This is a genomic window from Kribbella sp. NPDC055071 (genome assembly GCF_053608045.1).
Map to the genome: position 1 here is coordinate 1 of NZ_JBSGUS010000017.1, position 56074 is coordinate 56074.

At 68.0% G+C, this 56074-nt stretch carries 58 protein-coding genes (1 of these 58 cut by a window edge); 33 read left to right on the forward strand and 25 right to left on the reverse strand.

From position 1 onward, the window contains the following. Nucleotides 1–507: 507 nt before the first annotated feature. Entirely contained in the window at nt 508–1137 is a 630-nt protein-coding gene (locus ACWF4Z_RS26270) for a PadR family transcriptional regulator (RefSeq protein ID WP_452245808.1), read from the reverse strand. Nucleotides 1138–1194: 57 nt separating this feature from the next. On the opposite strand from ACWF4Z_RS26270, the gene ACWF4Z_RS26275 reads away from it, so the two are divergent. Together ACWF4Z_RS26275 and ACWF4Z_RS26280 are read left to right on the forward strand one after the other, a co-directional pair. Beyond that, nucleotides 1195–2016, forward strand: coding sequence for a GNAT family N-acetyltransferase (locus ACWF4Z_RS26275; protein ID WP_452245809.1), 822 nt, complete (start codon nt 1195–1197; stop codon nt 2014–2016). Beyond that, the gene (locus ACWF4Z_RS26280) at nt 2003–2821 is read left to right on the forward strand and encodes a GNAT family N-acetyltransferase (protein ID WP_452245810.1); all 819 of its coding nucleotides are present in this window, start codon (nt 2003–2005) and stop codon (nt 2819–2821) included. Before ACWF4Z_RS26275 ends, ACWF4Z_RS26280 begins: the two co-directional genes overlap by 14 nt. Here ACWF4Z_RS26280 and ACWF4Z_RS26285 read toward each other — a convergent pair. Next, complete coding sequence (locus ACWF4Z_RS26285) at nt 2779–3396, reverse strand: MBL fold metallo-hydrolase (RefSeq protein WP_452245811.1); 618 nt, start codon at nt 3394–3396, stop codon at nt 2779–2781. The two genes, ACWF4Z_RS26280 and ACWF4Z_RS26285, sit on opposite strands and share 43 nt — an antisense overlap. After that, entirely contained in the window at nt 3396–4667 is a 1272-nt protein-coding gene (locus ACWF4Z_RS26290; protein WP_452245812.1) for an isochorismate synthase, read from the reverse strand. Before ACWF4Z_RS26290 ends, ACWF4Z_RS26285 begins: the two co-directional genes overlap by 1 nt. A 129-nt stretch (nt 4668–4796) precedes the next feature. On the opposite strand from ACWF4Z_RS26290, the gene ACWF4Z_RS26295 reads away from it, so the two are divergent. The 18 genes from ACWF4Z_RS26295 (at nt 4797) to ACWF4Z_RS26380 (ending at nt 24273) form a co-directional block, all read left to right on the forward strand. Beyond that, nucleotides 4797–5495, forward strand: coding sequence for a demethylmenaquinone methyltransferase (locus ACWF4Z_RS26295; RefSeq protein WP_452245813.1), 699 nt, complete (start codon nt 4797–4799; stop codon nt 5493–5495). 165 nt (nt 5496–5660) lie between these two features. Further along, nucleotides 5661–6974 (forward strand): geranylgeranyl reductase family protein, encoded by a 1314-nt coding sequence (locus tag ACWF4Z_RS26300; RefSeq protein ID WP_452245814.1) that lies wholly within the window; start codon nt 5661–5663, stop codon nt 6972–6974. A gap of 133 nt (nt 6975–7107) precedes the next feature. Then, nucleotides 7108–7467: an NADH-quinone oxidoreductase subunit A gene (locus ACWF4Z_RS26305; protein WP_452245815.1), complete on the forward strand. Its 360-nt coding sequence runs from the start codon at nt 7108–7110 to the stop codon at nt 7465–7467. Nucleotide 7468: 1 nt separating this feature from the next. Continuing rightward, nucleotides 7469–8023 (forward strand): NuoB/complex I 20 kDa subunit family protein, encoded by a 555-nt coding sequence (locus ACWF4Z_RS26310; RefSeq protein ID WP_452245816.1) that lies wholly within the window; start codon nt 7469–7471, stop codon nt 8021–8023. Then, nucleotides 8020–8727, forward strand: coding sequence for an NADH-quinone oxidoreductase subunit C (locus tag ACWF4Z_RS26315; RefSeq protein ID WP_452245817.1), 708 nt, complete (start codon nt 8020–8022; stop codon nt 8725–8727). The genes ACWF4Z_RS26310 and ACWF4Z_RS26315 overlap by 4 nt, the downstream gene beginning before the upstream one ends. Beyond that, on the forward strand, nt 8727–10064 hold the full coding sequence (locus ACWF4Z_RS26320) for an NADH-quinone oxidoreductase subunit D (RefSeq protein ID WP_452245818.1): 1338 nt from the start codon (nt 8727–8729) through the stop codon (nt 10062–10064). The genes ACWF4Z_RS26315 and ACWF4Z_RS26320 overlap by 1 nt, the downstream gene beginning before the upstream one ends. Then, nucleotides 10065–10883: an NADH-quinone oxidoreductase subunit NuoE gene (nuoE, locus tag ACWF4Z_RS26325; protein ID WP_452245819.1), complete on the forward strand. Its 819-nt coding sequence runs from the start codon at nt 10065–10067 to the stop codon at nt 10881–10883. Between the two features lie 2 nt (nt 10884–10885). After that, a complete protein-coding gene (gene nuoF / locus ACWF4Z_RS26330; RefSeq protein WP_452245820.1) occupies nt 10886–12196 on the forward strand; it encodes an NADH-quinone oxidoreductase subunit NuoF in 1311 nt (436 codons plus the stop codon). Next, nucleotides 12193–14622, forward strand: a complete 2430-nt coding sequence (locus ACWF4Z_RS26335; protein ID WP_452245821.1) for an NADH-quinone oxidoreductase subunit G — start codon at nt 12193–12195, stop codon at nt 14620–14622. Before nuoF ends, ACWF4Z_RS26335 begins: the two co-directional genes overlap by 4 nt. After that, a complete protein-coding gene (nuoH, locus tag ACWF4Z_RS26340; protein ID WP_452245822.1) occupies nt 14619–15950 on the forward strand; it encodes an NADH-quinone oxidoreductase subunit NuoH in 1332 nt (443 codons plus the stop codon). The genes ACWF4Z_RS26335 and nuoH overlap by 4 nt, the downstream gene beginning before the upstream one ends. 55 nt (nt 15951–16005) lie before the next feature. Then, nucleotides 16006–16539: an NADH-quinone oxidoreductase subunit NuoI gene (nuoI, locus tag ACWF4Z_RS26345; RefSeq protein WP_452246000.1), complete on the forward strand. Its 534-nt coding sequence runs from the start codon at nt 16006–16008 to the stop codon at nt 16537–16539. Next, the gene (locus tag ACWF4Z_RS26350) at nt 16536–17366 is read left to right on the forward strand and encodes an NADH-quinone oxidoreductase subunit J (RefSeq protein WP_452245823.1); all 831 of its coding nucleotides are present in this window, start codon (nt 16536–16538) and stop codon (nt 17364–17366) included. Before nuoI ends, ACWF4Z_RS26350 begins: the two co-directional genes overlap by 4 nt. After that, complete coding sequence (nuoK, locus tag ACWF4Z_RS26355; protein WP_130384807.1) at nt 17363–17662, forward strand: NADH-quinone oxidoreductase subunit NuoK; 300 nt, start codon at nt 17363–17365, stop codon at nt 17660–17662. Before ACWF4Z_RS26350 ends, nuoK begins: the two co-directional genes overlap by 4 nt. A gap of 11 nt (nt 17663–17673) precedes the next feature. Further along, nucleotides 17674–19542 (forward strand): NADH-quinone oxidoreductase subunit L, encoded by a 1869-nt coding sequence (gene nuoL, locus ACWF4Z_RS26360; protein ID WP_452245824.1) that lies wholly within the window; start codon nt 17674–17676, stop codon nt 19540–19542. Continuing rightward, the gene (locus tag ACWF4Z_RS26365; protein ID WP_452245825.1) at nt 19539–21062 is read left to right on the forward strand and encodes an NADH-quinone oxidoreductase subunit M; all 1524 of its coding nucleotides are present in this window, start codon (nt 19539–19541) and stop codon (nt 21060–21062) included. Before nuoL ends, ACWF4Z_RS26365 begins: the two co-directional genes overlap by 4 nt. Continuing rightward, on the forward strand, nt 21059–22648 hold the full coding sequence (nuoN, locus tag ACWF4Z_RS26370) for an NADH-quinone oxidoreductase subunit NuoN (protein WP_452245826.1): 1590 nt from the start codon (nt 21059–21061) through the stop codon (nt 22646–22648). Before ACWF4Z_RS26365 ends, nuoN begins: the two co-directional genes overlap by 4 nt. Beyond that, nucleotides 22645–23667 carry a polyprenyl synthetase family protein gene (locus tag ACWF4Z_RS26375; RefSeq protein WP_452245827.1) on the forward strand — a complete coding sequence of 341 codons (1023 nt, stop codon included), beginning with the start codon at nt 22645–22647 and terminating at the stop codon, nt 23665–23667. Before nuoN ends, ACWF4Z_RS26375 begins: the two co-directional genes overlap by 4 nt. A 36-nt stretch (nt 23668–23703) precedes the next feature. After that, nucleotides 23704–24273 (forward strand): dihydrofolate reductase family protein, encoded by a 570-nt coding sequence (locus ACWF4Z_RS26380; protein WP_452245828.1) that lies wholly within the window; start codon nt 23704–23706, stop codon nt 24271–24273. Here ACWF4Z_RS26380 and ACWF4Z_RS26385 read toward each other — a convergent pair. Beyond that, entirely contained in the window at nt 24270–25157 is an 888-nt protein-coding gene (locus ACWF4Z_RS26385) for a LysR family transcriptional regulator (RefSeq protein ID WP_452246001.1), read from the reverse strand. The two genes, ACWF4Z_RS26380 and ACWF4Z_RS26385, sit on opposite strands and share 4 nt — an antisense overlap. 114 nt (nt 25158–25271) lie before the next feature. Between ACWF4Z_RS26385 and ACWF4Z_RS26390 the strand changes: the two genes are divergently transcribed. Continuing rightward, nucleotides 25272–26315, forward strand: coding sequence for an aldo/keto reductase (locus tag ACWF4Z_RS26390; protein WP_452245829.1), 1044 nt, complete (start codon nt 25272–25274; stop codon nt 26313–26315). A gap of 14 nt (nt 26316–26329) precedes the next feature. On the opposite strand, the gene ACWF4Z_RS26395 is transcribed toward ACWF4Z_RS26390, so the two are convergent. Both ACWF4Z_RS26395 and rarD read right to left on the reverse strand, forming a co-directional pair. Beyond that, the gene (locus ACWF4Z_RS26395) at nt 26330–27844 is read right to left on the reverse strand and encodes a phospholipase D-like domain-containing protein (RefSeq protein ID WP_452245830.1); all 1515 of its coding nucleotides are present in this window, start codon (nt 27842–27844) and stop codon (nt 26330–26332) included. Then, on the reverse strand, nt 27804–28754 hold the full coding sequence (rarD, locus tag ACWF4Z_RS26400; protein WP_452245831.1) for an EamA family transporter RarD: 951 nt from the start codon (nt 28752–28754) through the stop codon (nt 27804–27806). Before rarD ends, ACWF4Z_RS26395 begins: the two co-directional genes overlap by 41 nt. Nucleotides 28755–28895: 141 nt before the next feature. Here rarD and ACWF4Z_RS26405 point away from each other — a divergent pair, with 141 nt between their 5' ends. After that, on the forward strand, nt 28896–29648 hold the full coding sequence (locus ACWF4Z_RS26405; RefSeq protein WP_452245832.1) for a sugar phosphate isomerase/epimerase family protein: 753 nt from the start codon (nt 28896–28898) through the stop codon (nt 29646–29648). Here the strand turns inward: ACWF4Z_RS26405 and ACWF4Z_RS26410 are convergent. The 5 genes from ACWF4Z_RS26410 to ACWF4Z_RS26430 are packed head-to-tail and all read right to left on the reverse strand — an operon-like array spanning nt 29645 to nt 35083. Further along, nucleotides 29645–31018, reverse strand: coding sequence for a hypothetical protein (locus tag ACWF4Z_RS26410; protein WP_452245833.1), 1374 nt, complete (start codon nt 31016–31018; stop codon nt 29645–29647). The two genes, ACWF4Z_RS26405 and ACWF4Z_RS26410, sit on opposite strands and share 4 nt — an antisense overlap. Next, nucleotides 31015–31566, reverse strand: a complete 552-nt coding sequence (locus tag ACWF4Z_RS26415; protein ID WP_452245834.1) for a SigE family RNA polymerase sigma factor — start codon at nt 31564–31566, stop codon at nt 31015–31017. Before ACWF4Z_RS26415 ends, ACWF4Z_RS26410 begins: the two co-directional genes overlap by 4 nt. 43 nt (nt 31567–31609) lie before the next feature. Then, nucleotides 31610–32857 carry a DUF445 domain-containing protein gene (locus tag ACWF4Z_RS26420; RefSeq protein ID WP_452245835.1) on the reverse strand — a complete coding sequence of 416 codons (1248 nt, stop codon included), beginning with the start codon at nt 32855–32857 and terminating at the stop codon, nt 31610–31612. 35 nt (nt 32858–32892) lie between these two features. Next, a complete protein-coding gene (locus ACWF4Z_RS26425) occupies nt 32893–34098 on the reverse strand; it encodes an MFS transporter (RefSeq protein ID WP_452245836.1) in 1206 nt (401 codons plus the stop codon). After that, complete coding sequence (locus ACWF4Z_RS26430) at nt 34076–35083, reverse strand: hypothetical protein (protein WP_452245837.1); 1008 nt, start codon at nt 35081–35083, stop codon at nt 34076–34078. Before ACWF4Z_RS26430 ends, ACWF4Z_RS26425 begins: the two co-directional genes overlap by 23 nt. A gap of 162 nt (nt 35084–35245) precedes the next feature. On the opposite strand from ACWF4Z_RS26430, the gene ACWF4Z_RS26435 reads away from it, so the two are divergent. From ACWF4Z_RS26435 to ACWF4Z_RS26460, 6 genes are read left to right on the forward strand one after another with little or no spacing between them, the layout of a single operon-like run. After that, nucleotides 35246–35833, forward strand: a complete 588-nt coding sequence (locus ACWF4Z_RS26435) for a TetR/AcrR family transcriptional regulator (RefSeq protein WP_452245838.1) — start codon at nt 35246–35248, stop codon at nt 35831–35833. Further along, the gene (locus ACWF4Z_RS26440; RefSeq protein ID WP_452245839.1) at nt 35814–37424 is read left to right on the forward strand and encodes a nitrilase-related carbon-nitrogen hydrolase; all 1611 of its coding nucleotides are present in this window, start codon (nt 35814–35816) and stop codon (nt 37422–37424) included. Before ACWF4Z_RS26435 ends, ACWF4Z_RS26440 begins: the two co-directional genes overlap by 20 nt. After that, a complete protein-coding gene (locus ACWF4Z_RS26445) occupies nt 37360–38382 on the forward strand; it encodes an alpha-hydroxy-acid oxidizing protein (protein WP_452245840.1) in 1023 nt (340 codons plus the stop codon). Before ACWF4Z_RS26440 ends, ACWF4Z_RS26445 begins: the two co-directional genes overlap by 65 nt. A gap of 42 nt (nt 38383–38424) precedes the next feature. Beyond that, a complete protein-coding gene (locus ACWF4Z_RS26450) occupies nt 38425–38700 on the forward strand; it encodes a hypothetical protein (protein ID WP_452245841.1) in 276 nt (91 codons plus the stop codon). Further along, entirely contained in the window at nt 38697–39014 is a 318-nt protein-coding gene (locus ACWF4Z_RS26455; RefSeq protein WP_452245842.1) for a hypothetical protein, read from the forward strand. The genes ACWF4Z_RS26450 and ACWF4Z_RS26455 overlap by 4 nt, the downstream gene beginning before the upstream one ends. 10 nt (nt 39015–39024) lie before the next feature. Further along, a complete protein-coding gene (locus ACWF4Z_RS26460; protein WP_452245843.1) occupies nt 39025–39702 on the forward strand; it encodes an HAD family hydrolase in 678 nt (225 codons plus the stop codon). 129 nt (nt 39703–39831) lie between these two features. Here ACWF4Z_RS26460 and ACWF4Z_RS26465 read toward each other — a convergent pair whose 3' ends face one another. Beyond that, nucleotides 39832–40488, reverse strand: a complete 657-nt coding sequence (locus tag ACWF4Z_RS26465; RefSeq protein WP_452245844.1) for a response regulator — start codon at nt 40486–40488, stop codon at nt 39832–39834. Further along, nucleotides 40485–41624, reverse strand: a complete 1140-nt coding sequence (locus tag ACWF4Z_RS26470; RefSeq protein WP_452245845.1) for a sensor histidine kinase — start codon at nt 41622–41624, stop codon at nt 40485–40487. The genes ACWF4Z_RS26465 and ACWF4Z_RS26470 overlap by 4 nt, the downstream gene beginning before the upstream one ends. A 161-nt stretch (nt 41625–41785) precedes the next feature. Here ACWF4Z_RS26470 and ACWF4Z_RS26475 point away from each other — a divergent pair, with 161 nt between their 5' ends. Then, a complete protein-coding gene (locus ACWF4Z_RS26475; protein WP_452245846.1) occupies nt 41786–42274 on the forward strand; it encodes a DUF6326 family protein in 489 nt (162 codons plus the stop codon). On the opposite strand, the gene ACWF4Z_RS26480 is transcribed toward ACWF4Z_RS26475, so the two are convergent. Further along, entirely contained in the window at nt 42267–43346 is a 1080-nt protein-coding gene (locus ACWF4Z_RS26480) for a 2-oxoacid:ferredoxin oxidoreductase subunit beta (RefSeq protein ID WP_452245847.1), read from the reverse strand. The genes ACWF4Z_RS26475 and ACWF4Z_RS26480 overlap by 8 nt on opposite strands. Beyond that, nucleotides 43343–45355, reverse strand: coding sequence for a 2-oxoacid:acceptor oxidoreductase subunit alpha (locus tag ACWF4Z_RS26485; RefSeq protein ID WP_452245848.1), 2013 nt, complete (start codon nt 45353–45355; stop codon nt 43343–43345). Before ACWF4Z_RS26485 ends, ACWF4Z_RS26480 begins: the two co-directional genes overlap by 4 nt. 267 nt (nt 45356–45622) lie before the next feature. Between ACWF4Z_RS26485 and ACWF4Z_RS26490 the strand changes: the two genes are divergently transcribed. After that, a complete protein-coding gene (locus ACWF4Z_RS26490; protein ID WP_452245849.1) occupies nt 45623–46453 on the forward strand; it encodes a hypothetical protein in 831 nt (276 codons plus the stop codon). Between the two features lie 177 nt (nt 46454–46630). Then, complete coding sequence (locus ACWF4Z_RS26495; protein WP_452245850.1) at nt 46631–46987, forward strand: NADH-quinone oxidoreductase subunit A; 357 nt, start codon at nt 46631–46633, stop codon at nt 46985–46987. 2 nt (nt 46988–46989) lie between these two features. On the opposite strand, the gene ACWF4Z_RS26500 is transcribed toward ACWF4Z_RS26495, so the two are convergent. From ACWF4Z_RS26500 to ACWF4Z_RS26510, 3 genes are all read right to left on the reverse strand, one after another. Continuing rightward, nucleotides 46990–47352 carry an ArsR/SmtB family transcription factor gene (locus ACWF4Z_RS26500; RefSeq protein WP_452245851.1) on the reverse strand — a complete coding sequence of 121 codons (363 nt, stop codon included), beginning with the start codon at nt 47350–47352 and terminating at the stop codon, nt 46990–46992. Then, nucleotides 47339–47770 (reverse strand): SRPBCC domain-containing protein, encoded by a 432-nt coding sequence (locus tag ACWF4Z_RS26505; RefSeq protein ID WP_452245852.1) that lies wholly within the window; start codon nt 47768–47770, stop codon nt 47339–47341. Before ACWF4Z_RS26505 ends, ACWF4Z_RS26500 begins: the two co-directional genes overlap by 14 nt. Before the next feature lie 86 nt (nt 47771–47856). Further along, entirely contained in the window at nt 47857–48756 is a 900-nt protein-coding gene (locus tag ACWF4Z_RS26510; RefSeq protein WP_452245853.1) for an ornithine cyclodeaminase family protein, read from the reverse strand. A 50-nt stretch (nt 48757–48806) separates the two neighbouring features. Between ACWF4Z_RS26510 and ACWF4Z_RS26515 the strand changes: the two genes are divergently transcribed. After that, on the forward strand, nt 48807–50156 hold the full coding sequence (locus ACWF4Z_RS26515; protein ID WP_452245854.1) for a serine hydrolase domain-containing protein: 1350 nt from the start codon (nt 48807–48809) through the stop codon (nt 50154–50156). Between the two features lie 181 nt (nt 50157–50337). Beyond that, the gene (locus ACWF4Z_RS26520) at nt 50338–50574 is read left to right on the forward strand and encodes a hypothetical protein (RefSeq protein ID WP_452245855.1); all 237 of its coding nucleotides are present in this window, start codon (nt 50338–50340) and stop codon (nt 50572–50574) included. A gap of 104 nt (nt 50575–50678) precedes the next feature. On the opposite strand, the gene ACWF4Z_RS26525 is transcribed toward ACWF4Z_RS26520, so the two are convergent. The 7 genes from ACWF4Z_RS26525 to ACWF4Z_RS26555 form a co-directional block, all read right to left on the reverse strand. Beyond that, the gene (locus ACWF4Z_RS26525) at nt 50679–53588 is read right to left on the reverse strand and encodes a helix-turn-helix transcriptional regulator (RefSeq protein WP_452245856.1); all 2910 of its coding nucleotides are present in this window, start codon (nt 53586–53588) and stop codon (nt 50679–50681) included. A gap of 113 nt (nt 53589–53701) precedes the next feature. Continuing rightward, nucleotides 53702–53863 carry a hypothetical protein gene (locus ACWF4Z_RS26530; RefSeq protein WP_452245857.1) on the reverse strand — a complete coding sequence of 54 codons (162 nt, stop codon included), beginning with the start codon at nt 53861–53863 and terminating at the stop codon, nt 53702–53704. A 13-nt stretch (nt 53864–53876) separates the two neighbouring features. Beyond that, nucleotides 53877–54008 carry a hypothetical protein gene (locus ACWF4Z_RS26535; RefSeq protein WP_452245858.1) on the reverse strand — a complete coding sequence of 44 codons (132 nt, stop codon included), beginning with the start codon at nt 54006–54008 and terminating at the stop codon, nt 53877–53879. Between the two features lie 269 nt (nt 54009–54277). Further along, the gene (locus ACWF4Z_RS26540; protein ID WP_452245859.1) at nt 54278–54466 is read right to left on the reverse strand and encodes a hypothetical protein; all 189 of its coding nucleotides are present in this window, start codon (nt 54464–54466) and stop codon (nt 54278–54280) included. A 238-nt stretch (nt 54467–54704) separates the two neighbouring features. Further along, nucleotides 54705–55406 carry a GntR family transcriptional regulator gene (locus tag ACWF4Z_RS26545; protein ID WP_452245860.1) on the reverse strand — a complete coding sequence of 234 codons (702 nt, stop codon included), beginning with the start codon at nt 55404–55406 and terminating at the stop codon, nt 54705–54707. After that, entirely contained in the window at nt 55403–55921 is a 519-nt protein-coding gene (locus ACWF4Z_RS26550; RefSeq protein WP_452245861.1) for a cysteine hydrolase family protein, read from the reverse strand. Before ACWF4Z_RS26550 ends, ACWF4Z_RS26545 begins: the two co-directional genes overlap by 4 nt. Further along, a protein-coding gene (locus ACWF4Z_RS26555; RefSeq protein ID WP_452245862.1) for a purine-cytosine permease family protein crosses the window boundary here: on the reverse strand, nt 55918–56074 show its 3' end. It continues 1310 nt past the right edge of the window; 157 of the gene's 1467 nt are visible here — the last part of the coding sequence; its start codon lies off the right edge, out of view; its stop codon occupies nt 55918–55920. The genes ACWF4Z_RS26550 and ACWF4Z_RS26555 overlap by 4 nt, the downstream gene beginning before the upstream one ends.

A 56074-nucleotide genomic window follows, 5' to 3' on the forward strand; every position in this document is an offset into this window, starting at 1 on the left:
GGGCGCTGTTCGCGGTCAGCATCGTGCTCGGGGCGACGGTGGAGGCGGTGGCAGTGGTCGGGTGCATCGAGTCGTGGCGAGTGGTTCGGGCCGGGATATCGAGTCGTGGATATCGGCGAAATTCGCTGCCGATTCCTGACCCGGATCCACGACTCGATCACCTGAACCCGACTCACGCGCACGACCTGAGCGCACAACAGCCACCTGGGCGCCCGCCGGAGGCGGCAAACGGGCCAGGCGCCGCGGGGCGCTGTCCGCATCAGCCCACGCATCCGACACAAGAGCCGGTTGTCCGCTGAGGATGTCGCTGGGGTGGAGGCTGGGTGTGGGGCTGGGGTGGCGGAGGCGGAAATGCCCGGCGTCAGCTGGCTGCCTGGGCTGTGGCCGGAGTGCGTCGCGGACGGGATCCCGGCGTCAGCTGGTTACGCCCGGCGATAGTCGGAAAGCACGGCGGTAGCCGGATGGTCGCGGTGGTAGCCGCAGGTGGCGGGCGGTAGCGGGCGGGGGTTAGGGGGTGGGGGCGTCGGGGATTTCGCCCCAGTGGGTTATCAGGCCGGGTGGGGGTGTCCAGTCGGCTGGTTCGCCGGCGAAGGCGTAGGCGCCTTCGGTGATGCGTTGGTGGAAGGTTCGGGTCCAGGCTAGTTCGCCTTGGTCGCGGGCGGTGGTGATGCGGAACATCTCGACGACGTGGTTGGGGGTGCCGGGGTCCTCCAGGATTTGGCGTTCGCTGAAGGGTTCGGATTTGAGCCAGGTTTCCAGTTGGGTGGATCGGGCTTCGAGGGCGGCGAGTACCTCGTCGCGGCGCAGGGACCACAGGAAGCTGAGGGCAGCTTGCATGCGGTCGGGGTGGAAGCTGTCCACGGTCCACAGCATCTCGCGCAGCAGCGAGAAGTACTCGGTGTCGCCGTCGGCGGTCAGCTTGTACGACGTACGCCCGGGACGGTTGCCGCTCTCCTGGTCCACCTCCAGCAGGTAGCCGTGCTTGGCCAGCGTGCGGAGCCCGGTGTAGATCGAGCCCGGATTGATGTTCGCCCAGGTCTGGACGTTCCACGTGAGCAGCTCGCGGCGCAGCTGGTACCCGTAGGCCGGCTGGAAGATCCGCACGACCCCGAGCAGCAGTAACCGCGTGGTGGACATGGTCGCAGTGTAAAACCGGGCGACCAGGAACGGCGTGACGGCGTACGCTCCGTAGGCATGGATGTTCGTGTGACCAATGACCCGGCCGCGTTCGAGCAGACCGTTTTTCCCTTCCTGCAAAGGGATCCGGTCCTCAATACGATCGTCATGAGCAACGTCCACGAGCGAGCCCGCCGTACGACGGTGTCCGAGTACGAGCCGTCGTACTTCGTCTCGGTGCACGAAGACGGCGTCGTCGGGGTGGCGATGCGGACCCCGGGCCGCGGTGTCTACCTCGGCGCCCTCCGGGAGGACCTCGCCGAGCCCATCGCCGACGCGTACGCCGAAGTCCTGCCCGAGCTCCCGGGTGTCGCTGGGGACCGGCCTGCTGCGGCGGCGTTCGCGAGGCGGTGGTGTGAACGGCGAGGTGGACAGGCGACCGAGACCAAGGGCACGCGGCTGCACAAGCTCGGCGAGCTCACACTGCTCACGGCCGACGCTGGGAGCGCCCGGTTGATGCGGGCGGATGACGTCGACCTGGTGAGCGCCTGGTCGAGTGACGGGTTCGCGGAGCTCCGGCCCGGCATCCAGGCGTGGACCGAATTGCAGCTCGAGCAGCAGACGATGTGGATCTGGGAGGTTGAGGGCGAGCCGGTGAGCATGGTCGGCTTCCATCTGCCGATCTTCGGCGTGTGCCGGGTCGGGCCGGTCTACACGCCGCCGAAGCATCGCAAGCACGGGTACGCCGGGGCCCTGACCAGCCACGTCTCCGGCGCGATCCTTGCCCACGGCAACCAGGCCTGCCTGTACACCGACCTCGCCAACCCCACCTCCAACAAGATCTACCACGCAGCCGGCTACCGCCCCGTCGCCGACTTCGTCGACTATGACTTCACCTGAGCCCGAGCCCGAGCCCAAGCCCAAGCCGGAGCCGGAGCCTGGTCGTGACCTCGACCCACTCCGCCAGGTCGTCCTCTTGGAAGAACTCGACCAAGGCGGTACGCCGATCGTCGTGGCCGGCGAGGTGGTCGCGGTGTGTCGCCAACCCCGCGGAGTCAGGCTCGGCGCGGTGCGCGCAGATCAGGTCGACGAGTTGGTCGCCCAGCTGAAGGGACTCGAGTTCTCGGCGCTCGAGGGTGAGGGCGAGATCGCGGGCGTCGTCGCCGGCCGCCTGCCTCAGAGGAGAAGCGTCGAGGTCGGTGGGGTGCGGCTCTATCGCTTGGGCGAGCTCACAATGCCTGCAGAGAAAGGGATTGCGCGGTTGGCCGAGGCAACTGAGGTCGCGCTGTGCACCGACTGGCTGACAGACATGGCGCGAGAGGAAGACGACCGGCGGGACTGGTCGCCCGGTGAACGCAGCGGAGTGCGCGCTGCGGTCCGGACGATGATCGACGACGGGCGGTTGTGGGTGCTGGAGGATGGCGGACGACCCGTGACGATGGGCGGGCATCGGCCGGTCCGGCGAGGCGTCGTACGGATCGGACCTGTGTACACGCCACCAGAGTTCCGGCGGCGGGGATACGGGAGTGCGTTGACGGCGCGGTTGGCCGACGTACTGCAGAAGAAAGCCGAGGTCTGTTTGCGGACAGACCTCGGCAATCCTTACTCACACGGGGTTTATCAGGCGATCGGGTTCGAGACCGTCGCGAGCTTTCGGCGGTTTCAGTTGATCTCGACGGACTCGCCGGGGGCGACGGCCTGGTAGGGGCGTTCGTCGGAGTTGAGGAAGCGGGGCATCATGCTGAGGCCGATCTCGCTCAGGAGGCCGTCGTGGATGCCGATGAGCTGCTCGGCCTTGACGGCGCGGGCGTAGTCGACGGCCGGCGGCAGCGAGAACCACGGGCCGGAGATCGGCACCAGGTTGGTGTGAACGGCGCGGTCGGGCTGGGTGAAGGAGTCACCGGGGTGGTAGACGGCGTCGTCGATCAGGAAGCCGATGTTCTCGCAGGGAACACCCCACTCCGGCAGGATGATCGCGTGGTCCTTGCCATAGGCACTGATCGAGAATCCGGCCGCCTCGAACGACTGCCCGCCCTCGACCACGTGCACGCGGTCGCCCAGCTCGGTCAGCTGCGCCGCGACCCCGGCGTTCGTGTAGACGGGAACGTCGAGGGCCTTCACCCGCTCGATGTCCAGATGGTCCTGGTGCTCGTGCGTCACCAGTACGGCGTCGGCCGTCTCGAACGCCGCGTCCTCACTGAACGATCCAGGATCGACCAGCAGAGTCTTGCCGTCCTTCTCCAACCGAACACACGCATGCGCAAACTTCGTGAGCTTCATCAGTCTCCTAGAGCGTCTCGCATCGGCACCAACTTGGCGTTCGTTTCGGCCAGCTCGGCGACCGGATCGGAACCGGCCACGATCCCCGCCCCGGCGAACAGGCGCATCTTGCGCGGGTCGTCCGGATCGGCCTGGCCGCAGCGCAGGGCGATGCACCACTCGCCGTCGCCGGCCGCGTCCATCCACCCGACCGGACCGCTGAAGCGTCCGCGCTGCATGCCCTCGATCTCACCGATCAGGTCGCGCGCGTCGGGCGTCGGCGTACCGCAGATCGCCGCGGACGGGTGCAGTGCCGCGGCCAGTCCGAGCGCGGAGGCGCCGTTCGCGGCGACTCCGGCGACGTCGGTGGCGAGATGCATCACATTCGGCAGGTGCAGCACGAACGGCGTCTCCGGCACGTTCATCGACTGGCAGTGCGGCTTGAGCGCCTGAGCCACCGAACGTACGGCGTACTCGTGCTCTTCCAGGTCCTTCGACGACCGCGCCAGCGATGCCGCCAACGCCAGGTCGTGCGCGTCGTCGCCGGTACGGCGGATGGTCCCGGCCAGCACGCGGGAGGTGATCAGGCCCTTCTCCCGTCGGACCAGCAGCTCCGGGGTGGCACCGATCAGTCCGTCGACGGAAAACGTCCAGCAGTTCGGGTACGCCGAGGCGAGCCGTCGCAACGGCCACCGTAGGTCGATCGGCTGCGCGGCGATCGCGATCAGATCGCGGGCCAGGACGACCTTGTCCAGCTTGCCGGCGGTGATCCGTTGGACGGCGTCCGCGACGATGCTCGACCAGTCGGTCCCGGACCGGGCGCCGTCGGCGAAGGTGACGTCGTACACCGGGGAGGGCTCGTGCGTGACCAGCTCGGGCGGCGCGGCCAGCGAGCTGGCCGGCGAGATCGTGGTCACCCAGGTGGTCGGGCCGCGGCGGCCGACGATCACCTCGGGGACGACCAGCTGGCTCGGGTCCTCGTCGGTGAAGCCGAAGGATCCGAAGCAGACCAGTCCCGACCCTGGTACGCCGACCTCGTCGCGCACCACCGCCGCGGCGGTGAGCTCCCTCCACCAGGTCATCGCTTCCTGGAAGCGGTTGCCACCGGCAACGTCCAGCCGCGCGGCGACACCCCAGCCGATGTGACCGTCGCCACGCCTGACCCAGGCCAGGCCGCCTTCGGTCGGCAGATGGTCCATCAGTTGCGCGGCGGCCCCGTCGACGGGCTGGCTGCGGATCACCAGCTGAGGTGCTTGTGATTGACCGGATCGGACCGGGTCAGACAAGCTCACGCGACCACTCCTCGCTCGTGTACCGGCCCCGGGTCACGACGGCCGAACGCTTTCTGGAGATGTACTCACGAGATGCAAGCGTATGCCTCCCCATCGCTGGACCCACCAGCCCCGTGATGAACTAGACAAGTGACCAAGGCAGATCTCAGCAAGGACCCGCAGGCCGTGGCGGCCATGTTCGACAACGTGGCCGAGGGGTATGACCGGACCAACGCGGTGGCGACGATGGGTCTGGAGAAGCTGCACTGGCGGCCGGAGACCTTCAAGGAGATCGGTCCGCGGAAGGGGATGAAGATCCTCGACCTGGCCGCCGGGACCGGCGCGTCCAGCATCAAGCTGCGCGAGGCTGGTGCCGAGGTGGTGTCGTGCGACTTCTCGGTCGGCATGCTCCGGGTCGGCAAGCGCAACCACCCCGAGCTCGACCTGATCGCGGGTGACGCGCTCAAGCTGCCGTTCGCCGACGAGACGTTCGACGTGGTCACGATCTCGTGGGCCCTGCGGAACGTGAACGACGTGTCGGTGGCGCTGCACGAGATGCTCCGGGTGACCCGGCCCGGCGGGCGCCTCGTCGTACTGGAGCAGTCACATCCGACCTGGAAGCCGTTCCGGGTGGTGTACCTGGAGTACATGATGCGGGCGGTGCCGGCGGTCGCGAAGGTGGTGTCGACCAACCCCGAGGCGTACGAGTACCTGGCCGAGTCGACCCGGGCCTGGCTGCCGCAGGAACCACTGGCCCGGACCATCGAAGCGGCCGGCTGGACCCGGGTCCAGTGGCGCAACCTGACAGGCGGTCTGGTGGCCATTCACCGAGCTCTGAAGCCCAGTTAATTACGCAACGGAAATTAAGCGTAAATTGCTTGCTGGCAAGGGGGTTGGGGTCAGTTTCGTGTCCACGTCAGGCAGTCCTAGACTGTCGGGTGACGAGGCTTAGTGAATGCCTTCACTAGCGCAGCGCCCAGTTTTTGAGCCCCCAACTTCCAGGCCGGGAATGAGATGAGCCAGAGCGTGCCGAGCGGCCAGCAGGCGGAGACCGCTGACGTGATCGTCGTCGGCGCCGGACCCGCAGGCTCGGCGGCCGCGTACCACCTGGCCAACGCCGGCCTCGACGTCCTGTTGCTGGAGAAGACGGCGTTCCCGCGCGAGAAGGTCTGTGGTGACGGCCTGACGCCGCGCGGTACCAAGCAGATCATCAACATGGGTCTCGACATCTCCGAAGAGGCCGGCTGGATCCGCAACTACGGCCTGCGCATCCGCGGCGCCGGGCACGAACTGCAGCTCGACTGGCCGGACCTGTCCAGCCACCCGAACTACGGCCTGACCCGGAACCGGATGGACTTCGACGACATGCTCGCCCGGCAGGCCGTCAAGGCCGGCGCGCGGCTGCGGGAGCGGACGAACGTCTCCGGCCCGATCCTCGACGACAAGGGCTTCATCGTCGGCGTCACGGCGAAACCGGTCGACGACAACGGCCGCCGTGACGGCGACGACCTCGAGTTCCGCGCGCCGCTGGTGATGGCCGCCGACGGCAACTCGTCCCGCCTGAGCATCGCGATGGGTCTGCACAAGCGCGACGACCGGCCGATGGGCGTCGCCGTACGCACGTACTTCACCAGCCCGCGGACCAACGACGACTACCTCGAGTCCTGGCTGGAGCTGTGGGCCGACGACCCGAAGCAGCCCGGCGGGAAGGTGTTGCTGCCGGGCTACGGCTGGATCTTCGGGATGGGCGACGGGACCGTGAACGTCGGCCTCGGCATCCTCAACACCTCCGACGCGTTCGGCAAGGTCGACTACTCCGACCTGCTCAAGCAGTGGCTGAAGAACACGCCGGAGGAGTGGCAGTTCCGCGACGAGTTCCAGACCATCCCGATCCGTGGCGCGGCATTGCCGATGGGGTTCAACCGGCAGCCGCACTACACCCGCGGCCTGATGCTGCTCGGCGACGCCGGCGGCATGGTCAACCCGTTCAACGGCGAGGGCATCCCGTACGCGATGGAGTCCGGGGCGTTCGCCGCCGAGGTCGCCGCGCAGGCTTTGCACCGGCAGCCGAACCAGCGCGAGCGCGCGTTGTCGGCGTACCCGAAGGCGCTGAAGCAGGAGTACGGCGGCTATTACACACTCGGCCGGATCTTCGTGAAGCTGATCGGAAATCCGGAGGTGATGCGGCTGTGCACCAAGTACGGTCTGCCGCGCACCACGCTGATGAAGTTCACCTTGAAGTTGCTGGCCAACCTCACCGACCCGCGCGACGGCGACGTGATGGACAAGATCATCAACGGGCTCACGAAACTGGCACCGGCGGCCTGAACCGGCGGGGCGAGTGAGCTGAGCCACAGCGGTACCGATAAAACAGTGCTGGCAACAGTCCTGGCTTACCGGCTGAACTGAATGAAGCAGACACAACAGACCGAACACCGGCTGAAGGAGGGAGCACAGAGCGATGCACCCCTACGTACCGATCCTCGCTCTTGGTGTGCTCGCGGCGCTCTTCGTGGCGGGCAGCATCACAGTGAGTTCGCTGGTCGGCCCGAAGCGCTACAACCGGGCCAAGCTCGACTCGTACGAGTGCGGGATCGAGCCGACCCCGCAGCCGGTCGGCGGTGGCCGCTTCCCGGTGAAGTACTACATCACCGCGATGCTGTTCATCGTGTTCGACATCGAGATCGTCTTCCTCTACCCGTGGGCGGTGGCCTTCGACCAGATGGCGCTGTTCGGGCTGGTCGAGATGGTCATTTTCATCGTCACCGTCTTCATCGCGTACTCCTATGTGTGGCGTCGCGGCGGACTGGAGTGGGACTGACATGGGTCTTGAGGAACAGCTTCCGGCCGGGGTGCTGCTGAGCACCGTCGAAGGCCTGCTGGGATATATGCGCAAGGCATCGTTGTGGCCGGCAACCTTCGGGCTGGCGTGCTGCGCGATCGAGATGATGACCACGGGCGCGCCGCGGTACGACGCCGCCCGCTTCGGTATGGAGGTCTTCCGGGCCTCGCCGCGGCAGGCCGACCTGATGATCGTGGCCGGCCGGGTGAGCCAGAAGATGGCCCCGGTACTGCGCCAGATCTACGACCAGATGCCGAACCCGAAGTGGGTGCTGGCGATGGGTGTCTGCGCGTCGTCGGGCGGCATGTTCAACAACTACGCGATCGTGCAGGGCGTGGACCACGTCGTACCGGTCGACATGTACCTGCCCGGCTGCCCGCCGCGGCCGGAGATGCTGCTGGACGCGTTCCTCAAGATCCACGACCAGATCCAGCACAGCAAGCTCGGTGCGCACAAGAAGGCGCTGCAGACCGAGCAGGAGACGGCGGCGCTGACCGCGGCTCCCACGATCGAGATGAAGGGCCTGTTGCGGTGAGTGATACCCAACCGGAGAACCTTCCGGCGACGTCCGCGGCCGGGGACGCTCAGACCCCGGGCGCCGAGGTGGTGGACCAGCGCGAGGGCATGTTCGGTGTCCGCGGGACCGGTGACACCTCCGGCTTCGGTGGCCTGCGCCGCCAGGTCGCACTCCCCGGCGGTACGCCGAAGCCCTACGGCTCCTGGTACGACGGCGCCACCGACCGGCTCGCGGGCCTGGTCGGCGAAGGCGCGATCGAGAAGGTCGTGGTCGACCGCAACGAACTCACGTTGCACATCGCCCGCGAGCACCTGCTCGAGGTGGCCCAGCACCTGCGCGACGACGAGGCGCTGCGGTTCGAGTTCTGCTCCGGTGTCAGCGGCGTGCACTACCCGCACGAGACCGGCCGCGAGCTGCACGCCGTCTACCACCTGCTCTCGATCACCCACAACCGGCGGATCCGGCTGGAGGTTTCGGCCCCCGACGGCGACCCGCACATCCCGTCGATCGTCTCGGTCTACCCGGCCAACGACTGGCACGAGCGGGAGACCTGGGACTTCTTCGGCATCATCTTCGACGGACACCCGGCGCTGACCCGGATCCAGATGCCGGACGACTGGCCGGGTCACCCGCAGCGCAAGGACTACCCGCTCGGCGGGATCGACGTCGAGTACAAGGGCGCCGTCATCCCACCGCCCGACACGCGGAGGTCGTACAACTAATGACCGCAACTGATCCGTACGCGACCACCCGGGACACGACCGAGGGCAAGGTCTTCACGGTCACCGGCCAGGACTGGGACTCGGTCGTCTCGGGCCTCGGTGACGAGCCGGAAGAGCGCGTCGTCGTCAACATGGGCCCGCAGCACCCGTCCACCCACGGAGTGCTCCGGCTGATCCTCGAGCTCGAGGGTGAAACGGTGACCGAGGCCCGTTGTGGCATCGGGTACCTGCACACGGGCATCGAGAAGAACATGGAGTTCCGCTCCTGGGTGCAGGGCGTCACGTTCTGCACCCGGATGGACTACCTGTCGCCGTTCTACAACGAGGCCGCCTACTGCCTCGCGGTCGAGCGGCTGCTCGGGATCGAGGACCAGATCCCGGAGAAGGCCAACGTGATGCGGGTGCTCCTGATGGAGCTCAACCGCATCTCCAGCCACCTGGTTGCGATCGCGACCGGCGGGATGGAGATCGGCGCGCTGACCGTGATGACGATCGGCTTCCGCGAGCGCGAGATGACGCTCGACCTGTTCGAGCTGATCACCGGCCTGCGGATGAACCACGCGTTCATCCGGCCGGGCGGTGTGGCCCAGGACCTGCCACCGGGTGCGCTGGACAAGATCCGCGAGTACATCACCTGGATGAACAAGCACCTGCCCGAGTACGCCGAGCTCTGCAACGCGAACCCGATCTTCAAGGCCCGCCTGCAGGACGTCGGTTACCTCGACCTGGCCGGGTGCATGGCGCTGGGCATCAGCGGACCGCCGCTGCGCGCGACCGGGTACGGGCTGGACCTGCGCAAGACCCAGCCGTACTGCGGGTACGAGACCTACGACTTCGACGTACCGACCTGGGACTCCTCGGACTCCTACGGGCGGTTCCGGGTCCGGCTCCAGGAGATGTGGGAGTCGCTGAAGATCGTCGAGCAGTGCACCGACCGGCTGGCCGCGATGGACGGCGAACCGGTGATGGTGGCCGACAAGAAGATCGGCTGGCCGAGCCAGCTGGCCGTCGGCTCCGACGGGATGGGCAACTCGCTCGACCACATCAAGCACATCATGGGCGAGTCGATGGAAGCTCTGATCCATCACTTCAAGCTGGTCACCGAGGGCTTCCGGGTGCCGGCCGGCCAGGCCTACGTGGCGATCGAGTCGCCGCGCGGCGAGCTCGGCTGCCACCTGGTCTCCGACGGCGGCACCAAGCCGTACCGGGCGCACTTCCGTGACCCGTCCTTCGCAAACCTGCAGGCGATGCCGATTCTGTGCGAGGGCTCACAGGTCGCCGACGTGATCGTCGCCGTCGCCAGCCTTGACCCGGTGATGGGTGGAGTGGACCGATAGATGGCTGAGAATCACGCGACAGCGACCGACAAGCCGGTGCCGTACAGCACCGGTGAGTCGCACCTCACCGACACGACGATCGCCGAGATGCGCGAGCTGATGGCGCGCTACCCGGATCCGCGGTCGGCGCTGCTGCCGATGCTGCACCTGGTCCAGTCGGTCGAGGGCCGGGTCACCCCGGAGGGCATGGAGATCTGTGCCGATCTGCTCGGGCTGACCGGTGCCGAGGTCTCGGCGGTGGCGACCTTCTACACGATGTACAAGCGCCGCCCGGTCGGCGACTACCACGTCGGGGTCTGCACCAACACGCTCTGCGCGATCATGGGCGGCGACCTGATCTTCGAGCGGCTCAAGCAGCACCTCGACGTCGGGAACGACGAGACCACCGAGGACGGCAAGATCACCCTCGAGCACCTCGAGTGCAACGCCGCGTGCGACTACGCGCCGGTGATGATGGTGAACTGGGAGTTCTTCGACGACATGACGCCGCAGTCGGCGACGCAGCTGGTCGACGACCTGCGCGAGGGCACCGAGGTCAAGTCCCCGCGCGGCGCCACGATCTGCACCTGGAAGGAAGCCGAGCGCGTGCTGGCCGGCTTCCCCGACGGTCGTGCCGACGAGGGCCCGAGCGGTGGCAAGGCGACGCTGGCCGGTCTGCGGCTCGCGCGCGAACGCAACTGGACCGCCCCGGCCGGCCGCACCAACAGCGGTTCGCCGGCGCCCCTGGACGCAGCTCCCGGCCCGCGGCCGGAAGACCAGCCAGGTAAGGAATCCGGTACGGGTTCCCCGGCGACTCCCGACTCCCGGAAGGAGGACTGACCATGGCTGACCTGCTGACCCCGGTGCTGTCCGACAACTGGGACCAGATCAAGGCTTGGCAGCTCTCGTCGTACCAGCGCTCCGGTGGGTACGACGCGCTCCGGACGGCACTGCAGATGCAGCCGGCCGACGTGGTCACCGCCGTCAAGGACTCCGGTCTGCGCGGTCGTGGTGGCGCGGGCTTCCCGACCGGGATGAAGTGGTCGTTCATCCCGCAGGACAACCCGAAGCCGAAGTACCTGGTCGTGAACGCCGACGAGTCCGAGCCGGGCACGTGCAAGGACATTCCGCTGATGCTCGCCTCGCCGCACACGCTGGTCGAGGGCGTCATCATCGCGTCCTACGCGATCCGTGCCTCGACCGCGTTCATCTACGTCCGCGGTGAGGTGCTGCACGTGGTCCGCCGCCTGCAGCAGGCGGTGGCCGAGGCGCGCGAGGCCGGCTTCATCGGCACCGACATCCTCGGCAGCGGCTACGACCTGAACGTGATCGTGCACGCCGGTGCCGGCGCCTACATCTGTGGCGAGGAGACGGCGCTGCTGGACTCGCTGGAGGGTCGGCGTGGTCAACCTCGGCTGCGTCCTCCGTTCCCGGCCGTGGCCGGTCTGTACGGATCTCCCACTGTCATCAACAACGTCGAGTCGATCGCGTCGGTTCCCGTCATCCTGCGCAACGGCCCGGACTGGTTCTCCTCGATGGGGACCGAGAAGTCCAAGGGCATGACGCTGTACTCGCTGTCCGGGCACGTCACGCGGCCGGGGCAGTACGAGGCGCCGATGGGGATCACGCTGCGGCAGCTGCTCGACCTCGCCGGTGGTGTCCGCGCGGGACACACGCTGAAGTTCTGGACGCCGGGTGGCTCCTCGACGCCGCTGCTGACCGCCGAGCACCTCGACGTCCCGCTGGACTACGAGGGTGTCGGTGCGGCCGGCTCGCTGCTGGGCACCAAGGCGCTGCAGATCTTCGACGAGACCACCTGTCCGGTCCGCGCGGCCCTGCGCTGGACCGAGTTCTACAAGCACGAGTCCTGTGGCAAGTGCACGCCGTGCCGTGAAGGCACGTGGTGGCTGGTGCAGATCCTCGAGCGGCTGGAGCACGGCGAGGGCACCGAAGAAGACCTGGTCACGCTGCTGGACCTGTGCGAGAACATCACCGGCCGTGCGTTCTGCGCACTGGCCGACGGTGCGACCGCGCCGATCACCAGCTCGATCCAGCACTTCAAGGACGACTACCTCGCGCACTTCGAGAACGGCGCCTGCCCGTTCGACCCGATGGCAAGCACTGTCTTCGCTACCGCTGGAGCAAGCGCATGACGATCCAAGCCAACCCGCCTTCGGCGGCCGAGGTCGAGAAGGTGGACCTCGTCACCCTGACCATCGACGACATCGAGGTCAAGGTTCCGAAGAACACCCTGCTGATCCGGGCCGCGGAGACGATCGGGATCCAGATCCCGCGCTTCTGCGACCACCCGCTGCTCGACCCGGTCGGTGCCTGCCGGCAGTGCCTGGTCGAGATCACCGACGCCGGCAACGGCCGCGGGATGCCGAAGCCGCAGGCCTCCTGCACGATCACCGTCGCCGACGGCATGGTGGTCCGGACCCAGGTGACCTCGCCGGTCGCGGACAAGGCCCAGCACGGGAACATGGAGTTCCTGCTGATCAACCACCCGCTCGACTGCCCGGTCTGCGACAAGGGCGGCGAGTGCCCGCTGCAGAACCAGGCGATGAGCAACGGGTACGGCGAGACCCGGTTCCACGAAATCAAGCGGACCTATCCCAAGCCGATCAACATCTCGGCCGAGGTGCTGCTGGACCGTGAGCGCTGCGTGCTCTGCGCGCGCTGCACCCGGTTCTCCGAGCAGATCGCCGGTGACCCGTTCATCGCGCTGATCGAGCGCGGCGCGCTGCAGCAGGTCGGCATCTACGAGAAGGAGCCCCTCGAGAGCTACTTCTCCGGCAACACCATCCAGATCTGCCCGGTGGGCGCGCTCACCAGCGCGGCGTACCGGTTCCGGTCCCGGCCGTTCGACCTGGTCTCGGTGCCGTCGGTGGCCGAGCACGACTCGTCCGGTGCGGCGATCCGGGTCGACTACCGGCGCGGCAAGGTGATGCGCCGGCTGGCCGGCGACGACCCGCAGGTCAACGAGGAGTGGATCTCGGACAAGGACCGGTTCGCGTTCAACTACGCGACCACCGGCGACCGGCTGACCCACCCGATGATCCGCGAGAACGGCGAGCTGCGGCCGGCCTCCTGGCCGGAGGCGCTGACCTTCGCGGCCGAGGGCCTGAGCGCGGCCCGCGGTAACGCGGCCGTGCTGACCGGTGGCCGCCTGACCCTCGAGGACGCCTACGCGTACTCGAAGTTCGCGCGGGTTGCCCTCGGCACCAACGACATCGACTTCCGGGCCCGGCCGCACTCCGCCGAGGAGGCGGACTTCCTCGCCGCCGCGGTGGCGGGCACCGGCCTGGGTACGACGTTCGCCGACCTGCAGAACGCCGGATCCGTCCTCTTCGTCGGGTTCGAGCCCGAAGAGGAAGCGCCGGCGGTGTTCCTGCGGATCCGCAAGGGCGTCCGGGCACACGGCACCAAGGTCTTCACGGTCGCGACGCACGCGTCCCGCGGAGTCGAGAAGCTGGACGGCGTCGTCGTACCGGCATCGCCTGGCACGGAGGCCGCCGTACTGGCCGACCTCGGTAGTGCGGGCGAGACCGGGGCTGCCGCGCGGGCCGCGCTCGGTGCGGACTCGATCATCATCGTGGGCGAGCGGCTGGCGAGTGTGCCGGGTGCTTACTCGTCGGCGCTGCGGTTGGCGCTCGACACGGGTGCGCAGCTGGCCTGGATTCCGCGGCGCGCTGGTGACCGCGGTGCACTCGAGGCCGGATGTCTGCCGGGTCTGCTGCCCGGTGGCCGGTTGGTCTCCGACCCGCAGGCGCGGGTCGACCTGCAGGCCGCCTGGGGTGTCGACAACCTGCCGGTGACCGCCGGCAAGGACCTGACGGAGATCATCGCCGCCGCGGGATCCTTGCAGGCGCTGGTGGTTGCCGGTGTCGAGATCGACGACCTGCCGGATCCGGCGGCTGCGCTGGCGGCGCTCGAGGACGCGCCGTTCGTGGTGAGCTTCGAGGTTCGCAGTTCGCAGGTGACCGAGCACGCGGATGTCGTCTTCCCGGTGGTTCCGCCGGTCGAGAAGGACGGCACCTTCGTGAACTGGGAGGGTCGCGAGCGGCCGTTCCCCGTCGTACTGAAGGTCACGGCCGCGATGCCCGACGTCCGGGCGCTGGCCGCGCTGGCCCAGGAGATGGATCGCCCGCTCGGGTTCAGCACGCCGGCTGGTGCGAAGAAGGAGTTCGACGAGCTCGGGCGCTGGGACGGCGATCGCGCGCAGGAGCCGACGTACCAGGCCGGTCCGGCCCTCGGCGCGTTCGACTCCACGCGGCTGTCGACCTGGCGGATGCTGATCGACGAGAGCCGCGCGAACGACGGTGAGCCGCACCTGACCGCAACCGCGCGGACGCCGGTCGCCCGGGTCTCGCTGACCACGGCACACCGGGTCGGTGTCGCCGACGGGGACGAGCTGGTGGTGAGTACCGACGCCGGATCGATCCGGCTGCCGGTGGTGATCACCCCGATGACCGACAACGTGGTCTGGCTGCCGACCAACTCGGCCGATTCCCACGTCCGCCGGTCGTTGCACGCAGACCATGGCTCGATCGTGACGATCGCCGGAGGGAACGCATGAATCTCCCACTTGCCGTGCCGGATGCGGGGGTCGGGCACGACCCTTGGTGGGTCATCCTCATCAAGGTCCTCTTCATCTTCGTCTTCCTGGTAGTGCTGACGCTGTTCAACATCTGGTGGGAGCGCCGGGTCGTGGCCCGGATGCAGCAGCGCATCGGCCCGAACGTGCACGGACCGCAGGGTCTGCTGCAGTCGCTGGCCGACGGCGTCAAGCTGATGCTCAAGGAAGACCTGATGCCGAAGGGCGTGGACAAGCTCGTCTACGTCCTGGCGCCGGCGATCGTCGCGGTTCCGGCGTTCCTGACGTTCGCGGTGGTCCCGTTCGGGCCGACGGTGAAGATCCCGTGGACCGACACCTACACCCGCCTGCAGTTGACGGACCTGCCGGTCTCGGTGCTGTACGTGATGGCGATCGCCTCGATCGGCATCTACGGCATCGTGCTCGGTGGCTGGTCGTCCAACTCGACGTACTCGCTCCTCGGTGGGCTGCGCTCGAGCGCGCAGATGATCTCGTATGAGGTCGGCATGGGGCTGGCCCTGGTGACCGTCTTCCTGTTCGCCGGCTCGATGTCCACCTCGGACATCGTGGCGGCGCAGGGGCACCAGACCGTGCACTGGTTCGGCGCGAACATCTCGCTGCCGGGGTGGTACGCGTTCCTGCTGTTCCCGTCGTTCGTGATCTACGTGATCTCGATGGTCGGCGAGACGAACCGGGCGCCGTTCGACCTGCCGGAGGCCGAGGGTGAGCTGGTCGCGGGCTTCCTGACCGAGTACTCCTCGATCAAGTACGCGATGTTCTTCCTGGCCGAGTACATCAACATGGCGACCGTGTCGGCGCTGGCGACCACGCTGTTCCTGGGTGGCTGGCGGGCACCGTGGCCGATCTCGATCTGGGATGGCGCGAACTCCGGCTACTGGCCGGTGCTGTGGTTCATGGGCAAGCTGATGTGCTTCATCTTCTTCTACATCTGGTTGCGCGGAACGCTGCCGCGGCTGCGCTACGACCAGTTCATGAAGCTCGGCTGGAAGGTCCTGATCCCGATCTCGCTGGCCTGGATCCTGCTGGTCGCGACCGTCCGGGCCGTCGGCCGCGAGACCAACAACGACCTGCGGAACAAGCTCCTGATCGTGGCGATCGCGGTGATCCTCGTGCTGCTCGTCATCACCTGGATCACGGGGGAGCGGGCCGAGCGGGCCGAGAAGGCCAAGAAGCAAGCTGAGGAGGCGGCGCCGGTGCGCGAGTTCGACGCCTTCGCGGGCGGATTCCCGGTGCCGCCGCCGGCCGCCGTCAAGACTCCGAGCCGAAGCGAGGAACCTTCCCGTGGCTAGTGTCAAAGAGTCGATCTGGGATCCGGTCGCCGGATTCGGGGTCACCTTCCGGACGATGTTCCGCAAGGTCTTCACCGAGGAATACCCGTTCAAGAAGAAGCCGACAGCGCCGCGCTTCCACGGCCGGCACCAGCTGAACCGCTGGCCGGACGGCCTGGAGAAGTGCATCGGCTGCGAGCTGTGTGCGTGGGCCTGCCCGGCGGACGCGATCTACGTCGAAGGTGCCGACAACACCGAAGGCGGCCGGATGTCTCCCGGCGAGCGGTACGGGCGGGTGTACCAGATCAACTACCTGCGCTGCATCCTCTGCGGCCTGTGCATCGAGGCATGCCCGACCCGGGCGCTCACGATGACGAACGAGTACGAGCTGGCCGACACCTCGCGCGCGTCCCTCATCTACGAGAAGAAGGACCTGCTGGCGCCGATGCTTCCGGGCATGCAGGAGCCGCCGCACGAAATGCAGCTGGGTACGACGGACAAGGACTACTACCGCGGACTCACTGGTCCCGCAAAGGTCCAGGAAAAGAGCGGCGAGGCGGACGGGCTCACCGGTCCCGCTGTGCCGGCTGAGAGTGGTGAGGCGAAATGATGCCGCTCGTCACCGGTGGGCAGGTTGCCTTCTGGTTGCTGGCCCCGGTTATGATCCTGGCCGCGATCTGCATGGTCCTGGTCCGCAAGGCGGTGCACTCGGCGCTGCTGCTGGCGCTGGTGATGATCTGCCTGGCGGTTCAGTACGCCGCGCAGGACGCGCCGTTCCTGTTCGCCGTCCAGATCATCGTCTACACCGGCGCGATCCTGATGCTGTTCCTGTTCGTGCTGATGCTCGTCGGTGTCGACGCGTCGGACTCGCTGGTGGAGACGATCCGCGGTCAACGGCTGCTGGCCGGACTGGCGTTCCTCGGCTTCGGCATCCTGCTGGTCGCCGCGGTCGGCAACGCGATCTACGGCAACCCGGTCGGGTTGGCCGACGCCCAGCCGGACGGGAACCCGAAGGGCATCGCTCAGCTGCTCTTCGGCAAGTACGTCTTCGCCTTCGAGGTCACCTCGGCGCTGCTGATCACCGCGGCACTCGGCGCGATGATGCTGGCGCACCGTGAGCGGCTGACGAAGAAGCGCACTCAGCGCGACCACGCCGAGGAGCGGATCCGCAAGTACGCCGAGCTCGGTGTGCACCCCGGTCCGCTGCCGACTCCCGGCGTACTGGCCCGGCACAACGCCGTCGACACGCCTGCGCTGCTGCCCGACGGGTCGATCGCACCGACCTCGGTTTCGCGCGTGCTGCAAGCACGTGGCACCGTGTTCCCCGAAACCGAGGAACGCGACGACGTCGAAGAGGTGCGCGAGCTCGACCTGGGCGAGGGCTACCCGGCCGAAGCGGAGAGCACCGACACGACAGGGATGGGAGAAAAGGCATGACGACCGAGCCGTACATTGTGCTCGCGGCGATCCTTTTCAGTATTGGTGCACTCGGCGTGCTGGTACGCCGTAACGCCATCGTCGTCTTCATGTGTGTCGAGTTGATGCTGAACGCAACCAACCTCGCGTTCGTCAGCTTCGCCCGCCAGCACGGCAACCTCGACGGTCAGATCGCCGCCTTCTTCGTGATGGTGGTGGCCGCGGCCGAGGTCGTGATCGGGCTGGCGATCATCATGGCCATCTTCCGCACCCGTCGTTCGGCCTCGGTCGACGACGCCAACCTGCTCAAGTACTGAGGTAGCAACCGATGAGTCATGAGCTGATCTGGCTGCTGGTCGCTGTCCCGGCCGTCTCCGCGGCGATCCTGTTGCTCGGTGGCAAGGCCACCAACGCCTGGGGTCACCTGCTGGGCACGCTGGCACCGCTGATCTCGTTCGCCTTCGGCGTCGTGCTGTTCGTCCAGATGCAGGGCCGCAGCGGCGAGGAGCGGTCCGCGACCGTCCGGCTGTTCGAGTGGTTCTCGGTCGGCAACGTGAAGGTGGACTTCAGTCTGCTGATCGACCCGCTGTCGATCCTGTTCGTGCTGCTGATCACGGGTGTGGGTTCGCTGATCCACATCTACTCGATCGGCTACATGGAGCACGACGAGCGGCGGCGCCGGTTCTTCGCCTACCTGAACCTGTTCATCGCGGCGATGCTGCTGCTGGTGCTGGCCGCCGACTACCTGCTGGTCTTCGTCGGTTGGGAGGGTGTCGGCCTGGCGTCGTACCTGCTGATCGGCTTCTGGCAGTACAAGGACTCGGCCGCAGTCGCCGCGAAGAAGGCGTTCGTGGTGAACCGGGTCGGAGACATCGGCCTCTCGCTCGCGGTCATGAGCATGTGGGCGCTGTTCGGCTCGTCGGCCTTCGCCACCGTGAACGCCGGCGCCGACAAGCTGACCAACACCTGGGCCACGCTGCTCGGGCTGATGCTGCTGCTGGCGGCCTGCGGTAAGTCCGCGCAGGTGCCGCTGCAGTCCTGGCTGCTGGACGCGATGGAAGGCCCGACCCCGGTGTCGGCGCTGATCCACGCGGCGACGATGGTCACCGCCGGCGTGTACCTGGTGGTCCGCTCGCACGCGATCTTCGAGCAGACCTCCGCAGCCTCGACCGCGGTGGTGGTCGTCGGGACGGTCACCGCGCTGGCCGGCGCGATCATCGGTTGCGCCAAGGACGACATCAAGAAGGCGCTGGCCGGTTCGACCATGAGTCAGATCGGCTACATGATGCTCGCCGCGGGCCTCGGCCCGGCCGGGTACGTGTTCGCGATCTTCCACCTGCTCACGCACGGCTTCTTCAAGGCCAACATGTTCCTCGGTGCCGGCTCGGTGATGCACGGCATGAAGGACGACGTGAACATGCGCCACTACGGTGCCCTGCGGACGCCGATGAAGATCACCTTCGTCACGTTCGGTTTCGGCTACCTGGCCATCCTCGGCATCCCGCCGTTCGCCGGCTTCTTCAGCAAGGACAAGATCATCGAGGCCGCCTTCGCGGACAACCTCATCGTCGGTCTGTGTGCCCTGCTCGGTGCCGGTATCACGGCGTTCTACATGACGCGCGTGATGATGATGACCTTCTTCGGCAAGAAGCGCTGGGAAGAGGGCGTCGAGCCGCACGAGTCGCCGAAGGTGATGACGTGGCCGCTGATCATCCTGGCGGCGCTGTCGCTGGGTGGCGGTGCGCTCTACTTCGTCGGTGACTGGATCGTGAAGTGGCTCGAGCCGATCGTCGGGCACGAGGAAGAGCATGCGCCGCTGAACACCTGGGCGATGACCGGCATCACGCTGGCCGTCGTCATCATCGGCGTCGTCATCTCGGTCCTGAAGTACCGCAGCGACATCCCGCGGGAGGCGCCGGCCGGTTCGCCGATCACCGTCTTCGCCCGCCGGGACCTGTACGGCGACGCCCTGAACGAGGCGGTCCTGATGCGCCCGGGTCAGTACCTCACCCGGACGCTGGTCTGGCTCGACAACCGTGGTGTGGACGGCCTCGTGAACGGGCTGGCCGCGCTGTTCGGTGGCCTGTCCGGCCGGCTCCGCCGGTTCCAGACCGGCTTCGTCCGTTCGTACGCACTCAGCATGGTCTTCGGCGCCGCACTCGTGGTCGTCGCCCTCCTCGCGGTGAGGTTGTCGTGAACATCGGTTGGCTGACCCTCCTCCTGCTCCTGCCGTTCGTCGGCGCCATCGTCACGATGGTGGTGCCATCGGCGAAGGCCACCCTGGCCAAGCAGGTCGCACTGGTCTTCTCCCTCGTCACCCTGGTCCTGACCGCGGTCGTTGCCATCGGCTACCACCGCAACGGTCCGGACGACTACGCCGTGGACTACACCTGGATCAAGGCCTTCGGTGCGCACTACGCGCTCGGTCTCGACGGTGTCGGCATCGTGCTGGTGGTCCTGACCGCGCTGCTGACGCCGATCGTGCTGATCGCGTCCTGGAACGACGCACAGAAGGGCCGCTGGTCGGAGAAGTCCTTCTTCGCCTGGATCCTCGGCCTGGAAGCGCTGTCGATCGGTGTCTTCGCCGCGACCGACGTGTTCCTGTTCTACGTGCTGTTCGAGGCGACGCTGATCCCGATGTACTTCCTCATCGGCGGTTTCGGTGGCGCGCAACGCTCGTACGCCGCGGTCAAGTTCCTGCTCTACTCGCTGCTCGGCGGTCTGCTGATGCTGGCGTCGGTGGTCGGCCTCTACGTGCTCTCGGCCAAGGCCGGCGACCCGTCGTACCTGCTGACCGATCTGATGAAGCTCGACATCAGCCAGAACACCGAGCGGTGGCTGTTCCTCGGCTTCTTCTTCGCCTTCGCGGTGAAGGCACCGATGGTCCCGTTCCACACCTGGCTGCCGGACGCGGCCGGCGAGGCAACCCCCGGTACGTCGGTGTTGCTGGTCGGCATCCTGGACAAGATCGGCACCTTCGGGATGATCCGGTTCTGCCTGGGCCTGTTCCCGGAGGCCTCGAAGTGGGCCACCCCGGTCGTGCTGATCCTGGCCCTGATCTCGGTCCTGTACGGCGCTCTCGTGGCGATCGGGCAGACCGACATCAAGCGCCTGATCGCGTACACCTCGATCTCGCACTTCGGGTTCATCGTGATGGGCATCTTCGCGCTGACCTCGCAGGGCCTGACCGGATCGACGCTGTACATGTTCAACCACGGTCTCTCGACGGCGGCGCTGTTCCTGGTGGCCGGATACCTGATCTCCAGACGCGGGTCCGCGCGGATCGCCGACTACGGGGGAGTGGAGAAGGTCGCGCCGGTTCTGGCCGGCACGTTCCTCTTCGCCGGCCTGTCCAGCCTCGCGCTGCCCGGCCTGTCGCCGTTCATCTCCGAGTTCATGGTGCTGGCCGGGACGTTCAGCCGGCACAAGACGATCGCGGTGATCGGTGTCGTCGGTATCGTTCTCGCCGCGCTGTACATCCTGTTGATGTACCAACGCACCATGACCGGGCCGGTCCGGGCCGGGGTGGAGAAACTGAAGGATCTGAACGTGCGTGAGGTGCTCGCGATCGCTCCGCTGATCGTGCTCATCGTCGGCCTCGGGATCTTCCCGAAGCCGATCGTCGACATCATCAAGCCCGCGGTCGAATCGACCATGCAGCGGGTGGGCGTGACCGACAAGGCTCCGGAGATCCCCGTGACGGAGGGACAGAAGTGATCGCGCACATCCTGCCGCTGGCGGACTTCGTCGCGCCCAAGATCGAGTACAACGAGCTGGCTCCGCTGCTCGTCGTCTTCGGTGCGGCGTGTGTCGGTGTCCTGGCGGAGGCCTTCCTGCCGCGCTCGCTGCGGCACCTCGTGCAGCTGGCGATCACGGTCGTGGCCCTGATCGTCTCCGGTGTCCTGGCGGGCATCCTGATGCACGACAAGAAGGAGATCATCGCGGCCCAGGGCGCGATCTCGGTCGACGGCCCGGCGCTGTTCACCTGGTTGACGCTGCTGGCGCTGACGCTGATCAGCGTGCTGCTGTTCGCCGAGCGGTCGGTCGACGGTGGCCTGTCCGCGTTCGCCGGCCAGGCGGCCGCCGTACCGGGGTCCGAGGCCGAGCGGGAAGGCACGGCGCTCCGGATCGAGCACACCGAGATCTTCCCGCTGACGCTGTTCGCGGTCGGCGGCATGATGCTGTTTGCCGCCAGCAACGACCTGCTGGTGCTGTTCGTCGCGCTCGAGGTCTTCTCGCTGCCGCTGTACCTGCTCTGCGGGCTGGCGCGCCGTCGCCGGCTGATCTCGCAGGAAGCCGCGATGAAGTACTTCCTGCTGGGCGCGTTCTCCTCGGCGTTCCTGCTGTTCGGTATCGCGCTGCTCTACGGGTACGCCGGGACCATGTCGCTGGGCGGCATCTCGGACGCTCTCGCCACCCAGACCGGTGGGGACACGATCCTGCTGGCCGGGACCGGCCTGATCGCGGTCGGCCTGCTGTTCAAGGTCGGCGCCGTACCGTTCCATTCGTGGACCCCGGACGTGTACCAGGGTGCGCCGACGCCGGTGACCGGATTCATGGCGGCGTGCACCAAGATCGCCGCGTTCATCGGGCTGATGCGGGTCTTCTACGTCGCACTCGGCGGGACGCGCTGGGACTGGGAGCCGATGATGTGGATCGTCGCGATCCTCACCATGGTGGTCGGCTCGATCGTCGCGATCACGCAGACCGACGTGAAGCGGATGCTGGCCTACTCGTCGATCGCGCACGCGGGCTTCCTGCTGACCGCGTTCGTCGGGCTCGCGCAGGCCGGGAACGGCGTACACAACGGCATCACCTCGACCCAGGCGGTGCTGTTCTACCTGGTCACCTACGGTTTCGCGACCGTCGGCGCGTTCGCCGTCATCACGCTCGTCCGCGACGCGGGCGGCGAGGCGACGCACCTGTCGCGGTGGGCCGGACTGGGCAAGAAGTCGCCGCTGCTGGCGGGCATCTTCGCCTTCTTCCTGCTGTCGTTCGCCGGGATCCCGCTGACCGCGGGCTTCACCGGGAAGTGGGCCGTGTTCAGCGCGGCCTGGGCCGGTGGCGCCTGGCCGTTGGTGGTTGTCGCCGTACTGTCCAGCGTCGTCGCCGGGTTCTTCTACGTCCGGGTGATCGTGCTGATGTTCTTCTCCGACCTGCCGGCCGACGCGCCGGACGTGGCGCTGCCCGGGTGGCAGACCACGAGCGCGGTCGCCCTCGGTCTCGCCGCCACGGTGGTCTTCGGTCTGGTTCCCGGACCGATGCTCGACCTGGCGGCCCGAGCGGGTGAGTTCATCCGGTGAGTCCGACCCAGCTGCCGGCCGAGAGCCTGGGCTTCACGTTCGCCGACGAGGCGCTCGAAGCCCGGCTTCGGGCTGGGCTGGAGACCGTCGAGCAGGCGCTGTTCGACGCCACCCAGTCCGAGGCGCCGTTCGTCACCGCGGCGGCACAGCACCTCATGGTTGCCGGCGGCAAGCGGTTCCGGCCGTTGCTGGTCTTGCTGGGCGCACAGTTCGGGCCGGAGGCTGACGCCGCGGACGTGGTGCAGGCGGCCGTCGTGGTCGAGCTGACCCACGTCGCGACGTTGCACCACGACGACGTGATGGACGAGGCCGCGCTGCGGCGAGGCTCGTCCACCGCGAACGCGCGCTGGGACAACTCGGTGGCGATCCTGTCCGGCGACTGGCTGTTCGCGCGGGCCTCCGACCTGGTCGCCGATCTCGGTCCGGAGGCGGTCCGGATCCAGGCGCGGACGTTCGGCCGGCTGGTCGAGGGCCAGATCCGCGAGACGCTCGGCGTCGGCGAGGGTCAGGATCCGCTGAAGCACTACCTGTCGGTGGTCGCCGACAAGACCGGCTCGCTGATCGCGACCTCCGCGCTCTTCGGCGCCCGGTACGCCGGTGCCTCCGAGGAGATCCAGGAGTCCCTGCGGGCCTTCGGTGAGGAGATCGGCGTCGCCTTCCAGCTCGCCGACGACATCCTCGACATCGCGTCCGAGTCCGGTCAGTCGGGCAAGACTCCGGGTACGGATCTGCGCGAGGGCGTTCCCACGTTGCCGGTGCTGATCTTCCGCGCCCAGGCCGACCCGACGGATCCAGGCGACGCTCGGCTGCTGGAGCTGCTCGACTCCGATCTGTCCGCCGACGACCTGCTGGCCGAGACGCTCGACCTGCTGCGGGCTCACCCGGCGTTCTCGCAGGCCGAGGACGACGTACGACGTCGTGCCGCCGACGCCCGTAAGCTCCTGGCCGACCTGCCCGAAGGCCCGCCGCGCGATGCCCTCGAGACGCTCTGCGATTTGGTCGTTACGCGGTCGGTTTGAGGGTTCAGTAGACCGCTGCGCTGGCAGGGTGGACGGGTGCGCAAACTCACCTACTACGTCGGCTCGTCGCTGGACGGATTCATCGCTGATCCCGATGGCGGGCTGGGGATGTTCAAGGTCGGTCCGGAGCTGATCGACTTCATCGCGACCGAGTATCCGGAGACGTTGCCCGGCGAGGCTCGCGGTCAGCTCGGGCTCGACGGGCCGGGTAAGCACTTCGACACCGTGGTGCAGGGCCGTGGCACCTACGCGCTCGCGTTCGATGCCGGTGTCACGAGCCCGTTCCCGCACCTGCGTCAGTACGTCGTCTCCTCCAGCCTGAGCGAGCCTCCGGACCCGGCGGTGACGGTCATCCCGACCGATCCGGTCGCGGCGGTGCGTGCGCTCAAGGAAGAGGAGGGCGGCGGTATCTACCTGGCCGGCGGCGGCAACCTCGCGGGTCAGCTCGCCGCCGAGATCGACGAGCTGGTGGTGAAGGTCTACCCGGTGATCGCCGGTGGCGGCATCCCCATGTTCGGCCGTGGCTTCGGCCCGTCCCACCTGGCCCTGACCAACCACCACGTCCTCGACGACGGCACCGCCATCCTGACCTACAACCCGGCCTAGTCCCGACGAGCCGCCCGCCGGGCCAGCCGGATGAAGGTGCCGGCCAGCGGCGACGGCGCCCGGTCGGCGGCCGTGACGGCGACGACCCGCCGGTACGGCGCCTGCTCGTCACGCAGCCGGAGAAAGACGACGCCGGCCGGCGCGGACCGGGTAACGAGCTCCGGGACAAGCGCGATGCCGAGACCGGCCGCGATACACGCGAACTTGCCGATCCAGTCCGCGACCACGATCCGGGACCCAGGCTCGAAGTCGGTCAGCCGATGGGCCCGCAGCAGTGCGTTCTCGTCCGCGTCGGAGCCGGTCAGGAACGTCTCGTCGCGCACGTCGCCCAGGTGGATGCTGCGCCGGCGGGCGAGTCGATGCCCACGTCCGACGGCCACGAGGATGCGCTCGTCGAGCAGGTGCGCGCTGGTGAACTCGTCCACCGGAAATGGCCGGTCCGGTCCTTCGGTGACCACAGCAACGTCCACCTCGCGGCCGTGGATCCGTTCGAGCAGCGCCGGCGTCGTTGCCTCGAACAACGACAGCGTGACGTCCGGGCTGGTCTGCCGGAACGCGATGACGGCAGCCGGTACGAGACCAGCGACAGCGGTCGGGAACGCGCCGACGACCAGGTGGCCGAGGACACCGTTGCGCAGCCCGTCGAGTTCACCGCGGAGCTGGGTGTCGTGCGTGAGGATCGCCTCCGCGTGCCGTAGCAGGCGTTCGCCGTACGGCGTGGGCTCGACCCCGGCCGGTCCGCGGGCCAGCAACGGTACGCCGTACTCCGCCTCGAGGGCGGCGATGTGCCGGGACACCGCGGACTGCGTGTAGCCGAGCGCGCGGGCGGCCTCGCCGAGCGACCCGTAGCGGACGGCTTCCTGAAACACGCGGAGCCAGAGCATACGCACGGGGCTCATGCTAGTTCGGCATGCCAGGCCTGCGAAACTCTCGTTACCCGAATGCCCTCGGATCCGCCTTCAATGGAGCTGTTCGAACCACTGAGGATGGAGACACAGATGCGATACCGGTTGTTCGGCTCCACCGGCCTGCGGGTCTCGGAGTTCGCGTTGGGCACGATGACGTTCGGCGAGCGGATGGCGTGGGGCACCGACACCCGGGTCGGTCGCCAGCTCCTCGACACCTACGCCGAAGCCGGCGGGACCTTCATCGACACCGCGAACCGTTATGCCGAAGGCGAGGCGGAGAAGATCGTCGGCGACTTCCTCCGGGCGGACCGGGACCGGTTCGTGGTCGGGACGAAGTACACACTGCAGATGCGTCCTGGCGATCTGAACTCGGCAGGGAACCATCGCAAGAACCTGATGCGGTCGGTCGAGGCGAGCCTGCGCAGCCTCGGGACCGACTACGTGGATCTGCTCTGGGTCCACCTCCGTGAGTCCTGGACGCCGGTGGCCGAGGTGATGCGCGGCCTCGACGACCTGGTCCGGTCCGGGAAGGTGCTGTACGTCGGGGTCTCGGACTGGCCGGCCTGGGAGATCGCCGAGGCCGACACCATGGCCGAACTGCGCGGGTGGACGGCGTTCGCCGGACTGCAGGCGCGCTACAACCTGCTGGAGCGGACGCCGGAGCGGGACCTCGTCCCGATGGCCGACGCCTTCGATCTGGCGGTCGTCGCCTGGGGTCCGCTCGCCGAGGGGCGGTTGACCGGCAAATACCTCGCCGGGGGTCAGGGCCGGCTGAGGACCGAGGTGGCCGAGGAGATCTTCCAGCACAGCCGCTCGGGCTCGGACGAGACCGTGCGTCTGGTCGTCGACCTCGCCGCCGAGTCCGGCTGTAGTCCAGCGCAGCTTGCCCTTGCCTGGCTGCGAACCCGTCCCGGGAACGTGATTCCACTGATCGGTGCGACCAGCGTCGCGCAACTCGAGGACAACCTGGCTGCCGGCGCGATCACCCTCGACGAGACGCAGCGCAAGGCGCTGGACGAGGCGAGCGCGCCCTCACTCGGCTTCCCGCACGACCTGCTCCGGCAGGAGCACCTCCGCGACATGGTCTTCGGGGACCAGCGTGACCTCGTCGATCACCACCGCTCACCGCGCTAAGTCGCACCTCAGGTTCAGAAGGTGTTGCTGCGGCGGGCGGCTCGGGGGCGGCCGTCGGGGTCGTAGACGTGGTTGGCCAGCCAGCCGGCCCAGCGCGACTGGAGGCCGCTGACGGGGGCGGGCCGGTGCCGGCGGATCCGGCCGGGTGGTCGGGGCCCAGGGCAACCATTGGCGTGCCATTCGTCGAGTCCGGCGGCTCGCTCCCGCCACACCTCGAAGCCCTTGACCGGGTCGAGCTCGGGGTCGTCGGTCGCGAGGTGCTCCGACCACAGTTCCTTGCGGAGCGACCGGGCCACCTCGGGGGAGTCGATCGCGCAGGTCAGTTCGCTGTCGTTGGTCCAGGACCGCCGGTTGAAGTTGTCCGAGCCGACCGTCATCCACTCGTCGTCGATGACGCACACCTTGGCGTGCACGTAGATCGGCGTACCGGCTTCGTTCTCGAGGTCGTACACCGCGACCCGGTCCGAGTCGAGCAGTCGCATCGCCTCGAGCTGGGCCAGCCGGGCCGGCGGACCGCTGAACCGCCCGTCCTGATCGGGATACCGCGGTACGACGGCGATCAGCCGCAGCTCGGGTGATCGCGCCAGCGCCTCCCGCAGACTCTGTGTCACGGTCGCCGACCACAGGTACTGGTCCTCCAGGTAGATCAACGACGTCGCCCGCCCGAACGCCTTCAGATAGCCGCGGGCGATGCTGTACTCACCCCGCGGCGCGAACGGGAACCCCGGATGCTTGTGCGCGTACGTTCGCAACACCTGCACCGTGTGCCGTCCGGTCGCCGGCGGATCCGGGAAGGCCTCCGGCAACGCCGGTGGATGGCGCGGCATTCGGGCCATCCGCTGCACCACCATCCGGTACGGCGTTCGCCGGTCCAGCGGGTGTGGATCGTCCCACCGCTCGACGAAGCACCGGAGCAGGCCGCCAACGGCCGGACCGCGGACCTCCAGCATCACGTCGTGCCAGGGCGCCCGGGATCCGTACCGCGGATCCATCGGCGCCTGCTGCGGATCACCGAGATGCTGCTCGTCGTCCCGCCGCCCGTGACATAGATCGATGCCGCCGACGAACGCGACGTCCGCGCCCGGATCGTCGCGATGCCGGATCACGAACAGCTTCTGGTGATGCGACGCCAGCCGCCGGACCCGCTGGTCCAGCAGGACCTCGCCGCCCACCTCGTTCAGTTCGGTCCCGAAGTGCTGGTTCTGCTGCGAGTTGAAGTTGAGGTGGTCGGAGTGCGACCGCCACAGCAGTCCCCGGATCTCCACCCCATGCTGGGCGAGCTCGCAGAGGACCGAACCGATGCTCGGCCCGTCCGCGATCAGCGCCTGGTCGGGGTCGCCGCGCCAGTCGGTGAAGTACACCCGGTCGCCGGGTCGCAGCACCCGGAGTTCGTCGTACAACCGCTGGAAGTACGTCGCACCGTGCACCAGCGGCCGGACCTGGTTGCCCTCGCTCCACGGCCCGTCGGCGTCGAGGTCGGTCCCGGGGTTACCCCGCTCCGCCGCGGTCGGGAACCATTCGTGTCTCATCCAGACCCTGTGCCCCGCGACGGCTCACTTCATGACTGCGGCGCCGGCGGGTCATGCCGTCATACGTGAAGATCACCAGCGCGAGCCAGACGAGGCTGAAGCCGAGCCAGCGCATGGGTGACATGGCCTCGTGGAAGATCAGCACTCCGCAGAGGAACTGCATGATCGGGGCGATGTAGTTCAGCAGGCCCAGCGTCGTCATCGAGACCCGGGTCGCGGCCGCGCCGAAGAGCAGCAGCGGTACGGCGGTGATCGGTCCGGTCAGCAGCACGAGCACGAGATATCCCGTCCCGTGGTGCGTGACGGTCGCATCACCCCGCGCGCCCAGTACGACGATCGCGGCCAAGGCCAACGGGGCCACGGTGCCGGACTCGACCGCCATGCCCTCGATCGCGCCCGCACCGGCCTGCTTCTTCGCCAGTCCGTAGAGCCCGAACGAGAACGTGAGGATGATCGCGACCCACGGCGGCCGACCGTTCTCGATCGTCAGCCCGACCACCGCGATGAACGCGACCGCGAGCGCGACCCATTGCAGCGACCGCAGCCGTTCCTTCAGGACGATGACGCCCAGCAGCACGGTGAACAACGGCGTGATGAAGTACCCGAGCGAGGTCTCGACCACCCGGCCGTTGTTCACCCCCCAGATGTAGGTGCCCCAGTTCACCGAGATCAGGAACGCCGCCGCCATCAACGGCCACCGCCGCCGCGGCTCGCGCAGCAGGGCTTTCACCTGGCCGAACTTCCGTAGCCCAGCGACCAGCAGCACGATCGTCAGCAGCGACCACAGCACCCGGTGCGCGAGGAGTTCGACCGCGCCGGAATGGTCCAGGAGCCTCCAGTACAGCGGGAAGAGCCCCCAGATGAGGTAGGCCGCGAATCCGTACGTGAACCCTCTTCGCTCTTCCGGCACGCGCTCACCTTAACCGCGGCGACAGCCGCATCCAATAGCTTTGCTCATGACGTGAGATGGCTCGACGTCCACGGGTGATCGCCGCACCCCCGGCCCTGGCGTGATGCGGTTGGATAGAGAGGTGGAGACGAGGAGGCACGCGTGGCTGTGAGGACCGGTCTGGTCTCGGTGACGTTCCGTCAGTTGCCGGCCGACCAGGTGGTGGAGGTGGCAGCGAAGTCCGGGCTCGCGGCGATCGAGTGGGGTGGTGACGTGCACGTCCCGCTCGGCAATCTGGTCGTCGCCAAGCGGGTGAAGGCGCTGTCGGAGGTGCATGGCCTCGAGATCGCGGCGTACGGCTCGTATCTCCGCGCCGGCAGCGTCGACCGCGAAGAGATGCGCTCTGCGGTCGCCACCGCGGTGGCGCTGGGCGCGCCCCGGATCCGGGTCTGGGCCGGCAACGTCGGTACGGCGCTGGCCGGTGTCGGCGACCGGATGGCGGTGACCCGCGGGCTGGCCGAGCTGTCCGATGTGGCCGCCGGCTCGGGGATCGAGATCGCGCTGGAGTTCCACCGCAACACGCTCACCGACGAGGTCGACTCGACCATCACCCTGCTGCTCGACGTCGGTGCGCCCAATCTCAAGACGTACTGGCAGCCGCCGGTCGACCTGGACGACGCCGAGTGCCTGCGGCAACTCGAGGCCCTGATGCCGTGGCTCAGCACCGTCCACGTCTTCTCCTGGTGGCCGTCCAACACCCGCCTGCCGCTCGCGGCCCGCGCGTCTCTCTGGCGGCCGGTCCTGGATCGGCTCGCCACCGAGCCCCGCGAGATCAACGCCCTGCTCGAGTTCGTCGCCGACGACTCCCCGGAGCAACTCGCCAAGGACGCGGCCGACCTCCACAGCTGGGTCTAGGGCACCGGCTCGTAGAGCGCGATGGCGAGCTTGCCACCGGTCGGTTTACCGGCGTTGACGTAGAACCGGACCGTCTTCGGTTCTGTCTGCGCGTCTTCGTTCACCCACCGGAAGCCGCCGGACATCGGTCCGTCCTGATGTGCAGTCAGGCCGTCCCACCGCGTCCACACGCCGGCTCCGATCCCGACACTTCCGTACGCCCAGATGAACGGCTTGCCGACCGGTGTGGTCAGCTCCACCTTGCCTTGGGTCGCCGGTACGACGACCGACCGGACGAACCGGTAGCGCGTGTTGCCGAGGTCCTTCACCTGGTCGAAGTCGATCCCGTTCTGGGTGATCTGGGTCCCGGGGTCGTAGATCCCGACCCCGATCCTCGACTTCGGCACCGACACCGGCCGGCCCTTGTTGTCGACCAGCCGGGCCGTCACCGTCAGCGGCTTTCCGACCGGCGCGGTCAGTTGCATCGCGTCGGCCGAGTCCGCCTGAGCCTGATCGCCGTACCCGAGATAGCCGTTCACCGCACTGCCGTCGCCGAACCGCACCTGGACCCGGTATTCGCCGTTCGGGTACTGGAGCAGGTAGTCCTCCGCCGTACCCAGCGTCTGCACGACGACCGCGTGGCTGCGTGGGACGAAGGTGGTGGAGACCTCGTTGACACCGCGATCGCCGATCACCGCGCCGAGCCTGGTTTGGTCGCCGACCACCTTGCGGAACCGCAATCCGTCGCGGACGTAGTCGCCCGCGCGGTCGGGTGCCTGGACCTGCTCCAGCCCACGGTGCTTGGCAGAGTAGATCCCGACCGCGAGCTGCTGGGCCGTGTCCTGGATCGGTTTGCCTTCGAAGGTCACCAGATCCAGCGTGACCTTGGCGGGCTTGTCGAGCGGGGCGTCCGCCCACAGCGCGGTCTCGAAGGAAACGCCGGACGGCTGGATCGGGATGTCTTTCTGGCAGGGCCTGGAGGCGACCGTGAAGCCGTTCACCCGCACCCAGATCGTCGCGTCGGTGTCCCTCGTGCAGTGGCCGTCGAACTGGATCTGCTTAGTCGTCGGCGTCCAGTCGAACTCGACATGGTTCTCGCCCGCCTGCCCTACCCAGCCCTTCAGCAGCGGGTCCCCGTTGAGCTCACCCGGCAGCGAGTAGCCGTTCTGTGTGTACGACGGGGGCTCGGCCGGAGACGAGTTGGTGAGGGTGCCCGGCAGGATGGTCGCCGCCAACGCTACGGCGACGACGGCCGTGCCTGCGGCGGCGGCGAATCGGCGCTGCCGGGTGCGGCGGACCTTGCGGCGGATGCCGGGGAGCAGGTCGGTCGGGCGGTTGTCGGTGTCAGCGGCGCGGGTGGTCAGTTCGTCGCGCAGGTTCTGGAGGTTCATCGCTGGGGCTCCTGCTCTGCGGGAAGATCCACTGTGGACAGGGCCGGGTCCAGGCGGAGTTTGGCGAGGGCCTTCGACGTCTGGCTCTTCACGGTTCCGGGGCTGGTACCCATCACGCGGGCGGTCTCCGCCTCGCTCAGGTCCTCGTAGAACCGCAGCACCACGACGACGCGCTGCCGGCGGGGGAGGCGGCCGAGGGCGTCCCAGAGGTCGAAGCCGTCCTCCCGGGGCGGCGTCGGTGATTCCGGCAGCTCCGCGGTCGGGACCTCACCGGTCCACCGGCGTCGCCACCAGGACGCGTACGTGGTGACGAGGATCCGCCGTACGTACGGCTCGGGGTCGTCGGCCTGGATGCGGGACCAGTGGAACCACGCCTTCGCGAGCGCGGTCTGCACCAGGTCCTCGGCCAGCGCGTGGTCGCGGGTCAGCAGGTACGCCGTCCGCAGGAGCGCCGTGGACCGTGCCGCGACAAACGCGTCGAAGTCCACCACGCTCCGCACCGCCGTCCCCGTGTCCCGCGCAACCGCCGCGCCATTCTCGATACTCACATCTTCCACGACCGGCTGGGCCGCTCAGATGGTTGCCCGACCTCTACAAGAGCTGGCTGACGGTGTAGATGATGAGCCCGACCAGCGCGCCGACGACGGTGCCGTTGATGCGGATGAACTGGAGGTCGCGGCCGACGTGGAGCTCGATCCGGGCCGAGGCCTCACGGCCGTCCCAGCGTTCGATCGTGTCGGAGATGACTGAGACGATCTCGTTGCCGTAGGTGCGAACGACGTACCCGACCGCCTCCGCGGCGCGGTCGTCGACCTTCGAGCGCAGTGAGTCGTCGGTCTGCAGCCGTTTGCCCAGGTCCTGGACGGCCGCGACAGCGCGCACCTGCAGCGTGCTGGCCGGATCCGAGATCGCGTCGATGAGCGCCGTACGGATCGCGTCCCAGACCGCGGTCAGGCTCGAGCCCATGTCGGGATGGGTCAGCATCCTGGTCTTGAACGCCTCGAACCGGTCCATCATCTCGGGATCGTGTTGCAGGTCGTCCGCGAGTTGGCCGAGCAGCCGGTCGACGGCCTTGCGGGCGGGATGTGACTGGTTCTCGCGTACGTCGTTCAGCCAGGCCAGCGCCTCCCGGTGGATCCGGTCGACCACCAACCGGTCCACCCATTGCGGCGACCAGCGTGGTGCCCGCGGGCCGACCACATCGGCGAGCAGGTCCTTGTTGTCGCGCAACCAGTCGTGCGCCTCGACCAGGACCAGGTCGAGCAGAGCGTGATGGGCTCCGTCCTCGACCACCGACTGCAGGAAGTGTCCGGCGATCGGGCTCAGCGGCTCCTGGACGAACCGCGGCAGCAACGAGCCGCGGACGAACGACGTCACGTCGTCGTCGCCGACCTTGGGCAGCGCCGCACCGATCGTCCGGGCGCCCTCCGCGACGATCCGCTCGGCGTGGGTGCCGGCGGCCAGCCACTCACCGACCCGGCGACTCACCTCCGCCGTACGCATCTTCTCCGCCACCACCTCCTCGGAGAGGAAGTTCTCGGTGACGAACTGCTCCAGGCTCTCGGCCAGGCTGTCCTTGCGGGTCGGCACGATCGCGGTGTGCGGGATCGGCAGTCCGAGCGGGTGCCGGAACAGTGCGGTGACCGCGAACCAGTCCGCGAGTGCACCGACCATCGCCGCCTCGGCCGCCGCGTTCACGTATCCCCAACCGCCGGTGAGGTGCAGGGTGGCCACGTAGATCACTGCGGCGAGCACCAGCAACGACAGCGCCACCATTCGCATCTGTCGTAACCCGCGCCGCCGTACCTGATCAGCGGCGCTCAACGTCATTGTCGCCATACCTCTATCCAACCAAGTAAGTGGTGATCAGGAGGTCAGGCAGGCACCTGATTGGTCCCTCGACGGTCCATGAGGCCGGAAATGAGGGCAAGAATCAGCCCGCCGACGGCCAGCGCCGCGCCGACCCGGCTCGGCCACTCGTAGCCGTAGCCGGCGGCCAGTACGGCGCCACCGAGCCAAGCGCCGAGCGCGTTGGCGATGTTCAGCGTCGAGTGGTTCAGCGAGGCGGCCAGCGACTGGCCTTCGTGCGCGACGTCCATCAATCGGGTCTGCAAGGCCGGGACCAGGATGCTGGCCGAGAAGCCCATCGCGAAAACTGCGATCAACGCACCCGGCTTCGTCTGCGCAAGCCACCCGAACGTGCCCAGTACGACGGCGACCGCGACGAGACCGCCGTACACACTGCCCATCAGCGCGCGGTCCGCGAGCCGGCCGCCGACCACGGTCCCGCAGGTCATGCCCACGCCGTACACGGCCAGGACGATCGTGACCGCGGCCTCGGAGAAACCGGCCAGGTCCGTCATCGTCGGGGTGATGTAGGAGTACGTCGCGAACATGCCGCCGAAGCCGACCATCCCGACCAGCAGAGCCATCCAGACCTGCGGCCGGGACAAGGCGCTCAGTTCGCTGCGGACGTTCACCTCGCTGCCGACCGGCTGCGGCGCCACCCAGAACCAGACGGCCACCAGCGTGAGCAGGCCCAGGCCGCCGACGGCGAGGAACGGCGCCTGCCAGCCGAGCCGCTGTCCCATCAGCGTCGTCAGCGGTACGCCGATGATGTTGGCGACCGGGAGTCCGACCATCGTCATCGACACCGCCCAGGCCCGCCGCCCGACCGGCACCATCGAGGCCCCGACGACCGCGCCGATCCCGAAGAACGCACCGTGCGGCAGGCCACTGAGGAACCGGGCGGCCAACAGGAACTGGTAGCTGGAGGCAACGGCCGACAGGACGTTGCCGACCACGAACACCGCCATCAGCCCCAGCAGCAGGCGTTTGCGTCCCACCCGCGCACCCAGCGCCGCGATGATCGGCGCGCCGACCACGACGCCGACGGCGTACGCCGAGACGACGTGACCGGCCGTGGGGATCGAGATCCCCACGCCGGTCGCGATCTGCGGCAGCAGCCCCATTGTGACGAACTCGGTGGTCCCGATCGCGAAACCACCGGTCGCCAACGCGAGCAGGGCCAACCCGACGTGCCTCGACGTACGAACGTCAGGAGTAACTGGACTTGTCACACCTGATTGTCGCAGAGACGAGCACGGCGACCGCGATCAGGGCGAACACGGTGTTCCCGATCAGGTCCACTGTGTGCGTGGCCGGGAAGATCGGTTCCTCCGGGAACGCGTGCCACGCGTATGTGAGCATGGTTCCACCGGCAACCGCCAGCGAGTGCCGCTGGGTCCAGCCCGTACGCCGGGAGCAGTACCCGAGGACCAGCGCCGCGAGCAGGTCGAGGACCAGCATCGAGCCCGCGCACAGCCAGGCGTTCTTGATGACGTCACTGCTCAGCATCCACGCCGAGCTCACCACGAGCCCGCCGATCGCGAAGGTCCAGGCCGGCGGCACCGCCCCCGTCGTTCGGCGAGGCGTACGGCGACCGACCACGGCCGCGAGCGCGATCAGTACGACGATGGCGACGGCGACCCCGGCGAACTGCCCGGCGGAGGCGACGAACGAGTCGTTGGCCAACTGGATCACGGTCGTGGCGACGACGCCGACCACGAACAGGACGCTGTACACACTCAGGCCGACCTTGCCCAGCCAGGGCTCGCGCGGCCGCCGCGACATGGACTCGATCACCACGATCGGCACGGTGATACTCCAGATCGTGTGCAGGCCGAGGACGAACACCGTCCACGGTCCGCCCATCCCGAGCGCCGCGATGTGGCCTTGGTCGAGGAGCCGCTGGCCGGCGTAGTTCGGGTTGAACAGCGATTGGGTGGTGATGCCCTCCTCGAGGATGCCGTAGGCGAGCGCGAGCAGCACCACACTCGGATAGCCCCAGCCGCGCCGGCGGACGAGCTCGCGGATCAGCACGGCGCCACCGCCGTACAGGGGAGCCAGGCCGAACAAGGCGAAGAGCCCGTTGATCGGGATGTTGCCCAACAGGAACTCCGCGACCATCGGCGACAGGAAGAACAGGCCCAGAGCGGGCAGTGCGCGCTTGAATCCGCCCGCCGACTTGTGGTCCGGGCGGGGTACGGCGGTTGTGTTCGTCATGGTCATCACTGTTCCGGCCGGGCGGACCCGGTGCGGATGCGATCCGTCCCGATCTCGCGCTGACGGACGTCCGCCCCTGAGCCTGACGGATGTCATGGGTCAGGGGAGGGTCAGGGTAATTCCGCCTATACGGCGTATAGGGAATGCATATTTAATCGTGGTGTGACCGAGGTGACGACGAAGGACAGGATCACGGCGGCGGCGACGTACCTGCTGACCGAGCACGGCGCGGCCGGGGTGTCGATGCGGAAGGTCGGGGCCGCGGTCGGGATCACGCCGATGGCGATCTACCAGTACTTCCCGGATCGGGACGCCCTGCTGAACGCGGTCGCGGACGCGGCCTTCGCCGAGCTCGTACGGCGCTGGGAGTCCAGCCCGCGCAGTACGGCGGCGGACGAGCGGATGCGGGAGATGCTGGCCGATCACGTCGACTTCGCACTCGGTCAGCCGCGGCTCTACGAGTACATGTTCACCGAGCGGCGGGATCAGGCGCGGAGGTTCCCCGCGGACTTCCGGGCGCGCCGGTCCCCGACGTTCACTCTGGTCGCCGACGCGATCTCGGCCGGTGTCGACCAGCACATCTTCCGCGGCGACGAGGACATCTGGGAGACCAGCCTGATCTTCGCCGCTTTCCTGCACGGACTGATCCAGCTCTACCACGGCGATCGCATCGGGATGCCCGACGCGGACTTTCGCGCGCTGTGCCTCAAGCTGGGCGAAAGGATGATCGATGGCCTACTCCGCACCTGAACCCCGCTGGGGCTTACCCGCCGCCGGCTGTGCTGCCCTGGCAACCGGAGCTTTGCTGTACTTCGGCTCTGGCTTGTCCACGATCGCTGCGCTGATCTGGTTCGCACCGCTGCCGGTGTTCTTCGTCGCGCCTCGCCTCAGACCGAGGCTTGCTGCTCTGGCCGCCTTTGTTGGTTGGCTTCTCGGCCTCAGCAACCTGGTCCGGTACCTGCTCAGCGACATTGGGGTGCCTGTCGTGGTGGCGGTGTTGTTCCTGGTTCTGCTGGCCGGACTCTTCACGCTGACCGTGGTGTTCTTCCGAGCGCTGGTCGTCCGCGGGCATCCGATCCTGGCCGCCTTCGCCGCGCCGGCGTTGTGGGCGGCGCTGGACTATGCGGTCACGACTGTCTCACCGCACGGCGCGTTCACCAGCCTCGCCTATACACAGGCCGGTGTTGCCCCGGTCAGCCAAATCGTCTCGTTGACCGGACCGTGGGGACTCAGCTTCCTGCTGTTCTTCCCGGCCGCGGTGATCGCCAGTCGACGCGTTCTGTCATTCGTGGCGCTGGCGATCGTTGCTGGAGGCACCTGCCTGTACGGCGGGCTTCGGCTCGACCATCCCACTCCTGATCAGTCGCTCGAGATCGCCGTACTCTCGGCCGAGGGTGCGGACGATGCACGCTGGCCGAACGCCGGTGGTCCCGCGATCCTCGAACGCTACCGACCTCTGATCACCGAAGCGGCCCACTCCGGGGCGAAGGTCGTGCTGCTCCCGGAGAAGGTGGTCGACGTCGATGCTGGTGACCTACCTGCGCTGTCTCAGATCTTCCAGGCACTTGCCACGAGCAACAAGATTGAACTCGTTGCCGGATTCACCGTTCTCAATGCTGGTGGTAACGATTACAACCGGGCGCTGATCTTCCACCCGGGTGGTGGTGTGCCCACGTCGTACGACAAACATCACCTGATCCCGGGGGTCGAGCCGTATGCGTCCGGTGATCAGTTGGCGATCTATCGGACCTGGGGTGTGGAGATCTGCAAGGATCTGGACTTCCCGGCGCTGGCCCGGCAGTACGGGCAGGAGCGAGTGAGCCTGTTGCTGGTGCCGGCACTGGACTTCTCCGACGACGGCTGGCTGCACAGCCGGATGGCGCTTCTCCGCGGCATCGAGAACGGCATCCCGATGGCTCGGGACGGCAGTAAAGGCCAACTGACCCTGACCGACGCGCACGGACGCGTCATCGGCGAGACCACCGCTCCTGCCGACGCCCCGGCTGTCCTGATCGGTGAGCTGCACCCGGGGATCGATCGGACTCTTTACACCGCGTGGGGCGACTGGTTCGCGTGGCTGTGCTGCGTCGTCGTACTCATCGGGGCGGTGTGGTTGAGGCGGCGCGGTAAGCGTGGGAGCATCCGGCATGGCCAACTTTGGGGACCATCAGCTGCTGATCTACGCGCAGGGAATGCTGCAGGGGATCCGGCCCGAGATCACGACGGACCTGGCCCGGTTGGAGTCGCAGGCGGCCGGGAAGCTGACGGCGGAGGCGATGGGGTACATCGTGCCGAGCGCGGGGAGCGGCGCGACGGCGCGAGCCAACCTGGCGGCGTTTGATCGCTGGCGGTTGCTGCCCCGGATGCTCCGGGGCAGCACCGAGCGCGATCTGTCCGGCACGATCCTCGGTACGGCGATGCCCGCGCCGGTCCTGGTCGCACCGATCGGTGTGCAGACGCTCGCTCATCCGGACGGTGAGCTGGCGACGTCGCGGGCCGCTGATGCGCTGGGGTTGACCTACACGCACTCGACCCAGGCGAGTCACGCGATCGAGGAGATCGATGCCAAGAGCAAGTGGTTCCAGCTCTACTACCCGACCGATCGCGATATCTGCCTGAGTCTGCTGAACCGGGCACAGGCCGCGGGGTACGGCGTACTGGTCGTCACGCTCGACACCGGCACGATCGGGTGGCGGCCGGCCGATCTGGATCGTGGGTTCCTGCCCTTCTTGAAGGGCGAGGGGCTGGCCAACTACTTCAGCGATCCGGTCTTCCGCTCGAAGCTGGCCAAGCCGATCGAGGAGGACCCGGGCGCCGCGGTGATGCACTGGGCGCAGACGTTCCCGAACGTCGGCCTCTCCTGGGACGACCTGTCGTTCCTCCGCGACAACTGGACCGGCCCGATCGTGCTCAAGGGAATCCTCGCCGTCGAAGACGCCAAGCTAGCCGCCGAGCACGGCGTGGACGGCATCGTCGTCTCCAACCACGGCGGCCGGCAGGTAGACGGCGCGATCGCGTCCCTGGACGCCCTACCCGCCATCGCCGATGCCGTGGGCGAGCAACTGACAGTCCTCTTCGACTCCGGCATCCGCACCGGCTCCGACGCCGCCAAGGCCCTGGCCCTAGGCGCCAAAGCAGTCCTGCTAGGCCGCCCCCTGCTCTACGGCCTGGCCCTAGCCGGCCAAGCAGGCGTAGAACACGTCCTCCGCTGCTTCCTGGCAGACCTAGACCTAACCCTCGCCCTCTCCGGCCACGCCAACCACAGAGAACTAACCCGAGACGCCGTGGTCCGCGCGTGAGTTCTGTCGTACAGAACCTGGCTTATGTAGTACATTAGATAAGTGGCGATCACGTGGGCACCCAGCGCGGACAAGCACGGCGTCGATCGTGAGGACACGCTGCACGCGATCATGAATGCGTACTACGTCGAGCGAGAATTCGACCAGCCCCGGCCGCCGGCGACGGTTCGGCCGACGTTGTTCATCGGACCACCTCGGCGGCTGGGCGATCCGTTGCTCGAGGTAATGGTCGAGGTGACGCCGCCTCGGGATCTGCACATCTTTCATGTGATGGTTGCCCGGAAGAAGCACCTCGAGCGGATGGAGGAGGACAGATGACTGAGAAGGATTACGACGCAGCAGCCGAATGGGCCGAGCATGACATGTCTCTGCCTGAGAAGTCTCGCAGTGCATTGCGCGGAGAGGCCGCCGCCGACTTCGGTCGCGAGCTGATCGAGCGATCGCGCGGCGGTCGGCCGTCGATCGATCCCGACGCGGGTCCGGGCGAGAGCTCTCCGGTCCGCCAGGTGCGCCTGCCTCGGACGCTGGACAACGACCTGGTCGCCTTCGCCGAGCAGCACCATCGCAACCTCAGCGAGGTCATGCGCGAGGCGATCACCGAGTACCTGACCACGCACAAGGCTGCGAGTTGATGCTCACCCAATGCCGCGACCATTCGGCGGTCTGCGGATGAAGGCGGTCATCTTTGATCTGGATGACACGTTGTTTGATCACACGCTTTGTGCGACTCGGGGGATCGAGAGTTGGGTGCGGGAGTTGGGTGGTACGCCGACGCCTGAGTTGATCGCGGAATGGTTCGTGATCGAGGCGCGCAACTTCGATGCGTGGCTGGCGGGCGCGCTCACGCACCAAGGTCAGCGTCGCGGGCGGTTGATCGACTTCCTGCCGCTGATCGGGCATCCGGTGCCCACGACCGACGACGAACTGGACGCGATCTTCGCCCAGTTCCTTCGGCACTACCAGGACAACTGGGTCGCCTTCCCGGACGCCCGCCCGGCCCTGGAAGTTGCCCGCAGCAACGGTTGGCGCATCGCCATCCTCACCAACGGAAGCACCCCCCAGCAAAACGCCAAACTCAACGCCATCGGCCTGGCCGACCTCGTCGACGTGGTCTGCTGCTCAGACTCCCTGGGCGTCAGCAAACCAAACCCCCAGGCCTACCTCCTCACCTGCCAGGCGCTAGGCGTCGACCCAGCCGACACCCTGATGATCGGCGACAACCTAGCCCTAGACGTCCTAGCCCCCCGAGCACTCGGCCTAACCGCCCACCACCTCGACCGCTCAACCCCCACAACCCTCACCCAACTACTAGAACTGTAGAACTGGTGGTGGAGTCTGGCCGACATCCACCTCCGCGCGATGACCCAGAGCCTTCTCAATCCGGGTAGTTAAGGACCGGCTGGCGGCACCGCGTGCTGCCCCACGGGCCTAGGCGGCGATCTGTATGCGCTAATCGGCTCTCGCGCGTCTGGTGTCGTATGCCCACATCGCGATCTCGACGCGGTTGCGGGCGCCGAGTTTGGTCAGCAGCGAGGCTACGTGGGTCTTGACCGTGCTCAGGCCGACGAAGAGCTCGGTGGCGATCTCGGCGTTGGTGCGGCCCCGTGCCACCAGCGCGAGCACTTCCTCCTCGCGCTCGGTGAGCGGGTCGATGGGCTGGACCGGTACCACCGGCGCCTGGTCGGCGAAGGTCGCCAGCAGTCGACGGGTGACGTTGGGGGCGATCAGCGCGTCCCCGTTGGCGGCCGCGTGGATGGCCTGCACGAGGAGCTCCGGCCCGGCGTCCTTGAGCAGGAAGCCTCGGGCGCCGGCGCGGAGGGCGCCGAGGACGTATTCGTCGAGGTCGAAGGTGGTGATCACGACGACCGCCATCGGGTCGGCAACGCCCTCCCCGGCCAGGCGCCGGGTTACCTCGATGCCGTCGAGCCCGGGCATCCGGATGTCGACGAGGAGAACGTCGGGACGCAGCCGGGTCGCCAGGTCGAGCGCGTCGAGCCCGTTCGCTGCCTCCCCCACCACCTCGAGGTCGGGTTGCGCGCCGAGGATCATGACGAGCCCGGTCCGGACCAGGTCCTGGTCGTCGGCGACGACGACACGGATGCTCATGCCTGGGCCTCCACCGGCAGCACGGCTTCTACCACCCAGCCACCCTCGGGCCGCGGCCCCGCGGAGAGCGATCCACCGAGGAGTTGGGCGCGTTCGGCCATGCCCTGCAGGCCGAACCCAGGCTCCGGGGCCGACCCAGGCTCGGTTTGTCCGTCGTCGCTGACACGCAGCCTGACGGCGTCGCCCTCCCGGCGTACGTCGATCCCGACGCGGGTCGCGTGCCGGGCGTGCCGTACGGCGTTGGTCAGCGACTCCTGCGCGAGCCGGTAGAGCGCGCCGTCCACGGGTCGTGCCAGCCGGGTCAACGAACCGTCCAGCGAGACCTCGACGGTGGGCGTTGCGTCGGCGCGTGCCAGCGCTGGCAGGTCCGCGACACCCAGCTGCGGTGCATATGGGACGGCTTCCCCCTCGCGCAGCACTCGCACCATGGATCTCATCTCCGCGAGGGTTCGGGACGCTTCAGACTCGATCGCGGCCAGGACCTCGACAGCCTTCTCAGGCTGGAGGCCGGCGACCACGCCACCGGCCTGCGCCTGTACCGCGATGGCCGAGACGTGGTGGGCCACTGTGTCGTGCAGCTCGCGAGCCAGCGCCACTCGCTCCTGATTGCGGATCTCGCGCTGTTGGCGATGCCAGAGGTCCGCGCGGTAGCGGAACACCGCCGCGAGGGCGACGCACAACAGCAAGAGGACGCTCCCGCCGAAAACGTCGGCCCAGCCCACGGAGGAGGCGTACATCCCCAGCGCGGCAACGACTGTCACGAACGCCGTCCCCAGGACCATCTCCCGTCCCGAGCCCCACCGCACCAGGGCGTAGAGCAGGATCAGGATGGCCATCATGGAGTAGAGGCCGAGGTCCCCGGTCTGCGCAGTCAGCTGCAAGACCGAGAGCAGCCCGGCGACGCCCCACCCGATCAGGACGGCGATCAGGGGGCGGCTCCGCCGCCAGAGCAGGGCAGGCAGCACCGCCAGGGCGAGCACCGTCACAAGGGGGCGCCAGGCCAAGCCCGGCCGAACGATGCCCTCGACCAGGGCCGCGGCCGCGAACACGCCCACCAGCAGCCAGTCGAAACGACCAATGGGTGGGGCGTCAGCAGGCCGCGGCTCATGCCAGATGGAGCGCCGGACAGTGTCCACGGCTCCAGCGTAGGGGGCGGCGGCTCCCGGCGTACCGACCGAAAGAACGAGAGAGAAACCATGCCATCGGCCAGTCGACCTCCGACCTCCGGGCCGAGGTGCCCGCCGCGGCGCTCAGCGATCGTGGACCTACCGATCCTCACCACACCACGGAGCCCAGGATGAGTACACGTCGAACCACCACAACACTGGACGACCAGCCGGTCCCGGTGAGAGCCAAGCTCGCCGCAGCGTGGACAAGCTTCATGTTCCTGTACGCCTACATGGACATTCTCAACTTCTTCACACCCGGCGTCATCGAAGACATCCGCGCCGGCAAGGTCTTCGAGTTCGACCTCTCCCAGACCTTTTCGACCACGGCGCTGGCCCTTGTGGCCATCCCGATCCTCATGGTTGTGCTGTCGATGACGCTGCCCGCGCGGGCGAACCGCATGGCGAACCTCATCGTGGCCTCGCTCTACGTCCCCGTGACCGTATTCAACGCGGTGGGTGAGCCCTGGCTGTACTTCTACGGCCTTGGCGTGGCACTGGAGCTGATCCTGCTCGCCCTCATCCTGCGGTACGCGTGGACCTGGCCGCGCACCGCACCGTCGGCGACCACGGCGAACAGCCCGGACCGTGAAACCGTTCGCGCCCGGCAGCTCAGTTGACCGTCCAGGTGTCGGCGCCGGTGACCAGGGCTTGGAGGTCGCCGATGCCTTGGGCTTCTTGGGAGGTGGTGATCTGCTGGCGGACAAGGTCGTCGTACGCCGGGCGCTCGACCGACCGGAACACACCGATCGGGGCCTGGTGCAAGATGCCGGCGTCGGTCAGGCGTGAGAGCGCGAACGCGTACGCCGGGTCCTCGGTGTGGGCGTCGTGGACGACCAGATCGGCCTCGCCACCGGGCAGGTCCGCGACCTCACGCACCGCCAGCGACGCGAACCCGTCGCGGACAACTCCGAGGTGCCCGTCCGTACCGAAGCGGATCGGCTCGCCGTGCACCAGCGGGATGATCGCGTCGTCCCGGGTCTCCGGGTTCTTGATCGCGTCGAACGCGTTGTCGTTGAAGATCGGGCAGTTCTGGTAGATCTCCACGAACGCCGTCCCCCGGTGCTCGGCCGCGGCCCGCAGCACCGACGTGAGGTGCTTGCGGTCGGAGTCGACCGTCCGCGCCACGAACGTCGCCTCCGCGCCGAGCGCCAGCGAGACCGGGTTGAACGGGTTGTCCACCGAGCCCATCGGCGTCGACTTGGTCACCTTGCCCGGCTCCGAGGTCGGCGAGTACTGACCCTTGGTCAGCCCGTAGATCCGGTTGTTGAACAGCAGGATCTTCAGGTTCACGTTTCGCCGGAGCGTGTGGATCAGGTGATTACCGCCGATCGACAGCGCGTCACCGTCACCGGTCACGACCCAGACGCTCAGGTCCGGCCGCGCCACCGCGAGCCCGGTCGCGATCGCCGGCGCACGCCCGTGGATCGAGTGCATGCCGTACGTCGACAAGTAGTACGGGAACCGCGACGAGCAGCCGATGCCGGAGACCATCGCGACGTTCTCACGCTTGATCCCGAGCTCGGGCAGGAAGCCCTGGAACGCCGCGAGTACGGCGTAGTCACCGCAGCCCGGGCACCAGCGAACCTCCTGGTCCGACACGTACTCCTTGCGGTTCTGCGGCTCGGTCGCGGCCGGGACGCCTTTCAGACCTCCGGGCAGACTCGGCAGACCGAGATCGACCGTGCTCATCGTGCTCCCTCCGATTCGTGCAGTTGCCCGTTCGACTGGCCGTTCGACTGGCCGTTGGACCGGCCGTTCGGTTGGTCGCGCAGCGCTTCGCCGTGGGTCAGGCCGGCCGCGGCCGAACCCAGGTGGCGGGCGTCGTCGTCGATCCCTTCGGTCTCCTCGACCAGGTTGCCGATCACCTCGGCCAGCTCCGCGGCGCCGAGCGGCATACCGCGGACCTGCGCGTAGGAGACGACATCGACCAGGAACTTCGCCCGCAGCAGCATCGCCAGCTGGCCGAGGTTCATCTCCGGAACCAGGACCTTCTCGTACGACGCCAGCACGTCCCCGAGATTCGACGGGAACGGATTGAGGTGCCGCAGATGCGCCTGCGCGATCTTCCCGCCGACCGCCCGCACCCGCCGCACAGCGGCGCCGATCGGCCCGTACGTCGATCCCCACCCGAGCACGAGCACCTTCGCCGTACCGTCCGGGTCGTCGACCTGCAGCGGCTCGATCGACCGCGCGATTCCGTCGACCTTGGCCTGCCGGGTCCGGATCATCAGGTCGTGGTTGGCCGGGTCGTAGGAGATGTTGCCGGTCTTGTCCTCCTTCTCCAGACCACCGATGCGGTGGTCCAGACCCGCCGTCCCCGGGATCGCCCAGGCACGCGCCAGGGTCTCCGGGTCGCGCAGGTAGGGGAGGTACTTGCCGTCGGGCGAGTTCGGCTCGAGCGTGAAGTTCGGCTCGATCGTCGGCAGGGTGTCGATCACCGGGATCTGCCACGGCTCGGAACCGTTCGCCAGGTAGCCGTCGGAGAGCACGATCACCGGCGTGCGGTAGGTGATCGCGATCCGCGCCGCCTCGACCGCGATCGCGAAGCAGTCCGCGGGGGACTGGGCCGCGAGCACCGGCAGCGGTGCTTCGCCGTTCCGCCCGAACATGACCTGCAGCAGGTCGGCCTGCTCGGTCTTGGTCGGCATCCCGGTCGAGGGACCGGCGCGCTGGATGTCGCAGACGACCAGCGGCAGCTCGAGCATCACGCCGAGACCGATCGTCTCGGACTTCAGGCTGATCCCCGGGCCGGACGACGTGGTCACGCCGAGCGCGCCACCGAACGACGCACCCAGGGCCGCGCCGACACCGGCGATCTCGTCCTCGGCCTGGATCGTGGTGACGTTGAACCGCTTGAGCTTCGACAGCTCGTGCAGTACGTCGGACGCCGGGGTGATCGGATACGCGCCGAGCACCAGCGGCAGGCCCGCCCGCTGGGCGCCCGCCACCAGGCCGTACGCCAGCGCGAGGTTGCCGGAGATGTTCCGGTAGGTGCCGGTCGCCATCTTGGCCGGCTTGACCTCGTACCGCACCGAGAACTCCTCGGCGGTCTCACCGAAGTTGTAGCCGGCTCGGAAGGCCGCGATGTTCGCGTCCCGGATGTCCGCCTTCGAGGCGAACTTCGTCTGCAGGAACGTGATCGTCGACTCGACCGGCCGCTGGAACAACCAGGAGACCAGACCGAGGGCGTACATGTTCTTCGCCCGGGACGCGTCCTTGCGGGACAGCCCGAACTCCTTCACCGACTCGACCGTCATGCCGGTCAGGTTCAGGGCGACGACGTGGTACGCCTCGAGCTCGCCGTTCTCCAGCGGGTTCTCGTCGTACCCGATCCGCTTCAGGTTGCGGGCGGTGAAGTCCGCGGTGTCGACGATCACGGTCGCGCCGCGCGGGACGTCCTTGAGGTTCGCCTTGAGCGCCGCCGGGTTCATCGCGATCAGCACATCGGGCGCATCACCAGGCGTCAGGATGTCGTGGTCGGCGAAGTGGAGCTGGAACGACGACACCCCCGGCAGGGTTCCGGCTGGTGCCCGGATCTCGGCGGGGAAATTGGGCAGGGTCGACAGATCGTTGCCGAACGATGCCGTTTCCGCGGTGAACCTGTCCCCCGTGAGTTGCATCCCGTCGCCGGAGTCGCCGGCGAAGCGGATCACCACGCGGTCGAGCTGCTTGACCTCGATGGTCACTGTTCTGTTCATCTCCAAGTCGAAGCTTGGGTCGTCCGGCCGCTTCGTGGGCGGCAGGCGATCCCCCCGTCAGGGCGATAACCCCAATATTAGTTCGCCCTTAGTACGGAACCATGCGGAAGCCCCGGTGGTCCACAGCCTGGGACGCGGTGCTACAAGCCGGACGTCCTGCCGTACGGCGAAACCGTCCAGTATGACTCTCCGCACCCGCTCGCTTGCGATCCGCAGTGAGAACCGGCAGGGTGTCGTCATCAAGCTGTGATCTCGAGGGAGTTTGTCATGCGCCGCGTGCGTTTGCCGGCCGGAGTGCTGGCCTTATCAGTGGTCGGCGGGCTGCTCGCGGCGTGCGCTGCGCCGATCGCTCCCGCGGACAGCGCGATGATGCTCGGCGGTACGACGCAACCCGCGGCGGCCCCAGCGTCTGTCGCCGCACCGACGCGTAGCGCGCGGATCTACAGCATCCGGACCACGGACGCGACCAAAGGCGTGATCACCGTGATCGGGAAGCTCACTCCGGCTCCAGCCACAGGCACGCGGGTCCCGTTGCACATCTGGATCCCGGCTACGAAGAAGTGGCAGGAGATCGCGCACGGGTATTCGTCCGGCGATCGGGTCACGATCACGACCGTGCAGCCGGCGTCGATCCGGACGTATCGCATCGCCGTCCGCCCGCAAGCGCCGTACCCGGTCGCTATCTCCAAGTCGATCAGCTTCAGCCACTACGTGTGGCGGGGGATCTTCAAGAAGGGGCTGCTCGCGTTCGGTGGGCAGAACCATCCGCAGTTCAACATCGTGCCGCCGAGCGAAGGACCGCGGCGGGCCGAGGCGGACCTGCTGGCGGATCAGGGCGGATTCGTGTGGGGCGACATCGACACGACCGGCTGCAGCTATGTGCGGAACTGGCTCGGCAACCTGACCGACGGTCTCGTCCGGGTGTCGCTGCACAACGGCACGACGGCGATGACCTCGGTCCGGATGAAGCAGGAGACCGAGACCTGGCTCAACTACCGCATCTCCGGCGTCACCCGACTGCGCCTACAACTCGCAGACATCCACTCCGGCTACGGCCCCTACGTCGCAGTCGACTCAACTCTCCTCTGCACCAACTAAGGGCAGGTCTGGCGACTCCGCGCCTACTGCGCGGCACTCGGCACGGCACCTCGCCGCACTGGAGCAAAGACCACGATGGAAAAGCATCGAGGCCTTCACTCCAGCACGCCGATGCACCGCACCGAGCACCTGCTCGCTACGTCGCGGAGTCGCCAGACCTGCCCTAAGCTTCTGTCCGTGTCGGAGAGCTATGGCGTTGTGCTTGCCGTGGTTGCGCTTGCGCTGGTGGGGTTGATCGGGGCGTTCTCGTTGAACAAGGCGCTCACCGTCACGTACCCGACCGAGGGCAAGCTCAAGACGTACGAGTCCGGCGTCGACCCGGTCGGCGAGGGCTGGGCGCAGGTCCACATCCGGTACTACCTGTTCGCCTACCTCTACGTGATCTTCGCGGTCGACGCCGTCTATCTGTTCCCGTGGGCGACCGTCTTCGCGGCGATGGGGTTCGCGACGCTGATCGAGATGTTCGTGTTCATCGCCTTCGTCGCGGTCGGGCTGTTGTACGCCTACCGCAAGGGTGTGCTGCGCTGGACCTGAGCTCACCCGCCGAGGTGGTCCTTCAGGTTGTCGAGCCGGCTGTCCCAGTCGCGAGCCATCGCGGCCAGGAACTGTTGCGCGACCTGCATCGGACCTGACTGCAGGTGGTACCGGATCCGTCGCCGTTCGCCCGGCTCGGCCCGCACGAGACCTGCCTCGGCGAGCAGAGCCAGGTGCTTGGCGACGGCCTGCCGGGTGATCGGGAGCCGGGTGGCGAGGTCGGTCGCCGTGGCCGGCCCGCCGGAGACGAGCTCGGCCAGGATCGCGCGCCGGCTCGGATCGGCGAGATTGGTGAAGACCAGCTCCGCGATCGCCTCCGCGTCAGGCTGCGTGGCGTCAGGCTGGGTGGCGTCAGGCTGCGTCAAGGTAGTCGGCAAGCTCGTTGAGCTCGTTGAGCCACCCGGTGGTGTTGCCGCTGAACGCTGCATCGTGCACCTCGTCGGGCAGTTGGGCGAATCCGGATTCGACGACCGTCAACCGGGTCCCGGCTCCGGCCGGCTCGAGCGTGAATTCGACGTACGTACGGCGTGGATCGTTGTCGGGCAGCCCTTGGATCCGCCAGCTGAATCCGAACACCGACGGCTCCTCGACCCGCTCGACGCGCATCTCCTGCCGATCACCGCTGTCCCATGTCATCGTCGCGGCACCACCCGGCCGCAGGTCGATCGTCGCCTGGTGACCGAACCACGTCCCGAGCCCTTCGGCCGTGGTGAGCGCACTCCACACCTTCGCCGGTGGGTGCTTCAGGTCCAGCACCCGCTCGATCCGATCGGGAAATCCCATCGCGGTCTCCTCAAGTAGCAATCATCTGGTTGCACCAAAGACGCTATCGCAACCAATCAGTTGCGTCAACCGTCAATCGTCAAGCTTCAGCCTCGGGCAAGGGCGGCGGCGATCGCCCAGTCCTGGGGGCCGACGCCGACGGACTTGAAGACGGTTCGGCCGGTGCTCTTCGGCGGGTCGTCGAGTGCCGGGCCGAGTTCGACCAGGTCGGTGCGATCGAGCGCTCCGGTGGTGACGGCGTCGATGATCTCGCCGGACTCCTCCAGTGCGGCCTCGACCTGGTCGACCAGCACGACCGATGCTGTCGCCAGGAGCTCGCGGGGGAGCTCCCGCATACTCGGCCGGAAGGCGCCGATCGCATTCACGTGCACCCGCTCGGGTAACGCATCGACGCTGAACAGCGGCGTGGTCGACGACGTCGCACAACACACGACCTCGGCGTCGGCGACCGCACTGTCGATGTCCACACCCGGCGTGAACTTCACGTCCGGGAACTCCTCGGCCAGCTGCCGGCAGAGTGCGGCCGCGCGTTCGGCCGACCGGCCCGTGACGGTGACGGCCGTGATCCGTCGTACGGCGAGAACCGCGCGGACCTGATCGGGAGCCTGCGCGCCCGTCCCGATCAGCGTGAGCCGCGACGCGTCAGCTGCCGCGAGGAGATCGGTGGCGACACCAACGACCGCTCCGGTCCGCAGGGTGGTGATCGAACTGCCGTCGGCGATGAGCTGTTCGCCGGCGCCGGTCCAGATCACCGTCGCCCGGATCGCCGGGATCTGGTCGAGTGCGATGCCGATCTTCTTCACCACCGCGGTCCCGGTCGGCGTGTGGTACGCCGACATCACCAGCACTGCGCCGTCGCCGAAGATCTGCCGCGCCGGCAACACGAAGTTCCCGGCCGCCAGCTCACGAAAAGCGTCGCGGACGGCGGCGATCGCCGTACTCATCGGGACAGTACGACGGACATCCGCACCAGACAGGACCTTCACCCGCGACAGCATAGAGTCGACCCACCGCCGTTCGACGAAGGAGTGAGGCTGTGCAGACCTGGCTCGATGAGAATCTCGAGACTCTGATCGCGAAGCACCAGGTGCCGGCGGCCTCCATCGCCGTCCTCGCCGACGGGAAGGTGAGTACCGCGGCCGCGGGAATCCTCAACCTGAACACCGGCGTCGAGGCGACCACCGACTCGCTCTTCCAGATCGGCTCGATCACCAAGCTCTGGACCACCACCCTGATCGTGAAATTGGTTGCCGAGGGCAAGATTGATCTCGATCGCCCGGTCCGCGACTACCTGCCCGAGTTCAAGCTCGCCGACGAGGCGACGGCCGCGGCCGTGACGCCCCGGCACCTGCTGACCCACACCTCCGGCTTCTCCGGGGACGCGTTCACGCCGACGTCACGCGGCGACGATGCGGTCGAGCTGTTCCTGCGTGACGTCGTACCCGGCCTCGCGCAGGAGGTCCCGCTCGGCGCGGGATTCTCCTACAACAACGCCGGCTTCACCGTGCTCGGCCGGATCGCCGAGGTGCTCCGCGACAAGCCCTATCACCAGCTCCTCCGCGAGGAGATCGCCGTACCGCTCGGGTTGGAGCATGTGGCGACGATCCCGGAGGAGGCCTTGCTGTACAGGGCCGCGTTGGGTCACATCCGGCCGACGCCGGACGCGCCGCCACAGGCGGCCCCGGTGTGGAGTCTGGTGCACTCGATGGCACCGGCCGGCTCGTTGCTGGCGATGAGCGCAAGCGATCTGCTCACCTTCGGCCGGGCGTACCTGGACGCGAGCATCGTCGATCGGCCCACGGTCGATCGTCTGTGGGAGACGCAGGTCGACGTACCTTCGACCGGCGGGGTCGAGCAGCATTGGGGGCTCGGCTGGATCATCTACGACGGCGAGGGTGGGCCGCTCTACGGTCACGACGGCGGCACGATAGGTCAGTCAGCGTTCCTGCGGCTGGCTCCGGACAAGGGTGTGGCCGTCGCGCTGCTGACAAATGGCGGCGACACCTCTGCCCTGTACGACGAACTGGTCGGCCACGTGCTCCGTGAGACCGCCGGGCGGGAGGTGACGCCGCGGCCTACGCCTCCGGTGGAGCCGGTCGAGATCTCGGCCGAGCTGGTCGTCGGCCGGTACGACGGGGTCTTGTTCCGGGCCACGGTCAGCGTCGAGGACGGCGAGTTCTGGAGACTCGATGAAGCGGTCAGCGACGAGGCGCGGATCCTGCTGCCGGAGCCGCAGCGGAGCCGGTACGTGCCACTGGACGACTCGCGCCTCATTGCCGTCGAGACCGAGGGCGGGGTGCACGAAGTTGTCGCGTTCCGTGAACCGGTCGACGGTCGCGCGACGTATCTTTTCCGTGGTGGCCGCCTCACACCGCGCGGTGACTGAGCGTAGCAGTTCGGGTCGGGCGGCACTCGTTGCCTGATCACCCTTTGTGATTGCGCTGGGCAACAAACGTCAGCTTGAAACGCCTCGGGATAACGGAATGCGTACACACGGTCGCCAAGCGGTCGGTTCGCGGTTATGGTGATTACGCGGTGATACGGAGTGATTCCGGGGTGGTGAGGCTATGTCGTGGCAACTATGGGTGCTGATCGCACTCGCAGCGACCGGGCTCGTAGTGCTGGCCGTAGCGCGGATGCGCCGCGCGCGCCGCGTCTTCGACGACATCACTCACCTCGACCGGCCGGCGCCGCACGGGCCTGCCATCTCCAGCGGCGACCTGTCCGGTGACGAGCTGGCCAAACTTCGGGCCCGGGCCCGGCACATGCGGCCCGAGCCCGATCGCCACCGCAAGCACGGCTGAAGCAGAGCAACCTCAAGGACGCCCGGTCCCCACCCGGGTTCCGCCCACATCGCTCACGTTCGGTGGCCCGCACAGCGCCGGACGTGAGCGATCTTTTGGGTTCGTCAGAGCAGGCCGTCGCGGCGGGCTACTGCGGCGGCTTCGGTGCGGGAGCGGACGCCGAGCTTGGCGAGGATGTTCGAGACGTGCACGCTGACCGTCTTCTCGCTGATGTAGAGCTCACGCGCCAGCTGCCGGTTGGTCCGGCCTTCGGCCAGCAGCGCAAGCACCTCGGTCTCCCGTGAGGTGAGGGCTCCGGCGCCAGTCGTGTCGACGCCGCCGAGCTCGTCGAGCAGCGGCTTCGCGCCCAACTCCCGCGCCACGGCAGCGGCCAGCGTGGCCTCCTCGTTCGCCTCGGCGACCCGGCCGGCTGCGCGCAACGCGGCCGACAACCGCACCCGCGACCACGCCTGCTCGTACACATACCCGTACCCGAAGGCGTCCACGGTCCGCTCCCACGCAGCGACGTGCTCCTCGGGTGTCGGTGCGTCCACCCCGGCGAGCCACCGGAGCCGATCCCACTCCGACTCCAACCGCGCCAGCCAGGCGAGGCCCTCGACACCCATCACCCGGCCGGGCGGGAGCCCCTTCTCGGCCGTGGCCTGTCCGTCGGCGAGGAACTCGGCGCCGCGCGCGATCAGCTCCTTGGCTGCCGACGGTTCGCCAACGGCCCGATGGCACAAGACCTGGATCCCAAGCGTGGCAAACCGGATCCGACCGAGGAACCATTCGGTCTGGAAGATCTCCGCACACAAGGCGGTCACGTCCGCGATCAGCTTCTCCGCCTCGGCAGGCTGGTCAAGCCGCAGGTAGGCATCGACCGCCGGCTGCAACCCGATGATCGACAGCATCACGTCGAGATCCCACCACTTGCGCAGCCGCTCGAACTCCTCCGCGACCGCGTTGTCACCCCGGCCGGCCCGTACGGCGAACTCCACTGCCTGAAGGGCGGCCGCGGATGCCGCCGGCGTCATCGAGTCTGTCCGCGCGGTCACGGTCGCTTGGTCCCACTCACCGAGCATGAACTGCGTCAGAGCGAGCATCCGTCGCGCATCGAATCCGTACACCGCCCACTGCCGCCCGAGCTCACCCGCTCGCTTCGCAGCCAACGTCAGCGCGGGCTTCGCGGTCAACAGATCGCCCTGCTCGAAGCGCGTCGATCCGATGAGGAACCGGCTGCGCACCTCGGCCGCCGCGTCGCCGTCGAGCTGCGCCCGGACCGCCGCCTCCTCGAGCTGCTTGGTGGCAGTCTCCGGATCGCCCGCCAGCCGGCGCAGCTGGGCGAGCGTGATGCCGGCGTCGCTGGCCGCCGACTCCTGACCGGCCTCGCGGGCGATCTCCAACGCCCTGTGCGCCCAGCGCTCCGCCTCCATCGGCCGGCCCAGTGCGTGGGACACTCGCGCGTAGAGCGACGCGACCCGCGCCTTGAAGACACTGGACTTCTCGTCGTGCACCAGCTTCAGCGCCTGCGAGATCGCCTCGTTCGCTTCTTGGTCCTGGTCGATGATCAGCGCGATGTCGGCCAGCGGCATCAGCAGCTTCGCCCGCTCGAGCTTCGGGGCGTCCGGTGGTAGATCGGCCAGCGCCTTCCGCAGGATCTTCAGCGCCCGCAAGTGCTGCGACGACAGCGTCGCGGCGGTCGCGGTCTGGACGATCAGCCAGTTCTTGTCGATCGTGCTCTCGGGCGAACGGTTGGGATACAGCTCGAGGGCCAGCTCGTAGTGCTTCAGCGCCTCCTGCGGCGCGGCGACCGAGATGGCCTCCTCGCCGGCCCGGACCCGCGCCTCGAAAGCCTCGGGCAGGTTGTGCGATCGGGTGGCGTGCCCGGCCAGCTCAGCCGCCGTACCCGAGACGGTCTGGTCCTTGAGCGCCTGCACGTACGCCGCGTGCTGGCGGACTCGCTCTCCGGGCAGCAGATCGTCGTACACGGCCTCGGCGAGGAGGGCGTGGCGGAAGTAGTACCGATCGCTGGTCGGTACGTCGATGATGTGCGCGTCGATCAGCTCACGCAGCGCCTCGTCGAGCTCGCGGTCCGGTAGGTCGGCCACCGCGGTGAGCAGGTCGTGCGGGACGCGCCGGCCCGCGACCGCGATCACGCGGGCGACCTGGCGCGCGTCGTCGGACAGCGGATCGAGACGGACGAGCAACAGGTCGGCGAGATCCGGCGGGACGACCTCGCCGTCACCCATCGAGGCCGCGGCGACGAGCTCTTCGGTGAAGAAGGCGTTGCCACCGGCGCGCTCGAGGATCCGCCGTACCTCGGACTCCGGGAGCGGCTCGGTGAGCAGCGAACTCAGCAGGATGCGCGACTCGTTGGCGTCGAAGGGGGCCAGGTTGACGCGGCGAACCCGCGGGTTGCGGGACCACTCGGCGATCGGGCGGCGGAGCGGGTGGCGGCGGTGCAGGTCGTCGCTGCGGTACGACACCACGAGCGTCAGGCGTTGTGAGGTCAGCCGGGTGATCAGGAAGCCGATCAGGTCTCGGGTCGAGTCGTCGGCCCAGTGGGCGTCCTCGATGATCACGAGCAGCGGCTCGCTGGTGGCGAGCGCGGTGAACGCGCCGAGCACGGCGTCGAACAACGCGGCCCGGTCCAGCTGACCGTCCTGCGGCGACGGCTGCGCGCCGAGCAGCCGGTGCGTGGGCAGCAGTCGGCCGATCGCCGGGAAGTTGGTCAGCACGCTCTCGACCAGATCGGGCCGGTCACCGGCCAGCCGGCCGAAAATCTCGGTGAACGCCAGATACGGCAGGCCGGCGTCGCCGAAGTCGGTGCAGTGCCCGACCAGGACACCGAAACCGCGCTCGTGCGCGCCGGTCGCCACCTCGTCCAGCAGACGCGTCTTGCCGACGCCGGCATCACCCGACAGCAGAACAGCGCCGGCATGACGCGTTTTGGCGTCGTCCACGGCGCTCAGCAGCGCGGCCATCTCGGATGAGCGGCCGACGAGAGGTGTCGAAGTCCAGGGCACGTCGTCCATCTTCGCCCCTGGCGCCGACACAAATCGACGGCATCCCGTCCGTTGACCGTCCGGAGATACGAAAACGCCGTCCCTGATCGCGAGTACGGGATCAGGGACGGCGGTCGCGGCGGTCATGCCACCGTGGTGGGTCGGAGGGCTCGGCGAGCGTGTCGCGGCGCCGGCCGTGCGGCCTGCTCCACGCGCTCCCGGCGAGCTGCCGTCCGGAATTCACGCTTGATGCGCTCCTGCTTGTAGGCGTTCTCCGCCTTGGCCGACTGAGCTGTGATGAACATGGTTACCCTCCCTTCAGGCTTTCTTGCCGAACAGGTGGACGAGGGTCCGACGGTTCCGGGTGGTGCTCCGGTGCTGCCGGTAGTCGCGGCTGAGACGCTGCCTGCGGTAGTCGACCTCTGCCTTGACGCTTTCGTTGGTGAACATTTCGGTTGCCTCCTGGCTCCGTGGTTCTGTCGATGTCCCTAATGTGCTCGTCTGAGGAGGGCCCGCACATCGGAGTTCCTCCCTATCCCTGGCGCCCGCTCACCCTTAGGCGACCTAGGTACGCCCCACGCCCACCTAGGGACCCCTGTTCTGGTGCGTAGGCACTCGGTCGTGGAACTCCTGGAAATGCCGCAGCGCGGCCGGCTCGTGGTGAGCTCGGCCGCGCTGGGATCGAGAACTGGATGGGGCTTTGGGGGGTGCTCGTGCCGTCACATCGCAGGACGGGTCCGGAGCTCGGGCGCGCAGACCTCAGGAGCCTGCCGCTTGGGCTTGCGCTGGAACCACGCCGGCCGCTGGTACTGACGCCGGATCCGGTCCTGCCGGTAGCGGATCTCTGCCTGGAGCGAGTCGGGTGAGTAGAAGAACATGATCTCCTCCGGAGCTGTGTCGATGCCCAAACCCTGCTCCGCTGAGGTGCTGCCCCACATCCGCACATATCCCTATGCCCGAGGCAACTAACGCCTTAGCCCCCGGCTCACGCACGTACCCGGCGTCCGGGAGGACAGGAGGTGTCGCCTGGTGGCGCCGGAATCCTGGCTGGTTCTGGCGGGAGGTGGCCCGCAGTGGACGTATACGTTCTGTCGAGCTGCACGGCCGATCACGCTAGGTGGGCGGGCGGGGGAGGACCGGACTGGACTACGTCCCGTAGGACAAGCTCAGCTCGTAGTGGTTGGGGTCGAGGAGCTCATCGGCGTGTTCGGCGAAGTGGTCGTTGGCGGTCCAGCTGGTGCGGGTGGTGTGGAGGAACCACGTGCCTTCGGGGCGGTTGAGGAGGCCGGATTCGGCGGGGGTCAGCGGTCGGCCGCGGAGGCGTTGTTCGCAGTGGTCGAGGTAGAGGCCGGCGCGGTTGAGCGTCGTACTGATGGAGCCGTTGTCGAGGCCTCGCTCCGGCAGGTCGTGGAGGGACGAGAGCGCCGGGATCCGGCTGCGTTCCAGGGAGATCGGCGTACCGTCGGTGAGCTGCCGGACGCGCTCGATCGCGATCACCTGGGGAGAGTCGAGCCCAACCCGCTCAGCCAAAGCAGCATCCGAGACAAGCGAGATCCGGATGGTCCGCATCCGTGTCTCGATGCCTTGTTCGGACAGCGCGTGCGTCCACCCGAGCCGCCCGTCCAACGGCCGCCCGTCGAACAGGACGAACGAACCCTTGCCGGTGCGAGTCGTGATCAGGTCGTCTTCGGCCAGTACGGCGAGAGCCGCGCGGACCGTGTTCCGGCTGACCGAGAACCGTCGGGCGAGCTCGACCTCCCCGGGCAGTTGCGCGCCACGCCGTACGACGCCGGACCGGATCTCGCGGGCCAGCACCGCCGCGACCCGCTCGTGTTTCAGCCGCATCATCGCAACTGGTCGAGGCTGACGATCTCCAGCATGGGTGCGTACAACCGCATGATGTCGATCGCCTTGCCGTGGTTGTCGTCGGTGGATCCGGCGCAGGCCTCCTCGACCACCTGCACGCGGACGCCGGCATCGACCGCAGCGAGTGCCGTGCTGATCACGCAGCAGTCCGTCGTCACCCCGCCGAGGACCAAACGCCCGTCACCGACAGCGCGTGCGAGGTCGGGGCCCCAAGCACCGAACGTCGTCTTGTCCAGAGTCGACGCCCCCTTGAACTCGTCGACGAGCTGATAGTCATCCGCCGAAGGCGACTGCAGAGCGAACGGAAACAGCTCGTAGTACGGCACCCACGCACCGGTGGGCACGGCCGGCGCAACGAACCGCGTGAAGATCACGTCCGGCGTGAACCGCTCGATCAACTCCTTCGCCGGCTCGATCACCCGCCCGAACCCAGGCGTCGCCCACCCCGACGACGGATCGGCGAAGATCCGCTGCAAATCAATGAGTGCAAGGGTCATACCGTCTCCTGCTGCCGTACGGCGGACGCCCCGGCGAACCGCTGAACGACGAACCCAAGCACCAACGCGACCAGCACCCCGAGGTTCGCGTACGCCCAGTCGCCCGCCTTACCGCCCAATCCGAGCGGGCCGAGCAGATACCCCTGCCAGGTC

Excerpts from the sequence above, each read along its gene's own strand:
- ACWF4Z_RS26460 (WP_452245843.1), top strand. The coding sequence starts at position 39,025 with ATGCCGCGACCATTCGGCGGTCTGCGGATGAAGGCGGTCATCTTTGAT.
- ACWF4Z_RS26550 (WP_452245861.1), bottom strand. The coding sequence starts at position 55,921 with ATGACCCTTGCACTCATTGATTTGCAGCGGATCTTCGCCGATCCGTCG.
- ACWF4Z_RS26350 (WP_452245823.1), top strand. The coding sequence starts at position 16,536 with ATGATGCCGCTCGTCACCGGTGGGCAGGTTGCCTTCTGGTTGCTGGCC.
- ACWF4Z_RS26465 (WP_452245844.1), bottom strand. The coding sequence starts at position 40,488 with ATGAGCATCCGTGTCGTCGTCGCCGACGACCAGGACCTGGTCCGGACC.
- ACWF4Z_RS26310 (WP_452245816.1), top strand. The coding sequence starts at position 7,469 with ATGGGTCTTGAGGAACAGCTTCCGGCCGGGGTGCTGCTGAGCACCGTC.
- nuoF (WP_452245820.1), top strand. The coding sequence starts at position 10,886 with ATGGCTGACCTGCTGACCCCGGTGCTGTCCGACAACTGGGACCAGATC.
- ACWF4Z_RS26490 (WP_452245849.1), top strand. The coding sequence starts at position 45,623 with ATGCGCCGCGTGCGTTTGCCGGCCGGAGTGCTGGCCTTATCAGTGGTC.
- ACWF4Z_RS26300 (WP_452245814.1), top strand. The coding sequence starts at position 5,661 with ATGAGCCAGAGCGTGCCGAGCGGCCAGCAGGCGGAGACCGCTGACGTG.
- ACWF4Z_RS26535 (WP_452245858.1), bottom strand. The coding sequence starts at position 54,008 with ATGTTCACCAACGAAAGCGTCAAGGCAGAGGTCGACTACCGCAGGCAG.
- ACWF4Z_RS26280 (WP_452245810.1), top strand. The coding sequence starts at position 2,003 with ATGACTTCACCTGAGCCCGAGCCCGAGCCCAAGCCCAAGCCGGAGCCG.
- ACWF4Z_RS26440 (WP_452245839.1), top strand. The coding sequence starts at position 35,814 with ATGGCCTACTCCGCACCTGAACCCCGCTGGGGCTTACCCGCCGCCGGC.
- nuoK (WP_130384807.1), top strand. The coding sequence starts at position 17,363 with ATGACGACCGAGCCGTACATTGTGCTCGCGGCGATCCTTTTCAGTATT.
- nuoL (WP_452245824.1), top strand. The coding sequence starts at position 17,674 with ATGAGTCATGAGCTGATCTGGCTGCTGGTCGCTGTCCCGGCCGTCTCC.
- ACWF4Z_RS26480 (WP_452245847.1), bottom strand. The coding sequence starts at position 43,346 with ATGAGCACGGTCGATCTCGGTCTGCCGAGTCTGCCCGGAGGTCTGAAA.
- ACWF4Z_RS26275 (WP_452245809.1), top strand. The coding sequence starts at position 1,195 with ATGGATGTTCGTGTGACCAATGACCCGGCCGCGTTCGAGCAGACCGTT.
- ACWF4Z_RS26525 (WP_452245856.1), bottom strand. The coding sequence starts at position 53,588 with ATGGACGACGTGCCCTGGACTTCGACACCTCTCGTCGGCCGCTCATCC.
- ACWF4Z_RS26335 (WP_452245821.1), top strand. The coding sequence starts at position 12,193 with ATGACGATCCAAGCCAACCCGCCTTCGGCGGCCGAGGTCGAGAAGGTG.
- nuoI (WP_452246000.1), top strand. The coding sequence starts at position 16,006 with ATGTTCCGCAAGGTCTTCACCGAGGAATACCCGTTCAAGAAGAAGCCG.
- ACWF4Z_RS26270 (WP_452245808.1), bottom strand. The coding sequence starts at position 1,137 with ATGTCCACCACGCGGTTACTGCTGCTCGGGGTCGTGCGGATCTTCCAG.
- ACWF4Z_RS26475 (WP_452245846.1), top strand. The coding sequence starts at position 41,786 with ATGAGTACACGTCGAACCACCACAACACTGGACGACCAGCCGGTCCCG.
- ACWF4Z_RS26545 (WP_452245860.1), bottom strand. The coding sequence starts at position 55,406 with ATGATGCGGCTGAAACACGAGCGGGTCGCGGCGGTGCTGGCCCGCGAG.
- ACWF4Z_RS26430 (WP_452245837.1), bottom strand. The coding sequence starts at position 35,083 with ATGACGAACACAACCGCCGTACCCCGCCCGGACCACAAGTCGGCGGGC.
- ACWF4Z_RS26390 (WP_452245829.1), top strand. The coding sequence starts at position 25,272 with ATGCGATACCGGTTGTTCGGCTCCACCGGCCTGCGGGTCTCGGAGTTC.
- ACWF4Z_RS26285 (WP_452245811.1), bottom strand. The coding sequence starts at position 3,396 with ATGAAGCTCACGAAGTTTGCGCATGCGTGTGTTCGGTTGGAGAAGGAC.
- ACWF4Z_RS26455 (WP_452245842.1), top strand. The coding sequence starts at position 38,697 with ATGACTGAGAAGGATTACGACGCAGCAGCCGAATGGGCCGAGCATGAC.
- ACWF4Z_RS26320 (WP_452245818.1), top strand. The coding sequence starts at position 8,727 with ATGACCGCAACTGATCCGTACGCGACCACCCGGGACACGACCGAGGGC.
- ACWF4Z_RS26445 (WP_452245840.1), top strand. The coding sequence starts at position 37,360 with ATGGGGTACATCGTGCCGAGCGCGGGGAGCGGCGCGACGGCGCGAGCC.
- ACWF4Z_RS26385 (WP_452246001.1), bottom strand. The coding sequence starts at position 25,157 with ATGCTCTGGCTCCGCGTGTTTCAGGAAGCCGTCCGCTACGGGTCGCTC.
- nuoH (WP_452245822.1), top strand. The coding sequence starts at position 14,619 with ATGAATCTCCCACTTGCCGTGCCGGATGCGGGGGTCGGGCACGACCCT.
- nuoE (WP_452245819.1), top strand. The coding sequence starts at position 10,065 with ATGGCTGAGAATCACGCGACAGCGACCGACAAGCCGGTGCCGTACAGC.
- ACWF4Z_RS26530 (WP_452245857.1), bottom strand. The coding sequence starts at position 53,863 with ATGTTCATCACAGCTCAGTCGGCCAAGGCGGAGAACGCCTACAAGCAG.
- ACWF4Z_RS26305 (WP_452245815.1), top strand. The coding sequence starts at position 7,108 with ATGCACCCCTACGTACCGATCCTCGCTCTTGGTGTGCTCGCGGCGCTC.
- ACWF4Z_RS26520 (WP_452245855.1), top strand. The coding sequence starts at position 50,338 with ATGTCGTGGCAACTATGGGTGCTGATCGCACTCGCAGCGACCGGGCTC.
- ACWF4Z_RS26420 (WP_452245835.1), bottom strand. The coding sequence starts at position 32,857 with ATGGCGACAATGACGTTGAGCGCCGCTGATCAGGTACGGCGGCGCGGG.
- ACWF4Z_RS26395 (WP_452245830.1), bottom strand. The coding sequence starts at position 27,844 with ATGAGACACGAATGGTTCCCGACCGCGGCGGAGCGGGGTAACCCCGGG.
- ACWF4Z_RS26410 (WP_452245833.1), bottom strand. The coding sequence starts at position 31,018 with ATGAACCTCCAGAACCTGCGCGACGAACTGACCACCCGCGCCGCTGAC.
- ACWF4Z_RS26505 (WP_452245852.1), bottom strand. The coding sequence starts at position 47,770 with ATGGGATTTCCCGATCGGATCGAGCGGGTGCTGGACCTGAAGCACCCA.
- ACWF4Z_RS26485 (WP_452245848.1), bottom strand. The coding sequence starts at position 45,355 with ATGAACAGAACAGTGACCATCGAGGTCAAGCAGCTCGACCGCGTGGTG.